This is a genomic window from Paraburkholderia sp. BR10882 (assembly GCF_040948855.1).
Taxonomy (GTDB): domain Bacteria; phylum Pseudomonadota; class Gammaproteobacteria; order Burkholderiales; family Burkholderiaceae; genus Paraburkholderia; species Paraburkholderia nodosa_A.
The window spans coordinates 115,344-170,559 of sequence record NZ_JBFPKP010000002.1 but is presented as its reverse complement, the minus strand read 5'-3'; the positions used below and the strand labels follow the sequence as shown (position 1 = coordinate 170,559).

The window sequence follows — 55,216 nt, the reverse complement described above, 5'->3', positions numbered from 1 at the left end:
GCTCCGTGGACCACCTTTCCGCACCGGCTGCGGACCGGAGGTCGGTCCATGCAGCCGGGACGGCCGTTGCAACTCGCGAAGCGGATTCTCAGGAAGTCGACCTGCAGTTGCGGCCCGAGCGCGGCGAATGCGCCGCGCTCGAGATCGGCTGCGTCTCCCGTCCCGCGCGTCTGCGTGGGCAAAATCGCGTCAACGAGGACTATTTCGGCGTGATGCTCGGCGACCTGGCCGCGCGCGCCGCGCGTGGCAGTGTGATCGCGCTGGCTGACGGAGTGAGCGGAAGTCAGGGTGGCCGGGTCGCGGCCGAGCTTTCAGTGCGTACCTTCATCGATGCGTATTACGGGCTACCCGAAACGCTCCAGCCCAGCGTGGCCGCTGCGCGTTCGCTACAGGCGCTGCACGGCTGGCTGCACCACATGGGCCGCGTCGATCCAAAGCTTAAACAGATGGCCGCATCATTTGCGGCGCTGGTCATACGGCGCGCCACAGCGTATCTGGTCGCAGCCGGAGATGTGCGGCTCTATTTGCTGCGCGACGGGCAACTGGCACAAATCGGCGAAGACGACATTGTGCCGGTCGCTTTTGGTTCGTACGTGGCGCACGCCATTGGCATGAACCCGGCGCTCGTGACCCGCTTCGAAACGTTCGAACTGCGTGAGGATGATCGCCTGCTATTGTGCTCGGACGGTCTTTATCGTCATGTGCCAGTGCGTGAACTGCAGACGGTGCTCGCGACGCGCAGTGGCGCGCTCGAAACTGCGCGCCGACTCGACGCGCTGGCACTGACGCGCGGTTCCCAGGACGACGTTACGAGCGCCGTGATTGACGTTGGCAGCCTGCCTTTGCTCGACGGCGGGTATCTGGAGCGAGTGGTCGGAATGCTGCCGATTCTCGCCGTGCCCGACGCCGGTGAGGTTATCGATGGATATCTGCTCAAGAGCGTGCTCAGCGATGGCTTTTATTCGCGGATCTTCGCCGGCTACGATCTGGCCGATCCGGACACGCCACTGGCGCTCAAGTTTCCCAAACCGCGCGTCGAGCAAGACGAGAACATACGCCAGTCGATCGTGCGTGAGCGCTGGCTCGCAGGCAAGGTTGGCGACGCCGGCGTGCTCGCGCCGCTGCCCGTTGACGCCAATCGGCAAACCCGGCTTTATGTGGTAATGCCGCTCGGCGCGGGAGTCACGCTCGAAAAGCTGCTTTCGGCGCCCGAGCCCATAGGGCTGCCGCGCGCGATCGGAATCGCACGGCAATTGGGCCGCTCGATCGACGCGCTGAATCGACGCAATATCTTTCATCGCGATATCAAGCCCGAGAACGTGCTGGTGATGCAGGACGACAGGACGTGCCTGCTCGACCTGGGCTTTGGTTATATGCCCGGTATGGAGCTGCCGGGCTCAGCCTGCGCGCCTGGCTCGCCCGCGTACATGGCGCCTGAGTTGATGAGGGGTGCGCAAGGCGATGCGCGCTCGGAGGTATTTGCGTATGGCGTGACGCTGTACCGGCTATTCAGCGGCGGCAAACTGCCGTACGGCTTCAATGGTCGCGTGCCGCTCTACGAGTACCGGCTCGACGCGCCGCATTGGCTTGACCTCGTGCTGGAGAAAGCGCTGCAGTCCGATCCCGCACGCAGGTATCAGGACGTACTCGCGGTTTGCGCCGATCTCGAGCGCCTTTCGAGCGGCCAGGGTGCGATGGCTCCGGTTCGACGCAAGCCCTTGCTCGAGAGCGAACCAGTGCTGTTCTGGCAGGGGATCTCGATTCTATTGCTGGCGCTGCTGCTGTGGTCGCTGATACGGCGATGAGCTTTCGCGTTGACATGCTGGCACATTGAACCGCGAGACCGGGGCGCGGTGGGCTTTCGGATGGAAGGTTGCCTCGAAGTGCGATGTGCCACCCGTGTATCTGCGCGCACTTAGGCGCCGACTGAAGCGAAGTTTCCACGGAACTTGCGTTGCGCCTGCGTGCTAACCGTGTGTGTCGACCCACGCCTTTGCCCAGGCGATTCCCGCGTCCTGCGCTTCCTCCTCCGAATCGAACAGGTCGAGGACTCCGGAAGTGCAGATGAGCTTGTTCCCCTGGATGATGGTCCCGCCCCCCGCGTAGCGCTCTGGCGTCAGCAGCTCTGCCTGTTGCGCGATGGCATGACCCCACAAATCGTAGCCCTTGTAAGTCTCTCGTTCCATCTTTCTGGTGCCTGAAGGCAGGAGCCGTTGCTTATCTCGTTCTCATCTTAACTTCTCTCCTCGACGAGGGCATGCCGTCAGGCGCCGAAGCGGCAGCCTGCGCTTCCTGATCGCCGGCCCGGCAAGGCTTTCGTCCTGTCGGCATTGTTTAAGCTCGATTTAAGTGACGCTACGTACTCTTCGAAAGCATCCTTGAGCGGACAACGACTCGAGGCATCCATAGACGCAAAGAGGTTGAAATGGTGTACCTGATTACCGACCTGAAGATGATCGAAAGCTACGGCCGCATCAAGGCTGACAGCGGCAAGGATGCGCTGGAAGCGTTTGCGCTCAGCGAGGGCTTCCCCAACCTGATGGAGTTTGCTTCGGCCCAGCCCACGTTCGTCAACGACTTGATGGCTGTTCAACTGCAATAAGGAATACTGACGTGGCCATGACTTTGGGGCAGGCCCTCGTGCACGCTGAGCAGCTGGAAGTCTCCGGGGTGATTTCCAGAACGGCGCAGGCGCTCATCCGGCTGAAACAGGAGTACCGTGACGTCGTCGGCGCGGAAAAATACGAACAGATCATCGAGGAAGCGGGCCTGGCGCATCCGGACCCGCAGTGACTCTGGCGCCGCCGGTCGCTACTTTTGCGACTCGAGCATGTCCAGGTTGGCTTGCGCGATCTCCTCGGGATGTATCGAGCAGTAAGCGTCGAAGAGGGTCGAGCATAGTTGCGCGAGTGCCGCGAGATTCACTGCCTGGCCTGCATGTTCGACTTCTCCGGCGTTGAGTATGTCGTCAACGACGGGGGCGAGACGGCGCAGTCGCCGGAAAGTCTCCGCATCGATTTCCATTGCACTTCTCGTGTTCAAGCGCCGGGGCGCACTCGACAAACCCTTACGGTAGCACTTCAACGACGCACCCGCAGAATGCGACTTCGGCAAAAGCTGAATACCCAACACTGATACTACCCTTTGGGGCGATGTTGATGCGTTGCACAATGAAAATCGAATGCCCGTCCGATTTGGCCGCAACGTTTGCATCGACCTGAATGTAAGACCGCCCGATATGGCCCGATAACGGGTGCAAATTCGAATCCATGCACATTGCCTGGTTTATTGTGCAATGCACAGAAACAATGGCTTTTCAGCGGCCAACAAAGGGAATACCCTTAGAAAATTCCCTTATCGGAGGCTTGTGGTTGTGTCGACTCTTCTCGAGCAGGACGGGCTGGTAGCGACCTGGCGTCGGATGCACCCCAGCGCCGATTCCGGGTCGTGGGAATGCTGTGAACTCGATGGCCGCGGTGAAGTGGTGCCGCATCCTCAGCCCTCGGCACGGCGCCAGATTGTTCTCACCGACGTGTACTGCCAGATCGCCGAGCAGATTGGTCATGTGGCAGCGATGTCGGTTGCCGTGGCGACACCGTCATTTGGCATCCGCGTACCCGACGTCGTCTGGATGCCGCCTGAAAAGTGGGAAGGGTTTGACCGGGACGATCCTGTTCCGTTTGTGCCGGATCTGTGCGTCGAGGTGCTCCTCGACCGCAAGTATGCGCATGACATCGGCGCGCGGGTCAGGGCATACCTCGAGGGCGGCGCCCAGGAGGTCATCGTTGTCGGCCAGCGCGGAGAACTGCAGTTCTGCGGCGCCAATGGGCTGCGGCAAACTTCGCAGTTCGGCATCATGCTCACACTCGAGCGGATGTACTTCGAAGCGTTCGCTCCGTCTTCGCACTGATCATAAGATGAGCGTCGGCCGACGCTCGCGACTCCACCAGCAGTGCTGACTAATCCAGCGCGAAATCCGCCGGGGCCTCCGGCTCCCTGGCGTAGCGGAACACGTTCAAATCATCGTGCTCGATAGCGGGCTTCCTGCCTGAAATCACGTCGGCGAGAAGCTGCGCCGAACCGCACGACATGGTCCACCCAAGCGTGCCATGGCCCGTGTTCAGGAAGAGGTTGGGCACGGCAGTGCGGCCAACAATGGGCGTGCCGTCCGGCGTCATCGGCCGCAGCCCGGTCCAGAACGTCGCCTTCGATGTGTCGCCGCCACCCGGGAACAGATCGTTCACGCACATTTCGAGTGTCTCGCGCCGAGCCTCGCGCAGGCGCTTGTCGAACCCCACGATCTCGGCCATGCCGCCCACGCGAATTCGTTTATCGAAGCGCGTGATGGCGATCTTGTAGGTCTCGTCGAGGACAGTCGAGACAGGGGCGCGTGCCTCGTCCAGGATCGGCGCCGTGATGGAATACCCCTTGAGCGGGTAGACCGGAATCTTGACGAGGCCAGACAGGAAACTCGTCGAATAGGAACCAAACGCGACAACGAACGCGTCGGCATGGATGAGCCTCGTTCCGTGACGGACGCCAACGACCTTGCAGTCTTCGACGACGAGCGTCTCGACGGTCGTGTTGTAGCGGAACGTTACGCCGGCCTCCTCGGCAAGAGCGGCAAGCCTGGTCGTGAACAGCTGGCAGTCGCCTGTCTCGTCGCCGGGCAAGCGAAGACCGCCGGTCAATTTTTGCGAGGTTGCGGCGAGGGCCGGCTCGACCCGCGAGAGTTCGCCTGCACTGAGCAACTCGTAGGGAACGTTCGCCTCTTTGAGGACGGCGATGTCCTTTGCCGCGCCGTCGAACTGCTGCTGTGTCCGGAAAACCTGCAGCGTCCCGCCGGTTCGTCCTTCGTACTGGATGCCCGTTTCCGCGCGCAGCGCCATCAGGCAATCGCGGCTGTATTGCGCAAGCCGCACCATGCGGTTCTTGTTGATGGCGTAGCGCTCCGCCGTGCAGTTCTGCAGCATCTGCCACATCCACTGCAGCTGGAACTGCTTGTCCGCGTCATCCGGGCGGATGGCGAGCGGGGCATGCTTCTGGAACATCCACTTAACGGCTTTGAGCGGAACACCAGGGGCCGCCCACGGCGCCGCGTATCCCGGAGAAATTTGCCCGGCGTTCGCGAAGCTCGTCTCGAGCGCAGGACCGTGCTCGCGGTCGATGACAGTGACTTCATGGCCGGCGCGCGCCAGATAGTACGCGCTCGTCACGCCGACGACCCCGCTGCCCAATACCAGAACTCGCATATCCGTCGTCTCCCCAGCCAGGCGGCCGCCAACATCTGATGAACGCTGCCGGTATTCGATCTGGCAGTCGATGAAGGAATGCTAGCGACATGCGAGCAGTTTTCAATAATGTTTAGCGGGTTATTTCTGGTTGAAATAGCCATGTCGCCTGGAGGAGGACGGATGTTTTCAAACCGGCTTCCCGGCTGAAGGATTGTTTGCGAAATACGCGAACAGTAGTGGAAGGAATCGGGATAAATTCATCGACGTGTGCATATACACTCTGGCTCATCGATGTCACGGCGAAGGAAGCTAACTCTGCGGCTTCGTCGCTGTCACGTCGGACAACCAGCAATCGACGCGCCTTCCCATCTTTCTTCGGGTAAATCATGTCCAAGCTCTTTTCTGAAGTCAAAGTCGGCCCTTACACGTTCTCGCACCGGGTCGTTCTTGCACCGCTCACCCGCATGCGCGCCGAAAGCGGCGCGATTCCCGGCGTACTCATGGCGGAGTATTACGCGCAACGCGCGTCGGCCGGCGGCTTTCTGATCAGCGAGGCCACCATCGCTGCGCCGAACGGCAACGGCTATCTCGGTGCGCCTGGCTTGTACGACGATAGTCAGATTGCGGGCTGGAAGCGCGTGACCGATGCCGTGCACGCGAAAGGCGCGAAGATTTTCCTTCAGCTCTACCACGCTGGGCGCCAGTCGAACTCGGAGCTGCAACCCGATGGCGGGCGGCCCGTGGGTCCCTCGGAAGTCCCTCACGGCGGCGTCGCCTACACGGACGCCGGCTGGGTTCCGAATACGCCGAATCGCGCCCTTGAGACGGATGAACTTGCGGGTATCGTCGAGAGCTTTCGCGCTGCGGCGGCACGCGGCGTCGCGGCGGGCTTCGACGGCGTGGAACTGCACGCCGCAAACGGCTATCTGTTCGACCAGTTCCTGCAGGACGGCAGCAACAAGCGGACGGACATCTATGGCGGTTCGTTCGAAAACCGCGCCCGCCTGTTGATGGAAGCCACACGGGCTGTGATTTCCGTGTGGGGAAGCGACAAGGTTGCCGTGCGCCTTGGGCCGAGCGGGTCGTGGGGCGATATGTCGGATAGTGATCCTGTCGGCTTGTTCGCGTATGTTGCGCAAGAATTCGCCAAGCTGAATCTCGCGTACCTGCACCTCATCGAGCCCCGCATTCTCGGCAATGTCGAAAACGAGGGCGCCGATCCCAATCCCGTTGCTGCCCAGCTCATTCGCAAGCACTATGCGGGCACCATCATCGCGGCCGGCGGCTTCGACGGCGAAAAGGCCGAGGCCATCCTGCAGGCCGGCGATGCCGATCTGGTTGCATTCGGTCGTCACTTCATTGCGAATCCCGATCTTCCGGAGCGGCTGCGTCGCAAGCTGTCGCTCAACCGGTACGACCGCCCCACGTTCTTTGGCGGCACACACGTCGGTTATACGGACTACCCGTTCTATCAGTCCGGGACGCAGGCAGCAGCCTGAGCAGGGCGGCCGCCCAATTGCGCGAATTCAGCGCGATATTGGGCTCGTTTCGGGCAATTGGTTCAGCGCGTCTACGCCTACACTGTCTTTCATGGAGCGAGACGTTGGCTCCATCCCAGGATTCCCCTCCTGCGGTCGAGTTGGACCATACCGTGTACCCGTTGCAGAACAGCAGTCCGGCAGTTGTAGTCGTATGTGGCAGAGTTGAGTGTCAATGTCGAAGCACCACGCTGTTGAATCAATGAGGAGTGCAGGGCAACTCGTTGTTGAAGTGCAGAGTACCGTGCAGTTGAAGAGCAGAGCATCGCGCAGTTGAATCACGCAGTTGAAGTGCGGAGCAACACGCAGTTGAAGTACCGCTTCATCCAGGCAGTATGTGATTGCAAGTCCAGGCCGCTTACATCGGAACGGGTGTGAGCGGCCGCCGTTCGTCTGCCTGGGTCACGTGTACGAGTGCGTGTTCCCGGTCGAGCATTGATTCGCTCCGCCATTCGCGCTACCTTTACGTTTGTCCTGTTCGTCGAGTGCCGGTCAACGAGGGGAGAATCGTTTCGTGAAGAGAGCGTGGGTTGTCCCTTGCGTCGTCGCCTTGGGCGCGATCCTTGGCGGTTGCGGCAAGGAGAGTTCGCGAAACGTCACCGAGGCGTCGGGGGCATCTGCGAGCCAGGCGCCGGGTCAGCCCGCGCAGGGCGCAAGCGGCACACCTGCCGCATCAGGCGCGCAGGTTGCGGGCGCGCTGGGTACCGTCACCATGAAGCAGTTGCCGGGGGAAGCGACCGAGACACTGCGGCTGATCAAAGCGGGCGGCCCCTTTCCTTTTGCGGACGACGGCGTCCTGTTCCGTAACACGGCGCAATTACTGCCGCAGCATCCACGCGGCTACTACCACACATACACGGTGCGCACCCCGGGCATGACGGATCGTGGGCAGCGCCGGGTCGTATGTGGTGGACCGCGCAAGCAGACCAGCGACTGCTATTACACCGACGACTACTATGTCAGCTTCAAGCGCATTGCCGGGTAAAGGCGAATCCAGATTTTCGTCGTACCTGAGCGCATGCTCGGGCGCTAAATCAATAGCTCCAGGGTTTTGAACAAGGCGAGGTCTTCTTTCTTCGCCGAGCGCGCGTGGCGGCGTATCACCTGCAGCAAACAGTCGATGAAAGCAACGGCCGCGCGGCTCAGTGTGCTGTTGCGGCGCGTGACGATGCCCAGTTGTCGGGGTTCGAACGCTTCGCGCAACGCGAGCGAGCGCAGGCGGCCTCCGAACGGCGGCACGTGGCTCAGGATCGTCGGGCTCCACGTGCACATGTCTGCCTGCTCCACCATGGTTTGCAGCGTCGCTACCGACTGCGCGCGCACAATGCGGCGTTCGTCGATCTGCGCGCCGTGGCGCGTGAACAGATAGTCGACCAGATCGCGTTTGCCGTCCGGCGCGAAGTTCAGCACCCAGTCTTCATCGAGCAGTTCGCGGATCGAGCGCGCCCGCACTTTCCGGTGTCCTTCCCGCACCATCACCGACGATTCGTAAGTGAGCACAGCCTCGGATGCGAACTCCTGCTCACTCGCGCCGGGCTGCAACTGGCCGACGGCGAAGTCCATGCTGCCGTCGCGCAGCAGCGGCTGGGCAACGGCCATCAATCCTTCGACCAGTTCCAGACGGATGTCGGGCATGCGCTCGCGAAACAGCCGTACGGCCTCGGCCAGAAAGGTCAGCGTAATCCACGGCGTGACGCCCACCGTGAGACTGCCTTCCATACGGCCTCTCAGTCGCTCGAGGTCGTTGTGTGCGTGTTCGAGTTGATTGAGCACGATGCGCGCGTGCGTGAGCAGCACCTTGCCGTGCTCGGTGAAGGTAATGCCTTCGGGCGCGCGGATCAGGAGCGGCAGGCGCTCGTTTGCCTCGAGTTCGCGCAGCGCGCGCGTGACTGCCGCCTGCGAGAGCCTGAGCGAACGGGCCGCGCCGCGAATACTGCCGGCGTCCGCGCTGGCGACCAGCGCTTCCAGTTGGTGCAGTTTCATGTCAGCGTGCGCGGCGAGAGAGGTGGGGTGACAACGATGGGTTGTCATCATAACAAAACGCTGGCTGTTCCCCGGAATTTGCGCTGCATACGATTCGCTCCACGATGCACGAATGGACTGAGGAGGCGAATTGAGCAGACAGTGGGTTTTGCCCGAGGTGGCGGCAATCGAAGCCGACATGATTGCGCTGCGCCGCCAGTTGCATGCGCAGCCCGAACTGGGCTTCGAAGAACATGTGACGAGCGCGCTTGTCGCCGAAAAGCTCGAAGCATGGGGCTATCGCGTGACGCGGGGCGTGGGCGGCACGGGCGTGGTCGCCACGCTCGAGCGCGGCAGGGGGTTCAGGCTTGGGCTGCGCGCCGACATGGATGCGCTGCCCATACGCGAGGCGACGGGCCTACCCTACGCCAGCGGCAACGAAGGCGTGATGCATGCCTGCGGCCATGACGGCCACACGGCGATACTGCTGGCAGCCGCTCGATGCCTCGCGCAAACCGCACAGTGGCGCGGCACGTTGCACCTGATTTTTCAGCCGGCCGAAGAAGGCCTGGGCGGCGCGCGCAAGATGATCGAGGATGGCCTCTTCGAGCGCTTTCCCTGCGACGCCGTGTTCGCGATGCATAACGTGCCTGGCTTCCCGGCAGGACGAATCGGCTTTCACAGCGGCGCATTCATGGCCAGTGCGGACGAGGTGACGATCCGCGTGATCGGCCGCGGCGGTCATGCGGCCGCGCCGCAGCAGACGATCGACCCCGTCGTGGTCGGCGCCTCGATCGTCATGGCGCTGCAAAGCGTGGTGGCGCGCAACGTGGCGCCGCACGATCAGGCCGTCGTCAGCGTCGGCGCGCTGCACGCGGGGAGCGCCTCGAACGTCATTGCATCGCACGCCGACCTGCACCTGAGCGTGCGCGCGCTTTCGGCGCCGGTGCGCGAACTGCTGGAGCGCCGCATCCGTGAAGTGGCGCACGGGCAGGCCGCGAGTTACGGCGCGCGCGTGGAGATCGACTATCGCCATGACTACCCGGTGCTCGTCAACCATAGCGACGAGACCGAGGTGGCGCGCCGCGTCGCGCTCGAATGGGGCGGCCCGGAGATGCTGCTCGACGGCCTGCGCCCGCTCATGGCGAGCGAGGACTTTGCGTACATGCTGGAGCGCTGCCCCGGCAGCTACCTCTCGATCGGCAATGGTGACGGCGAGCAGCACTGCTCGCTTCACAACCCCGGCTACGACTTCAACGACGCGAGCCTTGCCATTGGCGCGAGCTACTGGGTCAAGCTCGCAGAACACATTCTGCAATAGCACCGCAGAAATCGCAGAAACCACCGAAGCAATTGAAACAACCGAAACGACACGAAGGAGACGGGCAAATGAAGCAATGGACGATGGCGCTCTCACTGGCGCTCGCTGCGGCGGCAACGGCGGGGCAGGCGCACGCGGTGGACCTGAAGGGCCGGGAGATCCGGCTCGCGGTCGATCCCACTTACCCGCCGCTCGAATACAAAACGCCGGACGGCAAGCTCACGGGCTTCGGCGTGGACATTGCCAATGCGTTGTGCGCGCAACTGAACGCGCATTGCGTATGGGTGGAAACGAGCTTCGACGGCATGATTCCAGGCCTCATCGCGCGCAAGTTCGATGTCATCTCTTCGTCGATGACGATCACGCCCAAGCGCGCGGAGCAGATCGCCTTCACGAACAAGATCTCGAATGCGCCCGCGCGGCTCGTCGTGCGCCGCGGCTCGCCGCTCCTGCCCGATGCAGCTTCGCTCAAGGGCAAGCGCGTGGGCGTGGAGCAGGGCACGAGTCAGGAAGACTACGCGCGCGCGAAGTGGCAGCCCGCGGGCGTGGAGATCGTCCCCTATCAAAACCAGGACCAGGTCTATACCGATTTGACGTCGGGCCGCCTGGATGCCGCGTTTCAGGCGTCGATCGCCGCAAGCGACGGCTTTCTGAAGCGCCCTGAAGGCAAGGACTTCACGTTCGCGGGCCAGGCCATCGACGACCCGAAATTCTTTGGTCAGGGCGACGGCCTCGGCCTGCGCAAGCAGGACACCGAACTGCGCGAAGCCTTCAACGGCGCACTCGCCGACATTCTCGCAAACGGCACCTACGCGCGTATCAACAAGAAGTACTTCGACTTCGATATTTACGGCTCGAAATAACTCTGGACAGGTCGTGCAATTGACCAGGGCGGGCGCAAGGCATGCGATCCGCCCTGGTGACGAAAAGCGGGCTATGTATTCGCCTGATAATAAGTATGACTTATAAAAACGGAAGACATATGAGCAAGAGGAAGATCGTTTGCGTCATGGCGCTGTGCGGTGCGGCGGCGCCAGCCTTTGCGCAAAGCAGCGTGACCCTGTACGGTTTGATCGACGAGGGCATTGACTATACGAACAACGTCGGCGGTCACGCCGTCTACGAAATGACGAGCGGCTACGCCCAAGGCAGCCGCTGGGGTCTGAAGGGCACTGAAGACCTGGGCGGCGGCAACAGCGCGGTCTTTCAGATCGAAAGCGGCTTCAATGCGAGCAACGGGACGCTGGCACAAGGCGGCCGAGCCTTCGGACGCCAGGCGTACGTTGGTCTCGCCAATGAACGCTACGGCACGCTCACGTTCGGGCGTCAGTACGACGCCGTGGTGGACTATCTCGCGCAGACGACGGCGAACGGCAACTGGGGCGGCTACCTGTTTTCGCACCCCTACGACAACGACAATACCGACAATACCTTTCGCCTGAACAACACGATCAAATACGCGAGTCCGACGTTCGGCGGCTTCTCGTTCGGCGGCACGTATAGCTTCAGCAACGACACGAACTTCGCGAACAACCGCGCGGTGAGCGTGGGGGCGCAATACACGGTGGGCGAATGGCTCATCGCCGCGGCCTACCTGAACGCCAGCAACCCCGCGCTGACCTCGGGCGGCGCGATTGCGGGCGCGAGCAGTACGAACGGCGCGGACGGCAATTTCGCTTCGTCGCGTCTGCAGATTTTCGGCGCTGGCGTGAGCTACACAGCGGGCTCGGCAACGGTCGGCTTCGCGTACACCAATACGTACATCGGCCAGCCTGTGGCGAACGTCGGGTATCTCACCGGTGACGAGACGATCCAGCCGGTGACGGGGCCGCTCGCCGGCGGCCGGGTGACGTCGCTCAGGTATCAGAACTTCGAGGTGAACGGCAAGTATCAGCTTACGCCGGCTTTCTACGTCGGAGCGGACTATGTCTACACGCTCGTACACTACGACGCGACGACAGGCAGCGTGAAGCCATCGATCCACTCCGTGGGCGTGATGGCCGACTACAACCTCTCGAAACGCACGGACGTGTATCTGCAGGGCGCATTCCAGCTCGTGGCGGGCGACAAGACCGGCTCGTCGCTCGACAAGGCTTATGTGCCCGGTGCACAGGATCTCTCGTCCACTTCCCGCCAGGTCGTGGTGCGTGCCGCCATTCGTCACAGCTTCTGACGTCGTAGCCTGCACGCGGCGCTCTGCACGGTCTGAGCGCCGCCCATGGTGATTTTATGAAAGACTCAGGTTTCGAAAATGAATCGGATAACTAAGTATTGTGGCGCGTCGGCGTATGCCGCATCGCGGGAACGAAACCGAATCGCCCCCGTTTTTTTCTCCAGCATTTTTGGGCCGTTCCCTTTAAAATTGCCTGATCCTGCAGTACCGGAGCACTACCACGGAACGAAAGAAAGCTGAACATATCCTGCTCGAAGCCGACGAGATCGCCGGCCTGGTTCTCAACGGCTTCGACATGACGATGGAAACCGACGCCGGGCGTGCGCTCTACGACCGCACATTTAACGCCTATATCCACAACGAAATCGGCGACTTGCCCGTTGGGGATCTGTACGACGCCTTGAACGGCTCGCCCGAAGCCTTTACCACAACCACGCCGCATTGAGCCGGCACCCCGCCGGATAACAACGAAGAGCCACACTGCGAAAGCGCAAGAAATCGCAGCATGGCCTCATCTCGTCGTTACCCGTTCACTTCACATCGAACGAGTAATGTCCGGTCGTGCGATGCCCATCGGCGGCAACCGCGACCCACACCACCGAATACTTGCCGGGCGTCAGCGCGTTCAGCGCAACCGACATGCGCTTGCTGTTGCCCGCATCGACCTTGGCCTTCTCGCGAATGACGGATTTGCCCTGCGCGTCGGTCACGTCGATGGAGCTGAACGCGGGCTCGAGCCCATCGTCGAAGTCGATCACGACCGCGTTGAGCGTGGCCGGCGCGCTCGATCCCGCGGGCGGTTCCTGATGCTTCGGATAGGCGTGCGCCCATGCGAGGTGGGCGGCGAGCAGCGCGATCGAGGCAACAGCCGTGCGCAAAGTAGCGAGTTTCATGGCGATATTCCTGTGTGAATGTGCTGGCTTACTGGAACAGCGGCTTGCCGATCGTGCGCGGCGCGACATCGTCGAAGAACATGTGCACCTGCGCGAGGATGCCGACGTGCGAGCCGCTCGCCCGGTTGATCGGGATCTGTGCTTCGATGCCGAGCTGGCCGTAACGGTTCATCCAGATGAAGCCGGGGTTGACGGTCCCGGTCGTTTGTCCCTGGCTGCGCGAGAGGGGCACTTCGACCAGCGGGATGAGGTTGGAAAACGGCTGCGGCAAGCCGAGGTCGTGCACGTGCTGCTGCAGGTAGGGCAGGCTGTACTGGAACGTGAAGCCATAGTCGAACGAGTTCGGCTGCCCGCCTCCGGTCGTGAACGACGGTCCCGCTTCTCCGGTGATGGCGATGGGCCGCAGCCAGGCGAGCGAGTCGGGCAGATCGCCCATGCCCTTGCCGGCGAAGACCGTGGGCGAGATCGTCGAGAAGTTGTTGGCGATCGCCCGGCTGCCGGTGCCGCCGAGTTCGGCGTTCACGCCGACCGAGGTCATGAATTCATGCGCATCGTTCACGTAGAGCAGGTACTTGAGCCCCACGCCGAAGTTGTCGAAGCCGCGCGCCGTGGGGTTGTTCTGCATGACGTAGCCGCCGTCCACCGAGAACGCGAGCCGCGGCGTGATGAGCTTGTCGTACTCGAAGCGGAAGGTGTTGATGCTCTGGTCGCCGGCGTCAGCCGGCACGCGCTGGTGCCCGAATTCGAGGTTGGCTTCGTCGCCTACGCCCGGGTCGTCGACGGAGAGCGTGGAGGGGAAAACGCGGTCGCCCGCGATGGCGTGTGCATGGGCCACGCACGGTCCGAGCAGCAGCGCGCAGCCGACGAGTCGACCGAGTGTGCGAAGGTCGGCAAGAACGCCCGGCGCCATGCGGCTGGAAGGCGATTGGTCAGACATGAGTTGTCCTGTCGAGGAGCGAGGCACGCGCGCGAGCTTCGGCGGCGCGCGGGCAGACCCGGCGACACGCTGGGCGCGTCGGCCGGGATTGGCATGGTCGAGCCAGTCAGGACAGGGGTGGGGCGCGTGCGTGGATGTAGCCCGCGGGCGCGACGAGGCGAACGCTTTCGAACTGCGCCGCGATGCGCGCTTGCACGAGCCGGCCGACGACGAACAGCGCCACGGGTACGCCGGACACGACGGGCAGGTGCGCGAAGAAGCTGCAATAGCCGCAGTCCTGCATGTCGCCCGATGTTGCGTGCGTGCCCGCTGTGCCGCTCGCGCCGTGAACATGATGCTCCATCGAAGGCATGCCGCAGGGCGCGCGTTCCACCGTGCCGGGCGCCATCTGCATGGCCTGGGCGGCAAGCAGGTGCGAAACCACGGGCGCGAGCGTCGCCATGAGGAGCGCAAGCGTCCCCAGTAGACTGCCCAGCCTGAGATGGAATCGGCGCACGGCGTGAAGTGGCGGAAATAGTGCGGCGATTATGCCACGCGAGCCGCCATCCCCGCCGCGCGGCTTACGGCAGCGCCGCCCGTCAAGGCGTCGCGGCCGCGATCGAGCCCGCGTGAAACCGGCACGAAAGTGCCTTGAAGCGATCAGCCGCGCAGGCCGACTGTGTGACGCAATTCCTGGTAGCTGCGCAAGCCCGCGACGCCCAGTTCGCGGCCGATGCCGCTCAGGCCGAAGCCGCCCCAGCACACTTGCGGGAAGATCAGTTGCGGGGTGTTCACCCAGACGAGCCCGGCGCGCAACTGCGCCTTGTAGCGTCGCGCGGCCTTTTCGTCGCGCGTCACGACCGTGGCGACCAGTCCGTAACGTGTATCGTTGGCGAGTGCGATTGCTTCGTCATCCGAACGGAAAGACTTCACGCACGCGACCGGTCCGAAAACTTCGTCGGTCCACAGCACGTTGTCCGCCGCGGGCTCCGCGATGACGACGGGCGCCATGAAGAAGCCATCGGCGCAGGCGGGATCGAGTTTCCCCGCGAACGCAATCTGTGCGCCCGCTTCGACGCCTTGCGCCACAAGGGCGGCCACGCGCGCGTGTTGGGCCGCGCTGATGAGCGGTCCCATTGCCGCGTCCGCACCTTGAGGCGGCGCGACCACGACGGCTCGCACCGCGGTCTCGAACGCGGCCATGAACTTGCGATACACGTTGTCGTGCACGAGGATACGCGCGGTGGCCGAGCACATCTGCCCGGCGTTGGTGAACGCGCCGCCCACCGCGAGCGAGACGGCCTGCGCCACGTCGGCGTCTTCGCGCACGATCAGCGCGGATTTGCCGCCCAGTTCGAGCGTGAGGCGCTTCATGTCCTGCGCGGCGGCCTGCATGACCTTGCGGCCCGAAGCCGTGCTGCCGGTGAACGAGATCTTGTCGACGAGCGGATGCGTCGTCAGCCACGCGCCGACGTCGCCGCCGCCGTTGACCACGTTCACGACACCATCGGGCACGCCCGCTTCGCTCACGATTGCGGCGAGCATGTGCTCGGTGGGCGAGGTGAGTTCCGAAGGCTTGATGACGACCGTGCAGCCCGCGGCCAGCGCGGGTGCGAGTTTCCACGCCGTCGTGACCATCGGGAAATTCCACGGCACGATCAGCGCCGCGACGCCGACGGGTTCGTGCACGCGTTCGGCCAGCAGCGCATCGTCCGGCACCGCGACCGCTTCGACGGCGAACGCCGAGGCGTCATCGCAGAGGCTGGCGTAGTAGTTGAACGTCGCGACGGCGTCGCTCACGTCGAGGTCTGCTTCGAACGGCGGCTTGCCGCTCACCTGCATCTGCATGGCAGCGAGGCGTGCGCGGTCGGCTTCCATCAGTTCGGCGATCTTGCGCAGCAGCCTGCCGCGCGCGGCCGGTGTGGTGTGCCGCCACGCGATGAGCGCATCGTGCGCGGCGTGCACGGCCCGATCGACCATCGCGGCCGTCGCATGCTCCTGCCAGCCGATCGTTTCGCCCGTGGCCGCATTGCAGATGCGCGAGCACACTTCGCTGTCCGCGGCGCAAAACGTTTCGCCCGCAATCGTTGCGGCGGGCAGCACGAAGGCTTCGCCGTCGATCCGACGTTCGGTATTCGTAGCCATGATTTGTCTCCTCGCGCCCTAGCGGTAAGCCACGCCGGGCATGATGCAAAGCATTTCGAAGGCGAGATTCGCGCCCACGAGCGCGGTCGTGCCGGCCTGGTCGTACGGCGGCGAGACTTCGACGAGATCGGCGCCCACTACGTTGAGCCCCTTCATGCCACGCACGATTTCGAGGCCCTGGTGCACGGTGAGGCCGCCGATTTCGGGCGTGCCGGTGCCGGGCGCGAAGGCGGGATCGAGCCCGTCGATATCGAAGCTCAGGTACACGGGCGTGTCGCCCACGCGCTCGCGCACCTGTTCCATGAGCGGTGCGAGCGAGCGGTTCCAGCAGGCTTCGGCTTGCACGACGGTGAAACCCTGCTTGCGGCACCAGTCGAAGTCTTCTGCGTGATAGCCGGTGCCGCGCAGGCCGATTTGCGTGACCTTGTCGCATTGCAGGAGGCCATCCTCGACGGCGCGGCGAAACGGCGTACCGTGCGCGATCTTTTCACCGAACATGGTGTCGTTCACGTCGGCGTGAGCGTCGATGTGGACGACGGCGACCTTGCCGTATTTCTTGTGCAGCGCGCGCAGGATCGGCCACGCGATCGTGTGGTCGCCGCCGAGCGTGATCGGGCGGCAGCCCGTCTCGACGATGCGGTCGTAGGCCGCTTCGATCAGACGAATCGAATCCTTCAGGTCATACGGATTCGTTGCGACGTCACCGATATCGGCCACCTGCAGCGAATCGAACGGCGCCGCGCGCGTGGCCATGTTGTACGGGCGCAGCAGCACCGATTCCGAGCGGATCTGGCGCGGCCCGAAGCGCGTGCCGGAGCGATTCGAGGTGCCGATATCGAGCGGCACGCCCACGAAGCAGACGTCGAGGCCCTCGGTGGTCTCGGCCTGCGGCAGGCGCATCATCGTGGCGATGCCGCCGAATCGCGGCATCTCGTTGCCGCCCTGCGGTTGGTTGAACTGGCGTTCCATCTGGTGTGTCTCCGATCGTTAGAGTCAAATCGATCGGGCGATGGTAGGGGAGATCCCGCGCGGCCAAATATTGAAGTTGAGATGTTTACATCGATGGAAATCGATGTATGCGGGTCCTTAACAGGCCGACCAGCCTGACTAAACCGCAGCGTGGCCCCAGGCGATCAGTTCGCGCTTGGTGCGCACGCCCAGTTTCGCGAAGGCGCGCTTCACGTACGACTCGGCGGTGGCCACCTGCACGCCCAGGATCTGCGCGGCTTCGGGCACGGTCTTGCCCGTGATGAGGTGCGCACAGGTTTCGTATTCGCGCTTGGACAGGCGCACGTTGTCGGCCGCAAGGCGTGCGTCGAACTGCGCGAGCGGATGCATGAACGGAGCCGCATGGGCGATGCGCCGGGCCGCGCTCGTGGAGGCGTGCAACTCGAGCAGTGGAAACAGAAACTCGCTCACGCTGCGAAAACGGTTCATTTCCATGAGCGTAAACGGCGGTTCGCGCAGCCCGCGTTCGAGCGCGATAGAGTCCTGCGCGTGGCGGGTGCCGCGAGCGAGCACGCATTCGTGGGCAATGCGCGCCTCGTCGAAGAGCCGCTGGCGGAATTCGCCCGGCGGCATCGCGCCGATGTCGCGCACCACCAGCATCGTGCCGAGCTTGCCGCGAATGCCCGCGAAGAGCGGATCGCTTTCGTAGAAGCGGTCGTAGTAGAGCGTCATCACGTCCGAGATCGCGCCCGAATCCATTCCGACCCCGCCACTGCCGATCCATTCGCAGCGATAGCCCGTGGGCATCGTGTTGTCCGCGCGCGAACGTTCGATATGCACGACATTGACCGGCACGACCTCGTTGAGCAGCAGCGTGAGACGCGGCACGAAATCGGGCGTGCCGACGGCCTCGATCACGTTGCCGAGGGTCTTGAACGAGAGCGGAAAGTTCGGTTGATCGCGGTTCAGCGGGGGGACGTTGAGCAGCATGGCACGCCCATTCATAATGGCTGATTGATTATAGCCGAACGCTATTGGCCGCCCAAAATGCCCAAATCACGCAGCAAAATACCGCTTGCCCCCCCTGAGGGGGGGCATACCGCAACCGCGCCAGTCGGTAACTTTGGCGTCACTCAATCAACTGGAAGCGACGCAAATGAGCAAACTGATTCAGGACATCGTGCCGCTGGGCGCTGGCATCGGCGAATTCACCAAACTGGAATACGGCATGGACGAAAGCGACTGGCGCGCCACGGTCGGCAAGAACAACCACTACGTGGTCGGCTGGTGGGAAGGCAAGGTCGGCGCGGTGGACTTCCCGGCCACGACCGCCGACGAAGCGGTATGGCTCGTGGCAGGCAAGATCGCCCTGACCGACGCGAACGGCTCCCGCAAGGAATTTGCGGCCGGCCAGGGCTATCTGCTGCCCGCCGGCTTTGCAGGCCGCTGGGAAACCCTCGAAGACGCGAAGAAGTTCTACGTCGTGCTCGAACAGGCCTAAGGACCATGGCGAGCCGCCTTCAACGGGAGGCGGTTCTGTTTCTCTCGTTCCGCGCAGTGAAGCCAATCATGAGTACCCCTGCAGAAGTTGAAGTCGAATCGCGCCCGGGCGCCACGCTCAGCGTGCAAGAGGCGCTTTCGCGCACACGGTTCTTTCCGTACTGGCTCGACAACCCCGCCGAGCCGCCGACCGAGCCCAGGCTCGCCGCCAACGTCGAGGCCGACCTGCTGATCGTCGGCGGCGGTTTCACGGGGCTATGGGCCGCCGTGCAGGCCAGGGAGCAGATGCCGCATCTGAACGTCGTGCTGATCGAGGCGGGTAAGGTCGCGCACGGCGCGTCGGGCCGCGCGGGCGGCATCATCTCGACTTCGGTGATGCATGGACTGCCCAATGCCGTACGGGTATTCCCCAACGATATTGCGCAGCTCGAAGAATTCGGTCATCACAACCTCGATGGCTTCGAGCAGACGCTCAAGCGCTACAACATCGACGCCGACATCGAATGGAACGGCGAAATGACGGTGGCGGTCGATCCGGAGCATATCGAGCACTTGCGCGGCGACTACGAGCTGCACAAGCGCTACGGGCACGATGTCGTTCTGCTCGACAGCAAAGCGACGCGCGAGCAACTCGATTCGCCGTTGTTCGCCGGCGCGCTGTGGTCGCGCAATCGCAGCGGCATCGTGCATCCGGCCAAGCTCGCGTGGGGCCTCAAACGCGCGGCGCTTTCGCTCGGCGTGAAGCTCTACGAGCACACGCCGCTCATCGATGTCATCGACGAAGGCCAAACTGTTTACGTGAAGACGCCCGAAGGCAGCGTGCGCGCGCCGCGCGTGGTGTTCGGCAGCGGTACGGCGAAAGTCGGCATTCCCGATATCAACCGGCGCGTGCTGCAGGTGCGCGACCACGTGCTCGCCACCGAAGCGCTCACCGAAGAACAGCTCGCGCGTATCGGCTGGAAGCATCGCCAGGGCATTTACGACACGCGCACGCAGCTCAATTACTTCCGCCTCACGAAGAACAACAACATCATCTTCGGCGGGCTCGTGAGCTATCACTTCGACGGCGATCCGAATCCCGCGCAGGACCAGAAGGCCGAGACCTACTATCGGCTCGCGCAGGCGTTCTACCGCACCTTCCCGCAGCTTGCGGACGTGCGCTTCTCGCATGCATGGGGCGGCCCGATCGACTACTGCTCGCGCGGCTCCGTATTCGCGAAGCGCTATCTGAACGACAAAGCTGTTTTCGTGGCGGGTTACACGGGCTTTGGCGTGGCGGCGAGCCGCTTCGGCGCCTTCATGGGCCTGAATATCCTGTTCGACCGCAACAGCCCCGAGCGCACGCTCGATATTGCCAACCAGAGCCCGACCTATATCCCGCCGGAGCCAGTGCGCTGGCTGGCCGCCAAGGTCACGTTCCATGCGTTCGACGGCGCCGACGCCGAAGGCGGCTGGAAGCGCGCGTGGATCAAGGGTATCAAGGCGATGGGCTTTCCGATGTGAGGGACTAGCGGCATGTTCTCCAATACCTCCGATCTCGACCTGCGGCTCATCCGCGTGTTTCTCGCCGTGGTGGACGCGCGCGGTATCACGGCAGCCGAAGCGACGCTAGGCGTGCGGCAGTCCACCATCAGCACGCAGCTCTCGGCGCTCGAGGCGCGCGTGGGCTTCAAGCTCTGCGAGCGCGGACGCGGCGGCTTTCGTCTCACGTCGAAGGGCGAACGTTTCGTGCCCTCGGCGCGCGCGCTCGTTGCGGCCACCACCGAGTTCGTGGCGCGGGTGCGCGATATTGACCGAAAACTCGTCGGCACGCTCGGCATCGGCCTGATTGGCCAGGCTTCGCACGTCGAGAACGCGCGGCTCGCGGAAGCGATAGGCGCATTCCGCAAACGCGATCAGGCCGTGCGTTTCACGATGAAGGTCGCGGCGCCGCAGGAACTCGAAGAAAGCCTCGTCAACAACCACCTCGACATTGCGATCGGCTACTTCTGGCATCGCGTGGCGGGCCTCGACTACACCGAGCTGTTCAGCGAGCGCCAGGTGCTGTGCTGCGGGCGCGGGCACGCGCTGTTCCATCATGCGCCGCACGTCAATGTCGATGATCTGCGCGAGCACGACTGGGTCTGGCGCAGCTATCCGATCCCCGAGGAGCTTGCCGGTATCGGCGACCGGCAGGTGACGGCGATTGCCGACAGCATCGACGCCGCCACGGTTCTGATCCTCTCGGGCAGCCATATCGGCTATCTGCCTGCGCATCACGCCGAGCCGTTCGAGCAACGCGGCCTCATCCGGGCGCTCGGACGCACCACGTTCGGCTTCGACGTGCCGATGCATCTGGCCGTCAAGCGCAGCGCGGCGGAAAAGCCCATCGTGCGCGCGTTCTGCGACGATCTGCTGGGCGTCTACGGGCAGCATGCCGCCGCGCCCGAAGCGCTGGTTGAATGAAAGAAGCGCTGCGCGCCATACATTGGCTGCGCAAGATGTAAACGTATGGAATGCAGAATAATTAGCCCGCTGCGATCGATTAAAGTGGGCGAGAGACGTTGATAGTGCGTTGGCCGGTTGTTGCAAAAACAGCCAGATCAGCGCGGCAAGGAGTGAGACAATGAGCAATAACAGCATTACCCAGATCGAAACTTTCGGTTTCGAACGCATTCCCGATGCGTCGCGCTACGCGCGCCCCATCGATCTTTTCCGGCTGTTGTTCGGCGGCTGCAATACCTTCTCCACCTCGGTGCTGGGCAGCTTTCCGGTGCTGGTCGGCCTCTCGTTCAAGGCCGGCGTGTGGTCCCTCGTGCTCGGCGTGCTCGCCGGCACCTGCATTCTCGCGCCCATGAGCCTGTTCGGTCCGCGCAACGGCACGAGCGATCCCGTTTCGTCGGGGGCGCACTTCGGCATCCATGGGCGGATCGTGGGTTCGTTCCTCGCGCTGCTCACGTCGATCGCGTTCTTCGCGCTCGCCGTATGGAGTTCGGGCGATGCACTCGTGGGCGGCGCGCACGACATGGTCGGCGTGCCGGTCAACGCCTGGACACTCAGCTCGGCTTACATGGTGTTCGCCGTGCTCGTGGTGGTGGTGTGCATCTACGGCTTTCGCTTCATGCTGTGGGTGAACAAGATCGCCGTATGGGCGGCGAGCCTCATGTTCGTGGTGGGCGCCTTCGCGTTCGCGGGCGCATTCGATCCCAACTACGCCGGCACGCTGCATGAGGGCGGCGCGGGCTTCTGGGTGGCCTTCGTGAGCGCCGTGCTCGTCGCATTGAGCAACCCGGTGTCGTTCGCCTCGACGCTCGGCGACTGGGCGCGCTACATTCCGCAGCACACACCGCGCCACCGCGTGATGGGCGCCGTATTCGCCGCGCAGATCGCCACTTTCGTGCCATTCTTCTTCGGCCTCGTCACGGCTACGCTCATCGCTACGAAGGCGCCGAGCTTTATTGCCTCGAACGACTATGTCGGCGGACTGCTGGCCGTGTCGCCGCGCTGGTTCCTGCTGCCTACGTGCCTCATTGCGATCATCGGCGGCATGTCCACGGGCACGACCGCGCTCTATGGCACCGGCCTCGACATGTCGAGCATGTTCCCGAAGCTCCTGAACCGCGTGCGTGCGACCATGCTGATCGGCACGCTGGCCATCGGCTTCATCTTCGTCGGCCGCTTCGCGTTCAATCTCGTGGAAAGCGTCTCGACGTTCTCCACGCTGATCTGCACGTTCAGCTGCCCGTGGATGGCGATCATGGTGATCGGCTTCATTACGCGCCGCGGCCACTATCTCAACGATGACCTCCAGGTCTTCAATCGCGGCGGCCGTGGCGGCCACTACTGGTTCACGCACGGCTGGAATCTGCGCGCGATGGGTGCCTGGCTGCCGGCGGCGTTCCTCGGTCTTTCGTTCGTGAATTTGCCGGGGCAATTCGTCGGTCCGCTTGGCTCGCTGGCGGGTGGACTCGATCTGAGCGTGCCGGTTTCGCTGGCGGTGGGCGGCATGATCTACGTCGTACTGCTGACGATCTTCCCCGAGCCGGATGCCGTGTACGGCCGGGAAGGGCGCCGCTTCGTGCGCGGCGGCGCGCGCGGGCAAACCGCTGGAGCGGTGCGTGAACTGCAACGCAGCCCGGAATACGCCGAGTAAGTCGGCAAGCACCAGGTCGCTTCGCCGGGAGCCGTTGCGCAGAGAGCGGGTAAGATCACGGCTTTGCGCAGCGCGTAAGGAGGCGATCTTGCTTCGTTCATTCGTAAGGGGCTGTGCCGGTGCCCTGCTCTTCGCCATCGCCATAAGCGGTCCCGGCTTTGCCGCCGAACCTGCCACCGGCAGCGACGCTCAAATACGCGAAGCCGCGCTCGCCTTCATGCGCGAGAACGGTATCCCCGGTCTCGCGATCGGGGTCGCCGTGAACGGCACGGAGCGCTTCTACAACTTCGGCGTCGCATCGAAGGAAACGGGCGAGCCGGTCACGAACGAAACGCTGTTCGAACTCGGCTCGATGAGCAAGACGTTCGCCGCCACCCTGGCCGGGTGGGCGCAGGTGAATGGCAAGCTCTCGCTCGATGCGCCGGTGAGCACCTATGTGCCCGAGATGCGCGGCACGCCGTTCGGCGCGCTCACGCTCGTCAATCTCGGTACGCACACGGGCGGCGGCTTCCCGCTGCAGGTGCCCGATGAAGTCACGAACGACGCGCAGCTGATGGCTTGGCTCAAGGCATGGCGGCCGCGTTATCCGGCTGGCACGCAGCGCACCTACGCGAACCCGAGCATCGGCATGTTCGCGCGCATCGCGGCGCAGCAGCTCGGCATGAGCTACCCGGATGCGGTGGAGACACTGCTCTTTCCGAAGCTCGGGCTCACGCACACGTTCATCCGCGTGCCGGCTGCGGAGCGCGCGGCCTATGCGCAGGGCTACAACAGCAAGAACGCGCCGGTGCGTCTGCATCCCGGCGTGCTAGCCGACGAAGCCTACGGCGTGAAATCGGATACGCGAGACATGCTGCGCTTTCTCGAAGCGAACCTGGGCCAGGTCGAAGTGGAACCGGAGATGCAGCGCGCGCTGGAGGCCACGCATGTGGGCTATTTCCGCACGGGGCCGTTCGTTCAGGACCTCGTATGGGAGCAGTACGCGCAGCCGGTGGGCCTGAACGATCTCGTGAAAGGCAACGCGAACGTGATGGTGCTGGAGGACAACCCGGCCACGGCGTTGATTCCGCCGCTGCCGCCGCAGCCCGACGTGTTGCTCGACAAGACGGGCGCGACCAATGGTTTTGGCGGCTATCTGGCGTTCGAGCCTTCGCGCAAGACGGCCATCGTCATTCTCGCCAACCGCAATCACCCCACCGAGTCGCGCGTGCGGTTCGCGTATCGCGTGCTGGAACGGGTGCAGGGCGTGCCGGCACCTTAGGCCGAATCGCTCGTCGCCCGCGCGGTTCGGCTGGCGGGCGCATTCGTGTTAGCCGCCGGGCTGTCGTGCACAGGCAGCCCGCTCACCGCCGCCGTGAGACCGCGCCCGCCCGGGTTGTTGCGCAGCGTGAACGTCAGGCCATGACGCTGCGCGATGCGCGCCACGATCGAAAGTCCGAGCCCGCTGCCTGTGCCCTGGGCATGATCGCCGCGAAAGAAGCGGTCGACCACGCGCTCGAGATCGGCTTCGGGAATCCCGGGCCCGTTATCGATGACTTCGAAGCCGAGCGTGTCCTGCGAACGCGTGAGCACGAGATCGATCTTGCCGCCTGAGGGCGTGTAGCGGATCGCGTTGTCGAGCAGGTTGTTCAGCAGGGTGTTCAGGCCGTGCGCGTCGGCGTTCACGTTGCAGATGCAATTGGGCGTGATGGGTGGCCGCGACTCGAGGCCGAGGTCGATGCCTTTCTCTTCCGCGAGCAGCGAGAAGTCGCCGATGGCCTGCTCTCCCAGCCTCCGCAGACTGACGACAGTGGCGGGCGTGCTCGCTTGCGCATCTTCGCGCGCAAGCGTGAGCAGTTGCTGCACGAGGCGGATCGTGCGGTTCAGGCGCGTTTGCATGCGCTCGAGCGTACGCGGCTCGCCGTTGAGCGTGCCGTCGTGCAGCGCCGCCTGCCATTGCAGCTTGAGCGCGGCGAGCGGCGAGCGCAGCTCGTGCGCCGCGTCGGCGATGAAGGTGCGCTGCGCCTGCGAAGCCGTATTCAGGCGGTCCAGCAGATCGTTGAGCGCGACGACGAGCGGGCGCAGTTCGACGGGCACCGAGCCGTCGAGGCGCAACGGCTCCAGCTCATGCGCCGAGCGCGAAGCGAGCAGCGCCGACAACGCGCCCACCGGCGCGAGCCCGCGCGTCACCACGAACAGCAGCAGCACGATGGCCACCGGCACGAGCAGTGCGAGCGGCCACAACGTATGCAGCGCGAGATGCAGCGCCAGCCCGTCGCGCACGGAAATGGGCTGCGCCACCTGAACGAAGCGATCCGGTTGCGCGATGCCGTACACGCGCCAATGCACCTCGTCGTGCTCGATCGTGCGAAAGCCCGTGGCCTGGCGCGGCAGCACGGGCGTTTCCTGCGAGCGGTAAACCAGCTTGCCGTCGTGGTCCCAGATCTGGATGAGAATACGGTCGTCGGCGATCTCGTCGAAGCCGGGGCCGGACTGCTCGACCTCGCGCGCCATCGCGGCGTTCGCGGGCATGGATTGCGCCACGGCATGCAGCTCGTAATCAAAGAGCTCGCCCGCTTCTTCACGCGCGCTGTGAAAAATGCCGAAGCCGGCCACGATGGAGGCGGCCGCGAATCCGCAGATGAGCCAGCCCAGCAGGCGGCGGCGGATGGAGTTCATTCCGATCTCTTGAGCCGGTAACCTACGCCGCGCACAGTCACGATCTGGTCGGTGCCGATCTTGCGGCGCAAGCTGTGCACGTGCACCTCGATCGCGTTGCTGCCGACTTCCTCGCCCCAGCCGTACATGCGCTCTTCGAGTTCGGCCTTCGTGAAGACGCGCGCGGGCTGCTCGATGAGCACGCGCAGCAGCGCAAATTCGCGCGGCACGAGCGCGACGCTTTCGCCGTCTTTCGTCACCTCGTGCGCGGCGGGGTCGAGCGCGAGGCCGCTGTGCGTGTAGACGGGCTGTTTCTGGCCCGTGCGGCGGCGGAGCATGGCGCGCGTACGGGCGGCCAGTTCGTCGAGATCGAAGGGCTTGATGAGGTAATCGTCGGCGCCGGCGTCGAGCCCGGCGATGCGGTCCGTCACCGAGTCGCGCGCGGTCAGGATCAGCACGGCCGCTTCGCCGCCCTTACGGCGGTAGCCGTTCAGCACTTCGATCCCGTCCTTCTTCGGCAGCCCGAGGTCGAGCAGCACGAGGTCGTACACGTCGTTGTCGAGCGAAAGCTCCGCTTCCCGCCCGTCGCGCGCCCAGTCGACGGCATGACCCTCGCGGCGCATCGAGTCGAGCACCGTTTCCGCAATCATTTCGTCGTCTTCCACCAGCAACAGGCGCATCGCTCGCTCCCCCAATTTCCAGCCCTACATTGTCGCTCATCCCGGCTTAACCGGTGCTTAAGCGGCACGCTCCCACGGCCAGCACGCCGGGCGCGATATCGCGCAGCGTGGGCTCGGCGCGCGCATCGGACATGCCTTGCGGCAGCACGTTGCGCGAGAGCGTGAAGACTTCGTCGAGCGTGAGGACGATGGTGGCGGACATGGCGTCCCGTGTAAAAAAACAAACCGGGCCAACGTGGCCCGGTTTCGGCGATTCGAATGAAGATTGGGAGAGAGGCGCGTTGAATGCGTAGCGCTTACAGACCGACGTCCGGCAGGGCGGGGCGCGTGGCGAGCGCCTTCTCGACCACGGCCTTCACATGCGCGAGCGCTTCGCCTTCGAGCGGCAGGCGCGGCGGGCGCGTGACGGCGCTGCCGCGGCCCACCAGTTCCTCGCACAGCTTGATGCATTGCACGAGGTCGGGGCGCGCGTCGAGATGCAGCAGCGGCATGAACCAGTGGTAGAGCGCGAGCGCTTCGTCAAAGCGCTTTTGCTTCGCGAGGCGGAACAGCGTTTCGCCTTCCTTCGGGAACACGTTCGACATGCCCGAGACCCAGCCTTGCGCGCCCACGGCCACGCTTTCGACCACTACGTCGTCGAGGCCCGCGAACAGCACGAAGCGATCGCCCACGGCGTTGCGCAGATCGATGAAGCGGCGCGTATCGCCCGACGAATCCTTGAAGCAGACGATATTTTCGCAATCCTGAAGAGCGATCAGGATGTCGGGTGTGACGTCGTTCTTGTAGATCGGCGGATTGTTGTAGACCATCACCGGCACGTCGGTGCTCGACGCCACGGCGCGGAAATGCGCGGCCGTTTCGTGCGGCTTCGAGGAATACACGAGCGCCGGCATGACCATCACGCCGTCCACACCCACGCGCGCCGCTTCCTTCACGGTTTGACGCGCGAACTCGGTGGTGAATTCGGCGATGCCCGCGATTACCGGCACCTTGCCGCCTGCCGCGTCGCGCGCGGCCTCGATCACCGCAATCTTTTCGCTCGTCGCGAGCGAGGTGTTCTCGCCGACGGTGCCGCACACCACGAGGCCCGACACGCCGTCCTTGACGAGATTGCTCACCACCCGGTGCGTGGCGTCGATATCGACCGAGAAGTCCGCCTTGAACTGCGTGCTGACGGCGGGAAACACCCCGCTCCACTGGATAGCGCTCACTGTGACTCACTCCTTGAATGCGTAGCGGCTCGCGCCGGTACCTGTTGAATATGAGTGAAGTATCGCTGTCCAGATCGTTTGACGCTTGAGGCCTTTCGCGCCTCAAAAAGACGAAATCTGCATAGTCCGCCGCTTGCTTCAGCGGCCCAGGGACAACCCTGGGCAAGCTGGCGCGAGGCTCAAGCGCCGGACGCCTGCGCGCTTTCGGGCGTTTGCAGCAGCGCGCGGTACTGGCTGGGCGTGACGCCCACCGTGGCCTTGAATTGCCGCGTGAACGCGCTGTGATCGTTATAACCGCACTGCGTGGCGATGTCGGTGATGCTCAGGTCGCTCGCGAGCAGCACCGAGGCCGCATCCAGACGGGTTTTCAGCAGCATCTGGCGGGGCGTGAGGTGAAAGATCTTGTGGAAGTAACGCTCGATCTGCGCCACCGACATGTTGATGAGCTTCGCCAGGTGCGCGAGCTTGAGCGGTTGCGCATAGTTGTCCTGGATGTACTTCGCGGCGACCGCAAGCCGCTGGTAAGCGGGATGCGTGCCTTCGGCGGCCTGCAGGTCGCGCGAAATGCCCGCCACGCCCAGCACGCGGCCGCGCGCGTCGTGCAGCGGGACTTTCGAGGTAAGACACCAGCCCGGCTGCCGGCCCGGATACAGATGCAGCTCGAGCTGGTCGATGAGACTGCTGTCGAGCCGCACCACGGCCCGGTCCTGGGCGGTATAGCTGTGGCCGAAGCGCGAGGGAAAGACCTGCTCGGCGGTCTTGCCGAGCAGCGCGCGTTTCTCCTTGAAACCGCAGCGAGCGGCGAGCGTGGTGTTGGCGATCACGTAGCGCGCCTCGTGATCCTTCACGAAGAACACCACGTCGGGCATGGCGTCGAACAGCGGTTCGAGCATGGTGAAATGCGCGATCATCTGCGCAAACGTGGCGTTTTCGAGGGCGGCGGGCAGGACCGGTTCGGGCATCGCGAGGCGCTTGGGGCGGTATCGGCGGAAAATACCATTGTGCCGATTTGCGCACGCGCGCGCATCTGCAACAAAAAGCGGGTGTGGCGCTATTGCGCCGCTTCTACCTGCAGCAAGGTGTCGATGCGCGCGGGTGAGAACGGAGGGCGCTGGCCATTTTGCGGCCAGCCGAAACAGAACGCCGCCGCCTCGCCGCAAATCTTGCCCTGACAGGGACCCATGCCGCAGCGCGTCTGCAGCTTGGCGTCGCGCCACGACGTATGGCGCGCGACGTCGCCATACGCGACGTCTTCGCAACGGCAAAACACAGTGTCGGGCTGCGGCAGCGCCCGCAACGCGGGGGCGAGTTCGAACGCCGCGTGCAGGCGCGTGGCGAAACGGCGGTAACGCTCGCGTTCGGCGAACAGGTGCCGGGCGTTCGCGTGGTCGCCGAGCGCAGCATACGCGGCGATGCGTCCTTCCACCGCCGCGAGTTCCATGCCGCCCACGCCTGTGCATTCGCCGGCCGCGTAAACGGCTTCGGCGGAGGTCTGCTGCCATTCGTTCACGGCGATGGCGGGAGAACCCGCATGGGTTTCGAGGCGGCAACCTAGCGCCGCGCCGAGGCCCGTATTCGGCACAAGCCCATAGGCGCAGGCGATCCGGTCGCAATCGACCAGCACGTCGTTGCCGCGCCGCACGCGCGCCTGCGTCACGCGCGTCGTGCCGATGGCTTCGGCAACGTACGCATCGCACCAGTAGGGCGTCGCGCGCAGATCGAAGCGCATGCGCAGCGCCTGGGCGAGTTTCGCGGGCGTATGGACGAGGCCTGCCGCAAATCGGCGCACCGCCTGGGGCGGCGCCTGCTCGACGACGGCGGCGATCGTTGCGCCATGCTGGCGCGCGGTGACTGCCGCGGCCCAGAGCAACGGCCCGCTCCCAGCGATGACGATGCGTTCGCCGCGCACGGGCATCCCGCCCTTGATGAGCGCCTGCAAGCCGCCCGCGCCCGTGACGCCCGGCAAGGTCCAGCCGGGATAAGGCAGGAAGCGTTCGCGCGCGCCCGAGGCGACGATGAGCTTGCCGTAAGCGAGCGACAGCGCACGGTCGGGGCTTTCCGCGAGCAACTGCCGCCCGGGGAGCGGCTGCACGATGCGGGCGGCGCTCAGCAGCGCGACGTTGGTGCGCGCCGCGAGGGCGTCGAGCACGGCGCGTGCGGGACCAGCGGCGCGATGACCGGGACCCTGACGCCAGATCTGGCCGCCGGGCAGCGCATTGTCGTCGACGATACCGACGCTTGCGCCCGCCTGTGCGGCGATGCGCGCGGCGTTCAATCCGGCCGGTCCGGCGCCGATGATCAGGATGTCGAACTTCATGGCGCTGCATTCCCGGTGACGACCTTCATGCCCGCGACGCAAACCGTCTGGCAGGCAAGGCGATGCGGCACGCCGTCGATGGTGACGCGGCATTCCTGGCAGACGCCCATTCCGCACAACGGCCCGCGCAGCGCGCCGCTCACCGAGCACCGCGTAACGGGCGCTGCGTGTTCCGCATGCGCGGCAATGGCGATGGCGGCTGCGACCGAGCTGCCCGGCGCGACGCCCACATTGCGCCCATCGATCGTCAAGGTCGTATTGGCTTCAGGCATGCACGGCCCCCTCGTCAGCGAAGCGCGCGGGGAGATAGGGCGTCGCGTCGATCTCGGCGGCGCGTCCGAGCATCTGCGCGGCAATCAGCTTCGCGGTGCCGAGCGCCGTGGTGACGCCGAGGCCCTCGTGTCCGGTGGCGAGCCACGTCGACGGATGGCTGTCGTCATCGGCGAACGCCGCCGCGGGGCCGATCAGCGGCATGCCGTCGCTCGATGCCGGGCGAAAGCCCGTCCATGCGCGGATCGCGTTGAGCGCGGGCAGTTGCGGCAGATAGTCGGCGGCGCGGCGCAGCATGCGCGCGAGAATCGCCGGCTCGACGGCGGGGTCCGTGCTGTCGAACTGGCGCGACGAGCCGATCAGCAATTGACCGGTCGGCCGCGGCTGCACGTTGAACGCCACCGAGGTGCCGCTCGCGTTGTGCGCGCTCTTGATGTAGCCGAGTTCGAGAATCTGATGACGAATCGCGCCGGGATAGCGGTCGGTAATGAGGAGGTGTCCCTTCTTCGCCTGGAGCGGCAGGCGCGGTAGCAACTCCAGCGCCGCCAGGCCGTTCGCGATCAATACCGCGCCCGCGCCGACGACCTCGCCATCGGAGAGGTGTACGCCCACGCGGTCGATACGCACGACCTGCGTCTGCGTGCGGCAGGTCAAGCGGCCGCTAACGGGCTGCTCGAGCAGCCATGCGGCTACGGCAGGCGCGTAAACCACGGCGTCGTTGTCGACGATCATGCCGCCCACGAGGCCCTTGCGCAGCCCCGGTTCCGCTTCGCGCAACTGGCGCGCGTCGAGCATCGAACACGCCACGCCCTGGTGTTGCAACGCCTGCTGACGCGTCTGCGCGAGCGCCAGTTCTTCTTCGTCGGCGGCGACCCAGAGCGTGCCGCAGCGCAGGAACGCGTGGCGCTCGTCGAGACGCGGCGCCAGCGCGTGCCACAGCGCGAGCGACCACGCGCTCAGCGCGAATTCGGCGGGCGTGTCGTCCATCACGACGAGGTGGCCCATGCCCGCGGCCGTCACGCCGCCGCCTATGCCGGCGCGCTCGATGACGAGCACGTTCAGGCCCTGCGCCGCGAGTTCATGCGCGCAAGCCGCGCCCACGATGCCCGCGCCGATCACGACGACATCGTCTCGACGGCTCGAACCTTGCATCACGCGGGAATGCCCCACGCGAACGGATCGTCGTCGGAGAAAATCAATTTGGACTCCGCGCTAATATGCGCGCTGCCGCGAATGCTCGGGCGCACATGGCCCGCGGGGAGATCGGGCGTGGTTTCATAGCAGGCTTCGAACACGCTGCCGATGATGCTTTCCTGGCGCCACCGCGCGCCGGGCGCGAGCGTGCCGTCCGCTGCGAGGCACGCGACCTTCGCGCTCGTACCGGTGCCGCACGGCGAACGGTCGTAGGCCTTGCCGGGACACAGCACGAAATTGCGGCTGTCGATGCCCTCGACGTCCGAGTGCGCGAACAGTTCGATATGGTCGATCAGCGCGCCGTCCGTGCCGGTCACGCCGTTCGCTTCGAGCGCCTGGCGCATGGCCCACGTGGCTTCGGTGAGCGCTTCGACGTTGCGCGCTTCGAGCGTCAGGTTGTGATCGGCGACGAGGAAGAACCAGTTGCCGCCCCAGGCGATGTCGCCGTGCACGCGGCCGTAGCCGGGCACGTCGAGCGGCACGGCCTGGCGGTGGCGATACGCGGGCACGTTGCGCACGGTGACGCTGCCGTCGGCGTGCAGTTCGGCTTCGACGTTGCCGACCGGCGTTTCGATGCGATGCACGCCTGGCGCGATGCGCCCGAGATGCGCGAGCGACGCGATGAGGCCGATGGTGCCGTGGCCGCACATGCCGAGAAAACCGACGTTGTTGAAGAAGATTACGCCGGCAGAGCAGGAAGGATCATGCGGCTCGCAAAGCAGCGCGCCGACCATCACGTCCGAGCCACGCGGCTCGTTGACGACGCCTGCGCGCACGCGGTCGAAGTCGCGACGGAATACGGCGAGGCGTTCGGCGAGCGGGCCGCGGCCCAACTCGGGGCCGCCGTCGATCACGAGGCGCGTGGGCTCGCCGCCCGTGTGGGAGTCGATAACGGTCAGGGTTTTCATGCCGACAATCGTAGGTCGCGCCATTTTGGCCGTCTTGCTCGAACGACCCATGCGCGGTGACGATTTCGGCATAGTGCGCCGGGCGTGAATGCGCGGCGGTGAGGCGGAACCCTTGCGCGTGCTTTCGTCAGGCTTTCACGAGCGCCAGCTGCTCCAGCTGGCGCACCACTTCGGCGCGCAGGCGCGGCGGCATGTTCTGGTAGCCGAGCAGGTCGGAGATCCACAGGCCGTCCGCCGCGAGCCGGCAGATCATGAGGCGGGCGGCGGCTTCGAGCGGCAGCGGGTCGGGGCGCGTCCACTTGCGCATGGGCGCGGCGTAGCGCTCGCGAATCGCGGGATCGGTCATCATCGCGGCCACCAGCACGCGCAGCACGTTGGTGCTGGCGGCAGGGCTCGTTTCGTCGATGGTGGTGTGCAGGTAGGCGCGCGCGGCGGCGCCGTGTTTCGGCGTGCCTTGCGCCACGCCTTCGTCGATGCGCGTGTGCATCTGCTGCTCGAAGCGCGTTAGCGTCTGCTCGAAGAGGGCATCGAGCAAGCCCTGCTTGTTGGCGAAGTGATACTGCAGCGCGCCTTTGGTCACGCCCGCGCGTTCGGCCACGGCGTCGAGCGTGACGGCGGGCACGCCTTGATCGGTGGCGATATCGGAAGCCGCTTGCAGCAACTGCGCGCGCACCTGGGCCGGGGCTTTCTTGCGGCGCGTGCCGGCGGCAGGCGCCGCGTCCTTGCGTGGGGAACGGGGTTTCGGGGCCGGGGAGGCCGGCGGAGCCGAGGGGGCCGCTGCGTCAGCCGCCTTCGCGCTGCGCCTTGTCGCGCGCGCGGGCGCCTTGACGGAGGAGTCTTTCATGGCGGCGATCATACCATTCAGGCGCTGCTGCTAAACATTCCGTACGGATGGTATGATCCGCCGATGAAAAATTCCAACCCGCCTTTTACCGCCTCTGCAGCCGCCGTGGCGGCGCTCGACGCCTCGATCGTTCGCGGCCGCGACGCGCTCGTGCGAGAGCAGGACGCCGATGGCAGCTGGTGCTTCGAGCTCGAATCGGACGCCACGATCACCGCCGAATACATCCTCATGATGCATTTCATGGGCAAGATCGACACGGTGCGCCAGGAGAAGATGGCGCGCTATCTACGCGCGATCCAGCGTTTGCAAACGCACGGCGCATGGGATCTCTACGTGGATGGCGCGCCCGATGTCTCGTGCAGCGTGAAGGCGTACTTCGCGCTGAAGGCGGCAGGGGATTCGGCGAACGCGCCGCACATGGTGCGCGCGCGGGAGACCATTCTGAAGCTCGGCGGCGCGGCAAAGTCCAACGTGTTCACGCGCATTCTGCTCGCCACCTTCGGTCAGGTGCCGTGGCGCGCCACGCCGTTCATGCCGATCGAATTCGTGCTGTTCCCGAAGTGGGTGCCCATTTCGATGTACAAGGTCGCCTACTGGGCGCGCACGACCATGGTGCCGCTGCTCGCGCTCTGTTCGCTGAAGGCGCGCGCGGCCAATCCGCATGACGTATCGATCGCCGAACTGTTCGTCACCCCGCCCGAGAAGGAGCGCGAATACTTTGCACGCGGCAAGGGCATCCGCCGGTTCTTTCTCGCGGCTGACCGGGCGCTGCGCCATATCGAGCCGCTGCTGCCGCGCGCGCTGCGCCAGCGCGCCATGAAATATGCCGAGGCCTGGTGCGCCGAGCGCATGAACGGCGAGGACGGCATGGGCGGCATCTTTCCGCCCATCGTCTACAGCTACCAGATGATGCAGGTGCTTGGGTATCCGGAGGATCATCCGTTGCGCCGCGATTGCGAGAACGCGCTGGAAAAGCTGCTCGTCGAGCGCCCGGACGGCAGCGTGTATTGCCAGCCATGTCTCTCGCCGGTGTGGGACACGGCCTGGAGCACGATGGCGCTCGAGCAGGCGTGCACAGTCGTGCCCGCCGATCCGGCGTCGGCCGCGATCAGCGACCAGGAACTGCAGCGGTGCATTGCGCGCGCGTACGACTGGCTCGCCGAGCGTCAGGTGGACGACGTGCGCGGCGACTGGATCGAGAACGCGCAGCCCGACACGCCGGTTGGCGGCTGGGCGTTTCAGTACGAGAACCCGTACTATCCCGACATCGACGACACCGCCGTGGTCGCTGCGATGCTCCATCGTCGTGGCCTTGGGCAGGCGCGCAAAACGGGCACCGACCCGTATGCGGCACGCGTCGCGCGCGCGCTCGACTGGATGCGCGGCCTGCAATCGCGCAACGGCGGCTTCGGGGCCTTCGACGCCGATTGCGACCGCCTCTATCTGAACGCGATCCCCTTCGCGGATCACGGCGCCTTGCTCGACCCGCCTACCGAAGACGTATCGGGCCGCGTGCTGCTGTGCTTCGGCGTGACGGGCCGCGAGGAGGACAAGGCGGCGCTTGCGCGCGCGGTCGAATATGTGAAGGCCACCCAGCGAGCCGACGGCAGCTGGTGGGGCCGCTGGGGCACCAACTACATCTACGGCACGTGGAGCGTGCTGGCGGGTCTCGCGCTCGCGGGCGAGGACCCGAAGCAGCCGTACATTGCACGCGCGCTGGCGTGGCTGCGCGCCCGCCAGCATGCCGATGGCGGCTGGGGCGAGACCAACGACAGCTATATCGACCCGCGCCTTGCCGGCACCAACGGCGGCGAAAGCGCGTCGAACTTCACCGCGTGGGCGCTGCTCGCGCAAATGGCGTTCGGTGACTGGGAATCCGAATCGGTGCGGCGCGGCGTGGCGTATCTGCTATCCGTGCAGCAGGAAGATGGATTCTGGTGGCACCGTTCGCACAATGCGCCGGGGTTCCCGCGCATTTACTACCTCAAGTATCACGGGTACACGGCCTATTTCCCGCTGTGGGCGCTGTCGCGCTACCGGCGGCTGGCGGCCGGTGCGGTCGCGGTGCGGGAAGTGGAAGAAGCTGTGCTCGCAGTCTGAATTCGAAGCGGGGCGCAAGCGCCCCCCTCGTTTAGCGTGACTTCGCCAGCGTAATCGTTTCGAACAACTCATAATTGCCGGTCGGCGTTTGATCGGCACCGGGCGCGCGATAGTAGTTCATCGTGATCGTCGTCTTGCCGCCGTGCGCGCCGGGATCGACGTCGAACACCGCAATGCCATAGCCCGTGCCCGTATCGCGCTGCGCCGACCAGATCGCGTCTTCGAGCGCATCCGCCGTGGGGCGCGCGAAGGTGCCCGCGGTCGTGCCCGCCACCGGGTGATTGGGCTTCGTGAACACCTGCGCCTGCGGGTTGCCGTTGCCGGCGTCCACGCCATACACGTCGAGCGGCGCGCTCGTGCCGCCGCCGCCCAGGATCAGGTGAATCGTGCCGTGGCTCGTGTCGAAGGTGTTGCCCGTGCCCTGAGCGTGCGTGACGGGGCGCGGCTGAAGCGTGTCGACGCTCGCGCCGGTCTTCGCATCGACGCCCGCGTGATGATTGCAGCCGCGCACCGGGTAGCTGCGCTCGTAGTCGTGATCGTGGCCGCACACCACGAGATCCACGCCATAACGGTCGAAGAGGGGCAGCCACGCTTCGCGTATGCCCTTGTCCGAGCCGTTGCCCGTCTTCGACGAGCTGAGCGCGTCCTGGTGCATCTGCACCACGATCCAGTCGATATCGTCGTCCTCTCTTGCCTGCTTCAAGGTTTGCTCGAGCCAGCGCGTCTGCACGCCGTTGCTGTAGCCGCGCACGTAGAACGACGTGCCCGGCTGAACCGGCGCGTTGCCCGTGCTCGCCGCGGGCACGAGCGGCGACGGGCCGGCCACGAACGCGGCGGCGTCCTGGTAGACCACGTCGTCGGCGTCGAGCGAGACGAACAGCACGTTGCTCACGCGGAAGCTGTACCACCGGCCCGAAAACTGCGTGCCGTTATGCGGCAGTGTATAGCGCGTGAGATACGAATTCAGACCCTGCGGGCCGTTGTAGAACTCGATCTCGTGATTGCCGGGGCACGGCATCCAAGGACGATTCGCGGACGACGTCTGATTGTTGTTGCCGAAGTCGCGCCACACGTCGGTCTGGTGCGCGGGATTCAGGTTCGCATAGCAGAGGTCGCCATTGAGCAGATGAAAGAGCGGCTGGAAGCGCTCCACGGCCTCGACGGCGAAGCGGCTTTGCGGCGACGACAGCACCCAGCCCGTGTTCGGCGTGGCGAGGTCGCCGTAGCTCGTGAAGCGGAACTTTACGCGCCCGCGCGGCGCCGTGGTGAAGCTCGACGAAAACGGGCTGCTCGCGTGGCTGTCGTTATCGGCGGTGACTTCGTAGCGGTAGGTCGTGGCCGGGTCCAGCCCGCGCAGCCGCGCGTGATACGTGAAGACGACGACGCCGGTGAGCCCGTCGGTATAGGTGCGTTGAATGGCGTGCACCGTCTCGTGTTTGCCGCGATCGACGCTGTAGATCACGCGCGGATTCGTGGAGGAGGCGAGCGATGCCCACGAAACGACGACTTCGCGTGTCGGATCTTCGCCCCAGGTGAGGTGGATCTGCTCGGGCGTGCCGTCGGCTGTGGCGGCGTCGGCTTTCGCACTGCCCGCGAAAGCGCTCGCCGCGCTCGCGAAGCCGGAAGCGCCGGCGAGCTTGAGGAAGCCGCGGCGCGAGACACTGGCGCCGCTTTCGGTGGATGCATTCTCGGGGATGTCTTTATTCGTCATGTCGTCTCGCCTCGGGAGCAGAAGGCGAAGCCTGCGCTGGCGGACTTGCATGACTGACGCGCGCGGGCGCAAGCATCGCAGGGTGAGTGTCTGCGCAACGATGGCGCGCTTGCATGACCTGGCGATGACACTGCCCTTATTTTACGCAGCACGACGGGCCGCGCTAGCATCGCGCGGCCCGCGCTTGGCCGTTAAGCATGGGCGTGGAACTTCAGGCGCATGCCTGCCGCGACGACTGCTTGCGTATTGCTCGGGAAGTTATTGAACCTCAGGTAGTCGGCGTCGAACGCATTGAGCGAGCCACCCCGGGCGGTCTGCGTGGGCTCGGCAACCATCGTGCGCGTGAACACGAGACCCACGTTTGCCGGCCCGATCGTCTAGCTGCCGCCCGCGCCGGGCGTCGTTCGCGCTTCGGTCAATCGACGATCTTCTTCGTAACCACGAGTGCGATCACGAGGAATACCACGCACAGCACCACAAAGATAAAGAACAGGATCTTCGCAATCGCGGCCGCGCCGGCCGCAATACCCGTGAAGCCAAACAGGGCCGCGATCACGGCGATCACGGCAAAGAACAGGGCCATTTTTAGCATGATCGGTTTCCTCCTCGCGTGAAGGCGCCGCCACATGGGCCGCGCTGCTTGATGGACTGACAGCGCACCTGCTCAGCAATCGATGTGCCCAGCACCGGGGCGCGCAGCCAGGCGCCTAACCGGGCGGGAATGAAAAACGGCCCGGCGTGCGGGGGCACACGCCGGGCCAAAACGGCGCTGTACAGGGGAGCACGGCGCCGTCGAGGTCGAAAAACGAACTTAACGTTCGCGGGACTGCAGGTGCGTTGCGCTTACAGGTAGGAGGTTCCGTCAATATAGGCCTTGCGCCAGCGAACGATCTTCACGCTCTCGAACAGCCCGACATGCGCGAACGGATCCTGCGCGATGAAGCGCTCGGCTTCCTCGCGCGTTTCGAGATCGACGATATAGATGCCGCCGCCTGCGCTGCTCCCGTCGTCGTTGAGCTTCGCGCCGCAGGCCAGCAACAGCGCCTTGTTTTGCGCGAGAAACGCCAGATGTGAATCGCGCTCGCGTGCGCGCACTTCGGCGTGGCCGGGCTTGTCGAACGTTTCGATGAGAAAAGGCATGGCGCGTTCCTCTTAATTGGGCGCGATGGCCGACGGATGCTGGGCGAGCGGCGTCACGCTGATCTTCAGGAACGGGAAGAGCGGCAGCGCGGTCAGCAGCGTATGGAGTTCGTCGTTCGATTCGACATCGAACACGCTGTAATTCGCATATTCGCCGGCCACGCGCCACAGGTGGCGCCATTTGCCTTCTCGTTGCAGCTTCTGCGAAAACGCTTTTTCCTCGGCCTTGAGGGCGTCGGCGAAGGCGGCGTCGGTGCCGTGCGGAATCTGCACCTGCATGTGCACAAGAAACAGCATGAATAGTCTCCGGTGAGGATGGGGTTCAGAAAGGGGCGCCTATAAGGGAGAGCCAATCAGCCCCAGGCGAGAATCGCAACCGAATACACGATGCCGATCCAGAACATCATGATGACCGTGTAGCCCATGATGTCCTTGAGCTTGAGCTTCGAAAGCGCAAGCGCGGGCAAGATCCAGAACGGCTGCACGAGGTCGTTCCATGCGTTGCCGAGCATCACGGCCGTCGAGGTATGGCCCACGGAGGCGCCGATGGTCTTCGCCGCTTCGATCATGAACGGTCCCTGGATGACCCAGTGGCCGCCGCCCGAAGGCGCGAAGAAGTTGATCACGAACGAACTGATCAAGCCCCAGAACGGCAGCGTGCCCGGCGTCGCGACCTTCACGAACGCTTCGGAAAACGTATTGACCAGACCCGAAGACGCCATGATCGCCATGATGCCCGCGTAGAACGGGTACTGCAGAATGATGCCGCTGATCGTGCGAATGCCTTCGTTGAGCTTCTCCACATAGCGGATCGGCGTGCCGAGCAGCAGGATGCCGAGGAACAGAATGAAGAAGTTGATGAGGTTCAGGTCGATCGAGCCGCCCTGCACGAAGTGCAGCGCGACATAGCCCATGCCGATCAGGCCGATCACGTAGCTCAGAAGACGGCTGTTGTTCAGGCGGTTGGCGAGCGTGTTGCCTTCGTCGAGATCCACGCCGAGCGCGGCGGCCTTCTGCTGCTTTTCTTCCTGGGCGCGGTCGATTTCCTTGATCGGCTGACCCGGCTTCGGGTGCAGCCATGCGTTCAGCAGCGGCAGCGTGATGAGGGTCACGAGGCTCGTGATGAGCATGGTGGGCGAGAAAATCGTTTCGGAGAGCGGAATGACGCCCATCTGCGCCTCGAGCGGATGCCCCTTCGTGGAGATCAGCACGGGAATGCTGGCGGAAAGCCCGAGGCCGTAGAGCGTAAAGCCGCTATAGGCCGAAGCGATGATGAGCGGGTAGTGCACGCCTTTCACGCGCAGCGCGAGCTTGCGCGCGACGATCCCACCCACCACGAGGCCGAAGCCCCAGTTCAGATAGCTGCCGATGCCGCCCACCAGCGTCGCGACGATGATCGCCATGCGCGGATCGTTCACGCGCGCCACCAGGCGGTTCAGAAAGCGGTCGGTGAGCGGCGCGGTCGCGAGCACGTAGCCCATCGCGAGAATCACCGCCATTTGCGTGGTGAACGCGAGCAGCGCCCAGAAGCCCTTGCCCCAGCTCGTGGTGAGCGCCGTGACGGCTTGTCCTTGCACGATCACGGCAAGGGCCATCGTCAGCAGGGTGAGGCCGATCGCGAAGACGAACGGATCGGGCAAATACCGGCGCATCAGCTCGGTAAAGAAAGCGGTGACTTTCTGCATGGAAGTGTCTCTATCTGAAATGTAATAGTTGTCGGGTCTCTTCGGCTCTCGGCGCGTGTTCGATGCGCTTATGAGTCGTCGTGGCTTTGGGTCTTGCGATGGCGGGCGAGATGCATGAGCTGGCGGTCGCGCCAGCCCACGCGCTCGTCCCATTGATCGAGCGGCAATGCCGCGCGTCTCGCCGCCTCGACCTCGGCGACGAGTTCGGGCGTCCACGGGTCGTGCTGGCCGCGCTCGGCGCCCATGCGCGCGTACGAGGGACCCATCTTCTGCGCATGCGAGGCGATGCCGCCGCGCGTGTTCAGATCGACGGTCTCGAACGGGCCGATCACCGACCAGCGCGGGCCGAGGCCTTCACGCATCACGGTGTCGATGTCTTCCACCGACGCGACGCCGTCGCGCACGAGGCAATACGCTTCACGCAGCACGGCGCCTTGCAGGCGGTTGAAGATGAAGCCTTCCACTTCGTGCTTTACGCGCACGGGCTTCATGCCCGCTTCGGCGTAGAGCGCGATCGCGCGCGTGGTCGCCGCTTCGGACGTGAACGGTGCGGGCACGACCTCGATCACGGGTACGAGGTAGGGCGGGTTGCCGGGATGGGCGACGAGGCAGCGCGCGCGACCCGGCAGTGTAGCGTCGACGAATATCGAAGCCGCGAGAAACGACGAAGCGCTCGCGAGAATCGCTTCGGGCGGCGCGGCGCGGTCGAGCTGCGCGAAGATTTCGCGCTTTAGTTCGGCGCGCTCCGGTGCGCATTCCTGCACGAGATCGGCGTGCGCCACCGCGGCTTCGAGCGTGTCGACGATCGCGACGCGTGTGGCGATTTGCTGTGCGCTTTCGTCGAGCAGCGCGTATTGCGTAAGAGCGTCGAGGCGCAGCGCAATCTCTTCAGGCGCGGCGGCGCGGCGTGCCGCGTCGGGATCGTAGAGGCGCACGCGCCAGCCGGCCCGCGCAAAGCAGATCGCGAACGCCACGCCGATGCTGCCCGCGCCGACGATGCCGGCGCGGCGCGGTTCGCATGGTTGTGCAGGCGTTTCGAGGGCCGCCATCGTCAGACTCCCGCGACGCCAACGGTCATGCCGCCGCACACGTAGAGCACCTGGCCGGTCACGAAACCGCTGCGCGCGTCGAGCAGATACGAGGCGGCGTGCGCGACATCGTCGGGGGTACCTACACGTTTGACCGGCACGGCGTTGATGATCGCTTCGGTGCGCGGCGCGCCGGGCGGGTTGGCGCGGTCGAACAGTTCGGTGCGAATCGGGCCCGGCCCAATGGCGTTCGCGGTCACGCCGAATGCGCCGAGTTCGAGCGCCCACACGCGCGTCATGCCGATCAACGCGGCCTTGGTGGCCGAATAGGCCGTACGCAGCTCTTTACCGAGCGCGGCGCGCGACGACATGTTGACGATGCGCCCGAAGCGCGCCGCCTTCATGCCGGGCAACAGCGCCTGCATGCACTGCTGCGCGCAGCGCACGTTGAGGGCCCATGCGCGTTCGAGTTCTTCGAGCGACTGGTGCTCGGCGTCATTGGGCACGACCACGCCCACGTTGTTGATGAGGCGCGTGATCGGGCCGCCTTCCAGCGCGCGGGCGAGTGCGGCTGCCGTTGCCTCGGTGTCGGAGAGATCGGCGATGATGCCGTCGCCCACGCGGTCGATCACGACGGCTTCGTAGCCATCGGCCGCGCAGCGCGCGGCGCACGCGGCGCCGATGCCGGCGGCGCCGCCGGTAATCAGGACTCTTTCTTTAGCCATGTTTTTCGGGAATGCGGATAAAACAGAGGATAGCGAAGCAGTTCGTCAAACCGTGGCGACCGGCGTGACGGGCGAGCCCATGGCCCCAGGCAGCCGCAGCGGCGGCGCGGTGAGCATGAAGCGCGAGCGCCGGTGCTCGCGCAGCCACAGGGCGAGATCGCGCAAATACCAAAGCTCGCCCAGCGGCAGGCCGAGCTTGAAGAGACAGTGGTGATGCAGCGGCATGAGCGGGTGATCGCCCGGTGTGGCGGGCGCACGCGCGGGGTAGCGTTCGACTGCGTAGTTGTCGGCAGCGAGCGCCGCGATGCCCGAATCGGTGATCCATTGCAGCAGGCGCTCGTCGCGCCCGTCGAGTGCGCTGCAGTGGCTCGACAACACGGCTTCGTCGGGCTGGCGGTTCATTTCGAGCACCATCTCAGCAAACCCGGTGCGCAGCACGAGCATGTCGCCGCGCTCGACTTCCACGCCGTCGGCCTCGATCACGCGCATCAGGTCGTCGTAGCCCACGGTGCGAAACTCGCGGCCAAAATGCGCGGCGAAATCGATCAGCACGCCGCGCCCTTGCATGCCCTTCACGGCAAGATGCTCGATGCCGAGCACATCGGCATGGCTATGCTCCCCCCCGCACGCGTGAGGCGCGAAGTTGTCTTCCGCGCGATATTCCATCGGGCCGACCACGTCCACGTTCGCGCGAAAGCCGTTGTAGTAGACGCTTTCGGCCACGCCGTCGCCGTTGGCGTCGAAGCGTGCGCCCACGTGCGCGAGCGAATCCCACTGCGTGGAGTATTGAAGCGAGAGCAGCACCTGGTCGTCGCTCACCACGTCGGTCGCGCCCGCTTCGTTGCGTGCGAACGGGAAGTTCACGTAGGGCAGGCCGTCGCGGAAGGTAGGGCGCAGCACCGGCGGATGGCGGCGCACGTTGAGCTTGCTGTCGCCCGGAAAGTCGAGCGGCAGCGAAAGGGTGAACGTGAGGCCAGCGCGAATTTCCTGCGCGCCCTTGAGCACCTGCTCGGCGCCGATGAGATTGGGGCGCCCCAATTGATCGTCGGGACCGAAGTCGCCCCAGTTCGAGCCTTGCGGCCGGTTCTTCCAACGCATGCTTGACCCTCCACTTCAGGAATTTCGCGCTTCGCGCATCGCTGCAGTCAGTGCCCGAGACGCCTCACGCGGCTAACAGCGTTGGCGGGATTTGCGCGTACACCTCGAGCAACGCCTTCACGGCGTGCTGCTCGTTCTTGAGAAGACGCGCCTTGGGCGCGCCGATGACGAGCGCAAACGCCTCGCCATGGATCAGGAAACCGCGCGCGAGGCCGGCTACGTCCTCCACGCTCTCGCCCGTCGAGCGATGCCAGCCGTCCGTCACGCCCTGCTCGACATCGCGCTCGAACGCGCCGCGCTCGATCACCGCGCCGTTGGCCGAGTGCAGCTGCGGCTCGCAACTGTCGAGCAGTTTGCGGCGCGCGGCCGGAGCGAGCGCGCCGAGCAGCGCCTTGCCCGCGGCGCTCGCAATGGTCATGAAGCCGCCCGGCTCGTCGCTGTAGCGGATCTTCTGGCGCGACTCCATCACGTCGAGATAGACCACGCGGTTGCCCGCAAGCGTGGCGAGCGCGGCGGTTTCGCCGGTTGCGTCGCGCAACGCGGAAAGCAGCGGCTGGAACATCAGCGTGAGCGGGTCCTCGCTGCAGATGTCGCGCGCCACATGCAGAAGACGCTGCGTGGGGTAGTAGCCCGCCTTCACGCCCGGCGCGTACAGATAGCCTTTGGCCACCATCGTCTGCAACAGCGCGTGGCAGCTCGACAGCGGGATCTCGGTTCGACGCGCAATCTCGCTGTAGATCATCGGCTGCCGGACTTCGGCAAAGAGGTTGATCACGTCGAAGACGCGCACTGCAGTTTTCACATCCATGAGAGCATTATCGACATACCGATAACCAGCTGACAATACGATTACGGGTAAACACCTAAATCGGCGCGTCGATCAAGTCCGCGCCCCGTTTGCATTCGAGCACTTGCCGCTTCGCGTTTTGTAACGTATCGTTTTGATACGTTACGATTCGAGCTATTAGGAGGCAACGTGCATTCACGCTTCGACCGTTTCAAGGCGACACCGCTCGCCAGCCAGCTGGAAGCCTTGATCGACGCGCCTGGGCGCTATGTGGAGTACGCAGTACTCTCACGCGTCGGCGTGGCGGCGATTGCCGCCGTGGCCGAGGAAATCGCGCAGAAGTTTCCGGAAATCGGCGAAGACACCACGGCGCGCCAATACTGCGGCGCGCTGGTTGCCGAGGTGATGCGCCGCCACGGCCACGAAGTCGCTCAGGCGCGGGGCCGCGTGAGCGGGGCGCTTTTCAGCTATGGTGCGGTGTTCAGCGCGCAGCCGGTGGTCCTGCCGTTCGAAGCGGTGATCGAAGCGCTCGCAACCATGCCGGAGCGCTTCGCGGCGCTCGTCGAGCGCGTGCCTATGGACCTATGGGCGCGCCGGCCAGGCGGCACGGGCTTCTCGTTGCTCGAGCACGCGTGCCATTTGCGCGATCTCGACGCCGTATTCGCCGAACGATTCAGTGTCGTGCGCAAGGCTCAACTGCCGGAAATCGCATCGGTGAACGGCATGGTGCTCGCGGAAGAACGCGAATACCTGAAGCAAGATCTCGTCGCCGCAATGGGTGAATTCAGCGAAGGGCGGCGCCGTCTTTGCGCCTCGCTCAAACGCCTCACGCCCGAGCAGCGCTTGCGCTGCGGGCTGCGCGACGGCGTCCGGCGCATGACGCTGGAAGAACTCGTGCGTGAACTGCTCGACCATGACCGTACTCACGGGCTGGAGCTGGAAGAGCTGGAAAGCGAGCTGCAGGAAGCGGCTTAACCCCGCGCCTTTTCAGCCTCCTGGTACAGCTCGCGCAGCGACTGCCCGAAGGTGGCGTCGACGTCGCGCAGCACGCCCGCGCGCGTGAACATCGCAACCGGCGGCAGCGTCCAGTCGAGCGTGTACGGCACGATCGCCACGCCCGCGAAGTGCACGAGTTCCTCGGCGATATCGGCGGGCACGATCGACACGGCGTTCTCGTTCGTGCTGATCATCTCGCCGATCAGCCGCGACGTGTAGCTCTCCACGATAGGCACGGGCGGCGCCACGCCCGCGTGCAGGAAGAGGTCGGAAATCTGCTCGCGGATGGGCGTGTGCGGCGCGCCCAGGATCCAGTCCAGTTCGACAAGCTTTTCCCAGTCGAGCTTGCCGCGCGCGAGCCGCGCCGCGAGCCGGCGGCTGGCGATGAGCCGCGGCTTTTGCTGATGCAGCACCTCGAAGCGCAACTGCGAGACGTCGACCGCCGAAGACGCGCGCCCGATCACGATATCGAGCGTATGGTCGCGCAGTTGCGGCAGGAGTGCGTCGCTCGTGCCTTCATGAATCGTCATGGTGACGCGTTGCGGCAGCCGCGACTGCGTGAGGCGAATGGCGGCGGCGAGCGTGCGCCCCGAGATGAACGGAATCACGCCCACGTGCACGCGCGTGGCGTGGCCGGCCACCACGGCTTCGATGTCGCGCGCGAGGTGGTCCAGGTCGTGCAGCATGGCCTGGGCACGTGCGAGCACCACATTGCCGAGCGCTGTAGGCGTCATGCCGCGCGGCGTGCGGTCGAAGAGCGGCGCGCCGAACATGCTCTCCATTTCAGCCAGCGCGTTGGTGACGGCGGGCTGGCTCGTCGCCATGTGTTCCGCCACGCGCGTGAGCGAGCCGTGCTGGCGGATCTGCAGGAGCAGGACCAGATGGCGCATTTTCAGGCGCGTATTCAACCGCCTCGTCACGTCGTCAATGCTGAAAGACACGATTCCCCAGGGTATTACCAAAAAATGATGGCCCCATACTAAATCAAAATGAGCAGGTTATGAGGTCTCTCTAGAATCGCCTCATTCGAACATGACCGCCGCGCCTTCCGTGCGTGCGGCACACCATCAGAGTGAGGAACATGAACAAGACCGATCGTCAGGCCGCCCTCGAATATCACGAATTCCCCACCCCGGGCAAGATTTCGGTGACGGCCAGCAAGCCGCTCGTCACCCAGCGCGACCTCGCGCTCGCCTATACGCCGGGCGTGGCCGTGGCCTGCGAGGAGATCGTCGACAATCCGCAGAACTCGTTCCGCTATACGGCGCGCGGCAATCTGGTGGGCGTGATCACGAACGGCACGGCCGTCCTCGGCCTCGGCAACATCGGCGCGCTGGCCTCGAAGCCGGTCATGGAAGGCAAGGCGGTGCTCTTCAAGAAATTCGCCGGCATCGACGTGTTCGACATCGAAATCACCGAAAGCGATCCGGACAAGCTCGTGGACATCATCGCGAGCCTCGAAGCCACGTTCGGCGGCATCAATCTGGAAGACATCAAGGCCCCCGACTGCTTCACGGTCGAGCGCAAGCTGCGCGAGCGCATGAAGATTCCGGTCTTCCACGACGATCAGCACGGCACCGCCATCACCGTTTCGGCGGCGTTCATGAACGGCCTGAAAGTGATCGGCAAGGACATCTCGAAGGTCAAGGTCGTGACCTCGGGCGCGGGCGCGGCGGCGCTGGCCTGTCTGGATCTCATGGTGGATCTGGGCCTGCCGCTCAAGAACATCTGGGTGACCGACATCGACGGCGTGGTCTACCAGGGCCGCACGACGCTCATGGACCCGGACAAGGAACGCTTCGCGCAGGACACCTCGGCGCGCTCGCTGTCCGACGTGATCGAAGGCGCGGACGTGTTCCTCGGCCTGTCGGCCGGCGGCGTGCTCAAGGCCGAAATGGTCAAGAAGATGGCGGACCAGCCGCTGATTCTCGCGCTTGCCAACCCCACGCCGGAAATCTTCCCCGAGGTCGCGCTCGAAGCGCGCCCGGACGCGGTGATTGCCACGGGCCGTTCGGACTTCCCGAACCAGGTCAACAACGTGCTGTGCTTCCCGTACATCTTCCGCGGCGCACTCGATGTCGGTGCAACGACCATCACGCGCAACATGGAAATCGCGGCGGTGCACGCGATCGCCAAGCTCGCGGAAGAAGAGCTGAACGATTCGGTGGCGGCCGCATACGGCGCCTATGACCTGCGCTTCGGCCCGAAGTACCTGATTCCGAAGCCGTTCGACTCGCGTCTGATCGTGCGTATTGCGCCGGCCGTTGCGAAGGCGGCGATGGAAGACGGCGTGGCCACGCGTCCGATCGACGACTTCGCCGCCTACACGAACGAGCTTCAGCAGTTCGTGTATCACTCGGGCGCGTTCATGAAGCCGATTTTCGCGGCCGCGAAGCAGTTCGTGCGTGACGGCGGCAAGTCGCGCATCGTGTTCGCCGAAGGCGAGGAGGAGCGCGTGCTGCGCGCGGTGCAGGTGATCGTCGACGAGAAGCTTGCGCGTCCGATCCTGATCGGCCGTCCGGAAGTGCTGCTCGCTCGCATCGAGAAGTTCGGCCTGCGGCTGAAGCTCGGCGAAGACGTGGAAGTCACGAACCCCGAGTACGACGAGCGCTTCCACCAGTACTGGACGACCTATTGGGAACTGCGTTGCCGCGACGGCATTTCGAAGGAGATGGCGCGCGTGGAAATGCGCCGCCGCCTCACGCTGATCGGCGCGATGATGGTGCGCCTGGGCGACGCGGACGGCATGGTGTGCGGCACGGTGGGCGCGTATCACGACCACCTGCGCTTCGTCGACGAGGTGATCGGCAAGCAGCGCAACGCGAATACGTATGCGGCGATGAACATCCTGCTGCTCGACAAGCGCACGGTCGCGATCGTCGACACGCACGTGAACGACAACCCGAACGCCGAGCAGATCGCCGAATTCACGCTGGCCGCGGCACGCCAGATGGAATGGCTGAACCTGCAGCCGAAGGTAGCGCTGCTCTCGCGTTCGAACTTCGGCTCGGGCAGCTCGGCTTCGGGCACGAAGATGCGCGAAGTGCTCAAGCTGGTGACGGAAAAAAATCCCGACCTGGAAATCGACGGGGAAATGCACGGCGACTGCGCGCTGGACGAAGCCCTGCGCCTGCGCATCCTGCCGCATTCGAAGCTCAAGGGCGCGGCGAACCTGCTCGTGTGCCCGAACGTGGACTCGGGCAACATCGCCTATAACCTGCTCAAGACGGGTGCGGGCAGCAACGTGGCGGTCGGTCCGTTCCTGCTGGGCGTGAATGCGCCGGTGAACGTGCTGACGTCGAGCTCGACGGTGCGACGCATCATCAACATGGCCGCTTTGACCGTGTTGCAGGCGAACCGCGACTAAACGCAGGCACAGGACGCACACAGTGCGTCCCGATGAAAAACGCGCGATGGCTTCCGGCTGTCGCGCGTTTTTTTGCTTTGGCAGGTCAGGGCGCCGTTGCGGCGAGCTGTTCGTCGATCAGGCGGCAGGCCGCGCTGTAGCCGCCCATCAAGGCGTCGATATCGGAGTGGAAGGGCAGCCCGGCGGCGTTGTCGATTTTCAGGGACGAGGGGACGGCGCGCTCGTCGATTGCCGCGATGCTCACCACCGCTGCATAGCGAGGCCGTTCGATTTCCAGGCGCTCGAGCGGGAGCGTGCCATTTGCTTCGACGCCAACGCGGATTGCGTAGCCGCGATATTCATAAGTGCGATTCATGACTGCATTGCCGTGCGGATTACAACCTGCAAGGGTACGGCGCGCGAGCTTAAGTCAACCTTAGGTAAGCACTGAATGAACTGGAAGAGACCTTTCTGCGCTGCGCATCAATCGAGGCAAGACGAAAGGCGCTGAAAGGCGTTGGTCGGTAAGGTGCATAAACAATTATCGTCCGACGATAAAAGCGTAATCGCAGGGGCCTTTCCTTAAGGTTCTCATCAGCCTGGAGCAGGCACGATCCCTTCACGCTGCCCAGCTTCGCGCGTTGCCATGCGCCTGACATTCGCGAGGCGTAGGGTATAACCAGCCAGACTCGATATCGTTGTCCGCGCAACTTTCTGGAGTGCAGCCCCATGAAGCCGCCGACCGATCGCCTGCACGCCTACCTGTTCGTCGCTTCGCTTTCGGCGATCCTCATTCAGGTCGCCGTGTTCATTTCCATTCTTCTGCTGCACGTGCCGGAACGCGCCTTCGAATCGTCGCCGTTTCGCGTGGCCGTGGTCGCCGCAATCGGCTGCGTGCTGCTCGTCGTGCGCAGGCAGGCGCGGCGCGCCACGCGCGAGGCCGAGTCCCGCAACCGCAGTCAGGCGAAGCGGCGTGCCACGCGCGCGGCGTGCGCCTCGAAGCGCGCGGCACGCGCGCCGCTGCGGGCGCGCCATCTCCGCAATGCCATGACGGCGGCTGCGCCCCGCTCGAGCGCACGTTGAGTCGCGAGGCGCGCGCTCGCGTCAGCCGTCCACCGGCGGGGCGGGCATCTCCAGATTGAGCTGGTAAAACGCGGCGTCGAGCCAGCGTCCGAACTTGAATCCCGCTTCCTTGATCGTGCCCGAGTGCGTGAAGCCCAGCTTGTCGTGCAGCGCGATGCTGCCGGCATTGGCGGCGTCGATGCAGCCGACGAGCACGTGAATCTGTTCCTCACGGGCGCGGCGGATCAACTCGAGCAGCAGGCGCTCGCCGAGGCCGCGGCCGCGCTGGTCGCGGTGCACGTAGACGCTGTGCTCGACCGTGTACTTGTTGGCGGGAAACGCGCGAAACGTGCCCCAGCTCGCGAAGCCGAGCAGCGTGCCGGCCTCGTCTACAGCGCCCACTACCGGAAAGCCGTTCGCGCGCTTGGTGCCGAACCACGTGACCATGGCCTCGGGCGGACGCGGCTTGTAGTCGTAGAGCGCGGTCGAATTGACGATCGCGTCGTTGAGGATCTCGAGAATCGCCGACGCGTGGTCCGTTTCGTTGCAATCGATGAAGCGCACGCCATCGCTGCGTGAGTTCGAATTCATGGGGAATCCTCTTTAAATGAAAAGGCTGGAAGATCGAGGCGAATGACGCGGGTTCAGAGTCCGCTCGCGTCGCAAATCGCGACGACGTAACGCGCGGCCTGCGAACCGGGGTTGCTGAAGATGAGCGGCTGATCGAGCCGCATGGCGAGGCAATCGCCCGCATGAAGCGCATGGCGTTCGGTGCCCAGTTCCACGTCGATCCGTCCTTCCATCACCCAGACCTGCTGGTGAATCACAGTCTCGCGGCTGCCCGTTTCGTAGGCTACGCGCGCGCCGGCCGGGAAATCCACTTCGACCAGCTGGATCGGCGAAGGCCAGTTGGGCGGCGACACGCTCCGGCGCGTATAGCCCGATTGCGGGTCGCGCCACTGCACCTGCTGCGCACGGCGTACCAGCGGCTCGGCGGGCGTGCTCTCGCCGCTGGCGCCGAACAGGCTCGCCATCGAGACCGACAGCCCCGCCGCGAGCTTTTCGAGCACTACGGCCGTGGGGCTGGCGGCACCGCGCTCGATCATCGAGATCATCGAACGGCTCACGCCGCTGCGCGTCGCCAGCGCGTCGAGCGTGAGGCCGCGCGTGGCGCGCAGGTCGCGCACGCAGCGGGCAATGCGCTCGTTGATGCCGGCGTCGGTCGGGGTATCCATTGGGTTCGTTTCCAAGATGATGGAGATATTATCCAGTAAATTGGAAATTGCGGTCAATAAAATAGCGCGCGGCCCAGTATCGGGGCCGCACGCTCAGTAAGGTTACGGCTTTTCCGGCAGGAACCAGTTCATCACGAGCGCGCAAATGCCGCCCGTTGCGACGCCCGACTCCAGCACGTTCTTGAGCGCATGCGGGAGGCTGGTCAGAATCTCCGGCACCTGCGAGACGCCCAGGCCCAGTGCCAGCGACACGGCGATGATGAGCAGCGCGCGGCGGTCGAGGCGCGTGCCCGCGAGGATGTTGATGCCCGAAGCGGCCACCGCGCCGAACATCACCATGGCTGCGCCGCCCAGCACGGGTTCGGGTACGGCCTGCAGCACGCCGGCCACGGGCGGGAAGAGGCCCAGCACGACGAGCATGCCCGCGATCCAGAGGCCAACGTGGCGGCTGGCAATGCCGGTGAGCTGGATGACGCCGTTGTTCTGCGCGAACACGGAGCTGGGAAACGTGTTGAAGAAGCCCGCGAGCAGCGAGTTGAAGCCGTTCACGAGCACGCCGCCCTTGATGCGCCGCATCCACACCGGGCCTTCCACCGGCTCCTTCGACACCTTGCTGGTGGCGGTGACGTCGCCGATCGCTTCGAGCGAGGTCACGAGGTAGATGATCAGCATCGGCACGAAGAGCGACCACGAGAAGCCCAGGCCGAAATGCAGCGGGGTCGGAATCTGGAACAGCGCGGCTTCGCGCGCGCCGGTGAAGTCGAGCCGACCCATTGCGCCCGCAACGATATAGCCGATGGCGAGTGCGATGACGAGCGCCGTGCTGCGCACCCAAACGACGGGCACGCGGTTGAGCACGATGATGGTGCCGAGCACGAGGCCCGAGAGCGTGAGGTTCTGGACGCTCGCGAAGTTGCCTTTGGCGATGGCGCCATAGCCGCCGCCCATGCTGATCAGGCCGACCTTGATGAGCGTGAGGCCGATCAGCAGCACGACGATGCCGGTGACGAGCGGGGTGATGAGCCGCTTGATGAAGGGCAGGATGCGCGACACCGCCATTTCGACAAACGAGCCCGCAATGACGACGCCGAAGATGGCGGCCATCACGGTTTCGACGGCCGTGCCCTGCTTGACCATCAGGCTGCCGCCCGCGATGAGCGGGCCGACGAAGTTGAAGCTCGTGCCCTGCACGATGAGCAGGCCCGCGCCGAGCGGCCCGACGCGCTTGCATTGCAGGAACGTGGCGATGCCGGAAATCACCAGCGACATCGAGACGATCAGCGTGGTGTCGCGGCTGGAGACGCCCAGCGCCTGGCAGATCAGGAGCCCTGGCGTCACGATCGGCACGAGGATCGCGAGCAGATGCTGGAGCGCGGCCACGAAGGTGATGGTGGGCGCGGGGCGGTCGTTGGGGCCGTAGACGAGGTCGTGGGTGAGTTCGGTGTCGTTCGCTTCGCGGGCAGCGGCGGGCGAGGTCGATGGAGCGGAGTGCATCGGGCGCGGCGGGGGAATAGAGAAAGCGCAGCATTTTAACGGAAGCTTCGGGGCAACCCTGGGCGCGCCTGCTTCAGGGCGCGCCCGCGTCCCGCTACTTGCCGTTGCGCGCCCGCGCCTGCTCGGCGAGCGCCTTGTAGTCATAGGTCGGATAAAACTCCGTGTGGTAGCCGCCCCATGCGGTTTCCTCGATCGCGCGGTTCACCTCGCGCAGGCGGTCGGCGGGCACCCGCAGCGTCACGACCTGGCCGATCCCCATCATCACGTACCACGAGACCACTTCGATGCCGGGCGGCGGGAAGGCCTTGTAGAAGCCCTGTTCCGCGAGTTGCTGATTGATCTTCGGAAGCGGCTTCGACTCGTCGTGCTTCAGGAAGATCGTCAGGAGGAAGGTGCCGTCGCCGGCTGGCGTGGCGGAGGCGGCGGGCGCAGCCGGAGGCGTCGCGCCGGGGTTCGTTTGCGCGGCGGCGGGAAGCGGGTTCAGCAGCGGGGCCAGCATGGCGGCCACGGCGGCGCCTGCTATCCATTTGCGTACGGCATGCATCGGCTTTCTCCTGATTCGGGTGGGCAAGCCCTTACAATAGGTCGGTCCTCACTTGCATGCCAAACGAGCCAATGACACGAGATCCTCGCCTCACCCTGAACGCGCGCCAGCAGGCAATGCTCGAATGGGTGCAACGCGACGGCTTCGTCACGGTCGACGATCTCGCCTCGCATTTCGACGTCACGCCGCAAACCATTCGCCGCGACGTGAACTGGCTCGCCGACATGAATCTGCTGCGCCGCTATCACGGCGGCGCGAGCCTGCCCACGAGTGCGGAGAACGTCTCGTACAGTGCACGGCAACATATGTTCCACGAGGAGAAGCGCCGCATCGCGGCCCTGGCGGCCCAGCACATTCCCGATCAGGCCTCGCTCTTCATCAACCTCGGCACCACGACCGAGGAAGTCGCGCGCGCGCTCAATCATCATCAGGGACTGCGCGTCGTCACGAACAACCTCAACGTGGCGAGCGTGATGAGCGGCTACCCCGACTGCGAAGTGATGATCACGGGCGGCGTCGTGCGACCCTGGGACAAAGGCATCGTCGGCGAGCACACCATCGACTTCATCCGCCAGTTCAAGGTGGACTACGCGATCATCGGCACCTCGGCCATCGAGACCGACGGCACGCTGCGCGACTTCGACACGCGCGAAGTCCGCGTGGCGCAGGCCATCATCGAACATGCGCGCACGGTCTACCTCGTGGCCGACCATTCGAAGGTCGGCCGCCCGGCGCTCGTGCGCCAGGGGCACCTGAGCCAGATCCACGCGCTCTTCACCGACCAGCCGCTGCCCGAGGAAATGAACGAGGCGGTGCTCGCCGCGGGCACGCAGGTTCACGTCGCCGCATAAGCCGCGGGGTTTTCGTACGCGCTTTTCCGGACGCGTCGGCTGCGCGTTTTCTCCATTTCCGATCTGCCATCCAACGCGCTTCGCGAGCGGGCGGGGTGCTGCCCATCGGGCGCGCAAGGCCCCGTTTTCATTCGCGCCCGACGAACGTTCGATAATGTCCGATGTATGTTCGTTTACGCACTGCTTTCGGTCAAAAGCCCGAAAATCGAACCTTTACTTTTTCGTTCATGTTCGATAAATTTCGAATTCGAACATTTAGAGGTTCGTTTTTCTTTCAGGGACACAGCAGGGTGACTCAACAGAACCGGTACGATCTGCTCGTCGTGGGCGGCGGGATCAACGGCGCGGGCATCGCGCGCGACGCGGCCGGCCGCGGGTTGTCGGTGCTCCTTTGCGAGCAGGACGATCTCGCCTCGCATACCTCGTCGTGCAGCACCAAGCTGATTCACGGCGGGCTGCGCTATCTCGAGTACAAGGAATTCGGGCTCGTGCGCAAGGCGCTGCAGGAGCGCGAAACGCTGCTGCGCGCGGCGCCCCACATCATGTGGCCGCTGCGTTTCGTCATGCCGCACATGCCGAATCTGCGTCCGGCGTGGCTCATTCGCATGGGCCTCTTTCTCTACGACCATCTTGCGAAGCGGGAATTGCTGCCGGGCTCGCGCGGCATCGACATGCGCCGCCATGCGGCGGGTGAGCCGCTCATCGACTCGATCCAGCGCGGCTTCGTGTATTCGGACGGCTGGGTCGACGACGCGCGCCTCGTCGTGCTCAACGCGCTCGACGCGCAGGAGCGCGGCGCGCAAATCCTCACGCGCACGAAGCTCGTTTCCGCCGTGCGCACGAACGCCACGAACGGCGCGCAAAGCGAATGGCAGGCGCTCCTGCGCCGCCCGGACGGCAGCACCTTCGACGTGCGCGCTCGCGCCATCGCCAACGCGGCCGGGCCGTGGGTGGGCGAGGTGCTCCACGGTGCGCTCGGGCGCGGCGCGCAGCACAGCGTGCGGCTCGTGAAGGGCAGTCATATCGTCACGAAGCGCCTGTTCGAGCACGACCACGCGTACATCTTCCAGAACCCGGACAAGCGCATCATCTTCGCGATTCCGTATGAGCACGACTTCACGCTCATCGGCACGACCGACGTGGAGTATCACCACGACCCCGCGAAGGTCTCGATCGACGGCGACGAAACGCGCTACCTGTGCGAGTCGATCAACCGTTATTTCAAGCGCAAGATCTCGCCGGCCGACGTGCGATGGACCTACTCGGGCGTGCGTCCGCTGCTCGAGGAAGAGGGCGCGGAGAATGCGTCCGCCGTCACGCGCGACTACAAGCTCGAACTCGACGAAACCGCCGGCGCGCCGCTGCTTTCGGTGTTCGGCGGCAAGATCACGACCTTCCGCAAGCTCGCGGAAGAGGCATCGGACATGCTGTGCCGCGTGCTCGGCCACGCCGCGCCTTCGTGGACGGCCGGCGCGCCGCTGCCCGGCGGCGATATCGCGAACGCGCGTTTCGAGCCCTTTGCGCAGGACTTCGCGAGACGCCATGCGTGGCTGCCTGCACCGCTTGCGCGCCGCTACGCACGCGCATACGGCACGCGCGCCGAGCGGCTGCTCGACAACGCGCAATCGCTCGCAGGCCTCGGCTGCGAAGTCGCGCCGGGCATCTTCGAGGCCGAATTGCGCTACCTGCGCAACGCCGAATGGGCCACGCGCGCCGAAGACGTGTTGTGGCGCCGCTCGAAGCTGGGCCTGCATGTCGCGCCGGGCACGCTCAACGGCGTGGCCGCCGCAATCGATCACTGGTTTGCCGCAACAAGCGCGACGGCGACCGCGCAGCACTGAAGTTCGCCGGCATCACGCAAGGTAGGTCACGTACCCCCCACGCACTGTCCACGCGGTGCGTCATCACAACTAGTACAGACGGAGATGAGAGACATGCAGGAACAGTACATTCTTGCGCTCGACCAGGGCACCACGAGTTCGCGCGCCATGCTTTTCGACCGCCAGGGCAACATCGTTTCGGTTGCCCAGAAAGAGTTCGAACAGATTTATCCGCAACCGGGCTGGGTCGAGCACGATCCGCAGGAAATCTGGTCGACCCAGGCGGGCGTCGCTGCCGAGGCCGTGACGCGCGCCGGCATGAACGGCACCAACATCGCCGCGATCGGCATTACGAACCAGCGCGAGACGACGATCGTCTGGGATCGGGAGACGGGCCATCCCGTCTATAACGCCATCGTTTGGCAGGACCGCCGCACGGCCGACTTCTGCGACTCGCTGAAGGCGCGCGGCCTCGAAGAGAAAGTGCGCGCGAAAACGGGTCTGCCGATCGATTCGTATTTCTCGGCAACCAAGATTCGCTGGATTCTCGACAACGTGCCCGTCGCACGCGAAAAAGCGCGTCAAGGCAAGCTCGCGTTCGGCACTGTGGACAGCTGGCTCGTGTGGAACTTCACGAAGCACGAACTGCACGTGACCGACGTGACGAATGCGTCGCGCACCATGCTCTTCAATATTCACACGCGCCAATGGGACGACGAGCTGCTCGACGCGCTCGAAATTCCACGCAGCATGCTGCCGGAAGTCCGTTCG

General features: G+C 64.8%; 59 protein-coding genes (2 of these 59 only partly in view). 22 read left to right on the top strand and 37 right to left on the bottom strand.

Translation table 11 applies throughout. From position 1 onward, the window contains the following. Positions 1-1,805: the 3' portion of a bifunctional protein-serine/threonine kinase/phosphatase gene (locus AB3X99_RS05730; protein ID WP_368616364.1), read on the top strand. Its footprint begins 13 nt before the window's first position; 1,805 of the gene's 1,818 nt are visible here — the last part of the coding sequence; the start codon falls outside the window, past its left edge; it ends in the stop codon at positions 1,803-1,805. 162 nt (positions 1,806-1,967) lie between these two features. On the opposite strand, the gene AB3X99_RS05725 is transcribed toward AB3X99_RS05730, so the two are convergent. Further along, complete coding sequence (locus AB3X99_RS05725; RefSeq protein WP_069266156.1) at positions 1,968-2,186, bottom strand: hypothetical protein; 219 nt, start codon at positions 2,184-2,186, stop codon at positions 1,968-1,970. Positions 2,187-2,425: 239 nt separating this feature from the next. On the opposite strand from AB3X99_RS05725, the gene AB3X99_RS05720 reads away from it, so the two are divergent. Both AB3X99_RS05720 and AB3X99_RS05715 read left to right on the top strand, forming a co-directional pair. Further along, the gene (locus AB3X99_RS05720; RefSeq protein WP_176732920.1) at positions 2,426-2,602 is read left to right on the top strand and encodes a hypothetical protein; all 177 of its coding nucleotides are present in this window, start codon (positions 2,426-2,428) and stop codon (positions 2,600-2,602) included. Positions 2,603-2,613: 11 nt separating this feature from the next. Continuing rightward, positions 2,614-2,793 (top strand): hypothetical protein, encoded by a 180-nt coding sequence (locus tag AB3X99_RS05715; RefSeq protein WP_069266155.1) that lies wholly within the window; start codon positions 2,614-2,616, stop codon positions 2,791-2,793. An 18-nt stretch (positions 2,794-2,811) separates the two neighbouring features. Here AB3X99_RS05715 and AB3X99_RS05710 read toward each other — a convergent pair whose 3' ends face one another. After that, complete coding sequence (locus tag AB3X99_RS05710; protein WP_368616363.1) at positions 2,812-3,024, bottom strand: hypothetical protein; 213 nt, start codon at positions 3,022-3,024, stop codon at positions 2,812-2,814. Positions 3,025-3,373: 349 nt separating this feature from the next. Here AB3X99_RS05710 and AB3X99_RS05705 point away from each other — a divergent pair, with 349 nt between their 5' ends. Next, positions 3,374-3,910, top strand: coding sequence for a Uma2 family endonuclease (locus AB3X99_RS05705; RefSeq protein ID WP_083245366.1), 537 nt, complete (start codon positions 3,374-3,376; stop codon positions 3,908-3,910). A gap of 49 nt (positions 3,911-3,959) precedes the next feature. On the opposite strand, the gene AB3X99_RS05700 is transcribed toward AB3X99_RS05705, so the two are convergent. Together AB3X99_RS05700 and AB3X99_RS05695 are read right to left on the bottom strand one after the other, a co-directional pair. After that, positions 3,960-5,252 carry a D-amino acid dehydrogenase gene (locus AB3X99_RS05700; RefSeq protein ID WP_368616362.1) on the bottom strand — a complete coding sequence of 431 codons (1,293 nt, stop codon included), beginning with the start codon at positions 5,250-5,252 and terminating at the stop codon, positions 3,960-3,962. A gap of 112 nt (positions 5,253-5,364) precedes the next feature. Beyond that, positions 5,365-5,622, bottom strand: coding sequence for a hypothetical protein (locus tag AB3X99_RS05695; RefSeq protein ID WP_368616361.1), 258 nt, complete (start codon positions 5,620-5,622; stop codon positions 5,365-5,367). Between AB3X99_RS05695 and AB3X99_RS05690 the strand changes: the two genes are divergently transcribed. Continuing rightward, a complete protein-coding gene (locus tag AB3X99_RS05690; RefSeq protein ID WP_368616360.1) occupies positions 5,621-6,733 on the top strand; it encodes an alkene reductase in 1,113 nt (370 codons plus the stop codon). The two genes, AB3X99_RS05695 and AB3X99_RS05690, sit on opposite strands and share 2 nt — an antisense overlap. A 553-nt stretch (positions 6,734-7,286) precedes the next feature. Continuing rightward, positions 7,287-7,757, top strand: a complete 471-nt coding sequence (locus AB3X99_RS05685) for a ribonuclease (protein ID WP_368616359.1) — start codon at positions 7,287-7,289, stop codon at positions 7,755-7,757. A 44-nt stretch (positions 7,758-7,801) separates the two neighbouring features. On the opposite strand, the gene AB3X99_RS05680 is transcribed toward AB3X99_RS05685, so the two are convergent. Then, entirely contained in the window at positions 7,802-8,755 is a 954-nt protein-coding gene (locus tag AB3X99_RS05680) for a LysR substrate-binding domain-containing protein (protein WP_368616358.1), read from the bottom strand. A gap of 130 nt (positions 8,756-8,885) precedes the next feature. Between AB3X99_RS05680 and AB3X99_RS05675 the strand changes: the two genes are divergently transcribed. From AB3X99_RS05675 to AB3X99_RS05660, 4 genes are all read left to right on the top strand, one after another. Continuing rightward, positions 8,886-10,055, top strand: a complete 1,170-nt coding sequence (locus tag AB3X99_RS05675; protein ID WP_368616357.1) for a M20 aminoacylase family protein — start codon at positions 8,886-8,888, stop codon at positions 10,053-10,055. Between the two features lie 68 nt (positions 10,056-10,123). Next, positions 10,124-10,918, top strand: coding sequence for an ABC transporter substrate-binding protein (locus AB3X99_RS05670; RefSeq protein WP_368616356.1), 795 nt, complete (start codon positions 10,124-10,126; stop codon positions 10,916-10,918). A 119-nt stretch (positions 10,919-11,037) separates the two neighbouring features. Beyond that, positions 11,038-12,228 (top strand): porin, encoded by a 1,191-nt coding sequence (locus tag AB3X99_RS05665; protein ID WP_368616355.1) that lies wholly within the window; start codon positions 11,038-11,040, stop codon positions 12,226-12,228. Between the two features lie 295 nt (positions 12,229-12,523). Further along, complete coding sequence (locus AB3X99_RS05660; RefSeq protein WP_368616354.1) at positions 12,524-12,673, top strand: hypothetical protein; 150 nt, start codon at positions 12,524-12,526, stop codon at positions 12,671-12,673. An 85-nt stretch (positions 12,674-12,758) separates the two neighbouring features. Here the strand turns inward: AB3X99_RS05660 and AB3X99_RS05655 are convergent, their stop codons facing one another. From AB3X99_RS05655 to AB3X99_RS05630, 6 genes are all read right to left on the bottom strand, one after another. Next, positions 12,759-13,121, bottom strand: a complete 363-nt coding sequence (locus tag AB3X99_RS05655) for a copper resistance protein CopC (RefSeq protein WP_368616353.1) — start codon at positions 13,119-13,121, stop codon at positions 12,759-12,761. 28 nt (positions 13,122-13,149) lie between these two features. Then, entirely contained in the window at positions 13,150-14,031 is an 882-nt protein-coding gene (locus tag AB3X99_RS05650) for a hypothetical protein (protein WP_368616715.1), read from the bottom strand. Positions 14,032-14,164: 133 nt separating this feature from the next. Then, the gene (locus AB3X99_RS05645) at positions 14,165-14,554 is read right to left on the bottom strand and encodes a DUF2946 domain-containing protein (protein ID WP_368616352.1); all 390 of its coding nucleotides are present in this window, start codon (positions 14,552-14,554) and stop codon (positions 14,165-14,167) included. A gap of 143 nt (positions 14,555-14,697) precedes the next feature. Further along, on the bottom strand, positions 14,698-16,182 hold the full coding sequence (locus AB3X99_RS05640) for an aldehyde dehydrogenase family protein (RefSeq protein ID WP_368616351.1): 1,485 nt from the start codon (positions 16,180-16,182) through the stop codon (positions 14,698-14,700). Positions 16,183-16,200: 18 nt separating this feature from the next. Continuing rightward, complete coding sequence (gene speB / locus AB3X99_RS05635) at positions 16,201-17,151, bottom strand: agmatinase (protein ID WP_368616350.1); 951 nt, start codon at positions 17,149-17,151, stop codon at positions 16,201-16,203. Positions 17,152-17,289: 138 nt separating this feature from the next. Beyond that, positions 17,290-18,120 carry a helix-turn-helix transcriptional regulator gene (locus AB3X99_RS05630; protein ID WP_342947087.1) on the bottom strand — a complete coding sequence of 277 codons (831 nt, stop codon included), beginning with the start codon at positions 18,118-18,120 and terminating at the stop codon, positions 17,290-17,292. Between the two features lie 166 nt (positions 18,121-18,286). Here AB3X99_RS05630 and AB3X99_RS05625 point away from each other — a divergent pair, with 166 nt between their 5' ends. The 5 genes from AB3X99_RS05625 to ampC all read left to right on the top strand — a co-directional run bounded on the left by AB3X99_RS05625 (position 18,287) and on the right by ampC (position 24,023). Next, entirely contained in the window at positions 18,287-18,631 is a 345-nt protein-coding gene (locus AB3X99_RS05625; protein ID WP_368616349.1) for a cupin domain-containing protein, read from the top strand. A 68-nt stretch (positions 18,632-18,699) separates the two neighbouring features. Continuing rightward, positions 18,700-20,133 carry an NAD(P)/FAD-dependent oxidoreductase gene (locus tag AB3X99_RS05620; RefSeq protein ID WP_368616348.1) on the top strand — a complete coding sequence of 478 codons (1,434 nt, stop codon included), beginning with the start codon at positions 18,700-18,702 and terminating at the stop codon, positions 20,131-20,133. Positions 20,134-20,145: 12 nt separating this feature from the next. Then, a complete protein-coding gene (locus AB3X99_RS05615; RefSeq protein WP_342947089.1) occupies positions 20,146-21,075 on the top strand; it encodes a LysR family transcriptional regulator in 930 nt (309 codons plus the stop codon). A gap of 160 nt (positions 21,076-21,235) precedes the next feature. Further along, positions 21,236-22,762, top strand: a complete 1,527-nt coding sequence (locus tag AB3X99_RS05610; protein ID WP_368616347.1) for a cytosine permease — start codon at positions 21,236-21,238, stop codon at positions 22,760-22,762. Positions 22,763-22,850: 88 nt separating this feature from the next. Next, positions 22,851-24,023, top strand: a complete 1,173-nt coding sequence (gene ampC, locus AB3X99_RS05605) for a class C beta-lactamase (RefSeq protein WP_368616346.1) — start codon at positions 22,851-22,853, stop codon at positions 24,021-24,023. On the opposite strand, the gene AB3X99_RS05600 is transcribed toward ampC, so the two are convergent. From AB3X99_RS05600 to AB3X99_RS05555, 10 genes are all read right to left on the bottom strand, one after another. Beyond that, positions 24,020-25,420 (bottom strand): ATP-binding protein, encoded by a 1,401-nt coding sequence (locus tag AB3X99_RS05600; protein WP_069266136.1) that lies wholly within the window; start codon positions 25,418-25,420, stop codon positions 24,020-24,022. The two genes, ampC and AB3X99_RS05600, sit on opposite strands and share 4 nt — an antisense overlap. Beyond that, positions 25,417-26,079 (bottom strand): response regulator, encoded by a 663-nt coding sequence (locus AB3X99_RS05595; protein WP_028203032.1) that lies wholly within the window; start codon positions 26,077-26,079, stop codon positions 25,417-25,419. Before AB3X99_RS05595 ends, AB3X99_RS05600 begins: the two co-directional genes overlap by 4 nt. A 46-nt stretch (positions 26,080-26,125) precedes the next feature. Then, complete coding sequence (locus tag AB3X99_RS05590; RefSeq protein ID WP_368603398.1) at positions 26,126-26,281, bottom strand: hypothetical protein; 156 nt, start codon at positions 26,279-26,281, stop codon at positions 26,126-26,128. 94 nt (positions 26,282-26,375) lie between these two features. Then, positions 26,376-27,290 (bottom strand): dihydrodipicolinate synthase family protein, encoded by a 915-nt coding sequence (locus AB3X99_RS05585; protein WP_342947095.1) that lies wholly within the window; start codon positions 27,288-27,290, stop codon positions 26,376-26,378. A 179-nt stretch (positions 27,291-27,469) separates the two neighbouring features. Continuing rightward, entirely contained in the window at positions 27,470-28,252 is a 783-nt protein-coding gene (locus AB3X99_RS05580; RefSeq protein WP_368616345.1) for a helix-turn-helix domain-containing protein, read from the bottom strand. 89 nt (positions 28,253-28,341) lie between these two features. Then, positions 28,342-29,607 carry an FAD-dependent oxidoreductase gene (locus tag AB3X99_RS05575; protein ID WP_368616344.1) on the bottom strand — a complete coding sequence of 422 codons (1,266 nt, stop codon included), beginning with the start codon at positions 29,605-29,607 and terminating at the stop codon, positions 28,342-28,344. Then, the gene (locus tag AB3X99_RS05570; RefSeq protein ID WP_368616343.1) at positions 29,604-29,879 is read right to left on the bottom strand and encodes a 2Fe-2S iron-sulfur cluster-binding protein; all 276 of its coding nucleotides are present in this window, start codon (positions 29,877-29,879) and stop codon (positions 29,604-29,606) included. Before AB3X99_RS05570 ends, AB3X99_RS05575 begins: the two co-directional genes overlap by 4 nt. After that, positions 29,872-31,029, bottom strand: a complete 1,158-nt coding sequence (locus tag AB3X99_RS05565; protein WP_368616714.1) for an NAD(P)/FAD-dependent oxidoreductase — start codon at positions 31,027-31,029, stop codon at positions 29,872-29,874. Before AB3X99_RS05565 ends, AB3X99_RS05570 begins: the two co-directional genes overlap by 8 nt. Next, positions 31,029-31,988 (bottom strand): 4-hydroxyproline epimerase, encoded by a 960-nt coding sequence (locus tag AB3X99_RS05560; RefSeq protein ID WP_368616713.1) that lies wholly within the window; start codon positions 31,986-31,988, stop codon positions 31,029-31,031. Before AB3X99_RS05560 ends, AB3X99_RS05565 begins: the two co-directional genes overlap by 1 nt. A gap of 118 nt (positions 31,989-32,106) precedes the next feature. After that, positions 32,107-32,823 carry a TetR/AcrR family transcriptional regulator gene (locus tag AB3X99_RS05555; RefSeq protein ID WP_069266187.1) on the bottom strand — a complete coding sequence of 239 codons (717 nt, stop codon included), beginning with the start codon at positions 32,821-32,823 and terminating at the stop codon, positions 32,107-32,109. Between the two features lie 63 nt (positions 32,824-32,886). Between AB3X99_RS05555 and shc the strand changes: the two genes are divergently transcribed. Then, positions 32,887-34,923 carry a squalene--hopene cyclase gene (gene shc / locus AB3X99_RS05550; protein ID WP_368616342.1) on the top strand — a complete coding sequence of 679 codons (2,037 nt, stop codon included), beginning with the start codon at positions 32,887-32,889 and terminating at the stop codon, positions 34,921-34,923. A gap of 31 nt (positions 34,924-34,954) precedes the next feature. Here the strand turns inward: shc and AB3X99_RS05545 are convergent, their stop codons facing one another. The 10 genes from AB3X99_RS05545 to AB3X99_RS05500 all read right to left on the bottom strand — a co-directional run bounded on the left by AB3X99_RS05545 (position 34,955) and on the right by AB3X99_RS05500 (position 43,118). Further along, positions 34,955-36,634, bottom strand: coding sequence for a purple acid phosphatase family protein (locus AB3X99_RS05545; protein WP_368616341.1), 1,680 nt, complete (start codon positions 36,632-36,634; stop codon positions 34,955-34,957). Between the two features lie 191 nt (positions 36,635-36,825). Then, positions 36,826-36,984 (bottom strand): hypothetical protein, encoded by a 159-nt coding sequence (locus tag AB3X99_RS05540; protein WP_368616340.1) that lies wholly within the window; start codon positions 36,982-36,984, stop codon positions 36,826-36,828. A 65-nt stretch (positions 36,985-37,049) separates the two neighbouring features. After that, positions 37,050-37,226 (bottom strand): DUF1328 family protein, encoded by a 177-nt coding sequence (locus AB3X99_RS05535; RefSeq protein ID WP_028203043.1) that lies wholly within the window; start codon positions 37,224-37,226, stop codon positions 37,050-37,052. Positions 37,227-37,477: 251 nt separating this feature from the next. Beyond that, the gene (locus AB3X99_RS05530) at positions 37,478-37,774 is read right to left on the bottom strand and encodes a YciI family protein (protein ID WP_368616339.1); all 297 of its coding nucleotides are present in this window, start codon (positions 37,772-37,774) and stop codon (positions 37,478-37,480) included. Positions 37,775-37,786: 12 nt separating this feature from the next. Continuing rightward, positions 37,787-38,071 carry a muconolactone Delta-isomerase gene (gene catC / locus AB3X99_RS05525; protein ID WP_368616338.1) on the bottom strand — a complete coding sequence of 95 codons (285 nt, stop codon included), beginning with the start codon at positions 38,069-38,071 and terminating at the stop codon, positions 37,787-37,789. A 56-nt stretch (positions 38,072-38,127) separates the two neighbouring features. Further along, the gene (locus AB3X99_RS05520) at positions 38,128-39,459 is read right to left on the bottom strand and encodes a TIGR00366 family protein (RefSeq protein WP_342947103.1); all 1,332 of its coding nucleotides are present in this window, start codon (positions 39,457-39,459) and stop codon (positions 38,128-38,130) included. 68 nt (positions 39,460-39,527) lie between these two features. Beyond that, positions 39,528-40,508, bottom strand: a complete 981-nt coding sequence (locus tag AB3X99_RS05515) for a 3-hydroxyacyl-CoA dehydrogenase (protein ID WP_368616337.1) — start codon at positions 40,506-40,508, stop codon at positions 39,528-39,530. A gap of 2 nt (positions 40,509-40,510) precedes the next feature. Continuing rightward, on the bottom strand, positions 40,511-41,212 hold the full coding sequence (locus AB3X99_RS05510; RefSeq protein WP_069266123.1) for an SDR family oxidoreductase: 702 nt from the start codon (positions 41,210-41,212) through the stop codon (positions 40,511-40,513). Between the two features lie 45 nt (positions 41,213-41,257). Further along, on the bottom strand, positions 41,258-42,310 hold the full coding sequence (locus AB3X99_RS05505; RefSeq protein ID WP_368616336.1) for a cyclase family protein: 1,053 nt from the start codon (positions 42,308-42,310) through the stop codon (positions 41,258-41,260). A gap of 64 nt (positions 42,311-42,374) precedes the next feature. Continuing rightward, the gene (locus AB3X99_RS05500) at positions 42,375-43,118 is read right to left on the bottom strand and encodes an IclR family transcriptional regulator (RefSeq protein ID WP_368616335.1); all 744 of its coding nucleotides are present in this window, start codon (positions 43,116-43,118) and stop codon (positions 42,375-42,377) included. A gap of 168 nt (positions 43,119-43,286) precedes the next feature. Here AB3X99_RS05500 and AB3X99_RS05495 point away from each other — a divergent pair, with 168 nt between their 5' ends. After that, complete coding sequence (locus tag AB3X99_RS05495) at positions 43,287-44,072, top strand: DinB family protein (protein WP_368616334.1); 786 nt, start codon at positions 43,287-43,289, stop codon at positions 44,070-44,072. Here the strand turns inward: AB3X99_RS05495 and AB3X99_RS05490 are convergent. Next, positions 44,069-45,034 carry a LysR family transcriptional regulator gene (locus AB3X99_RS05490; protein ID WP_069266119.1) on the bottom strand — a complete coding sequence of 322 codons (966 nt, stop codon included), beginning with the start codon at positions 45,032-45,034 and terminating at the stop codon, positions 44,069-44,071. The two genes, AB3X99_RS05495 and AB3X99_RS05490, sit on opposite strands and share 4 nt — an antisense overlap. Before the next feature lie 140 nt (positions 45,035-45,174). On the opposite strand from AB3X99_RS05490, the gene AB3X99_RS05485 reads away from it, so the two are divergent. After that, positions 45,175-47,460: an NADP-dependent malic enzyme gene (locus AB3X99_RS05485; protein ID WP_069266118.1), complete on the top strand. Its 2,286-nt coding sequence runs from the start codon at positions 45,175-45,177 to the stop codon at positions 47,458-47,460. Positions 47,461-47,545: 85 nt separating this feature from the next. Here the strand turns inward: AB3X99_RS05485 and AB3X99_RS05480 are convergent, their stop codons facing one another. Beyond that, a complete protein-coding gene (locus AB3X99_RS05480; RefSeq protein ID WP_368616333.1) occupies positions 47,546-47,815 on the bottom strand; it encodes a hypothetical protein in 270 nt (89 codons plus the stop codon). 353 nt (positions 47,816-48,168) lie between these two features. Here AB3X99_RS05480 and AB3X99_RS05475 point away from each other — a divergent pair, with 353 nt between their 5' ends. After that, positions 48,169-48,522: a hypothetical protein gene (locus AB3X99_RS05475; protein WP_368616332.1), complete on the top strand. Its 354-nt coding sequence runs from the start codon at positions 48,169-48,171 to the stop codon at positions 48,520-48,522. 21 nt (positions 48,523-48,543) lie between these two features. On the opposite strand, the gene AB3X99_RS05470 is transcribed toward AB3X99_RS05475, so the two are convergent. The 4 genes from AB3X99_RS05470 to AB3X99_RS05455 form a co-directional block, all read right to left on the bottom strand. Then, a complete protein-coding gene (locus AB3X99_RS05470; RefSeq protein ID WP_368616331.1) occupies positions 48,544-49,092 on the bottom strand; it encodes an N-acetyltransferase family protein in 549 nt (182 codons plus the stop codon). Positions 49,093-49,145: 53 nt separating this feature from the next. Beyond that, positions 49,146-49,736 (bottom strand): helix-turn-helix domain-containing protein, encoded by a 591-nt coding sequence (locus AB3X99_RS05465; protein ID WP_368616330.1) that lies wholly within the window; start codon positions 49,734-49,736, stop codon positions 49,146-49,148. A gap of 102 nt (positions 49,737-49,838) precedes the next feature. Further along, positions 49,839-51,230, bottom strand: a complete 1,392-nt coding sequence (locus AB3X99_RS05460) for a uracil-xanthine permease family protein (RefSeq protein ID WP_368616329.1) — start codon at positions 51,228-51,230, stop codon at positions 49,839-49,841. Positions 51,231-51,324: 94 nt separating this feature from the next. Then, positions 51,325-51,774 (bottom strand): hypothetical protein, encoded by a 450-nt coding sequence (locus tag AB3X99_RS05455; protein ID WP_368616328.1) that lies wholly within the window; start codon positions 51,772-51,774, stop codon positions 51,325-51,327. A 71-nt stretch (positions 51,775-51,845) separates the two neighbouring features. Here AB3X99_RS05455 and AB3X99_RS05450 point away from each other — a divergent pair, with 71 nt between their 5' ends. The 3 genes from AB3X99_RS05450 to glpK all read left to right on the top strand — a co-directional run. Further along, positions 51,846-52,625: a DeoR/GlpR family DNA-binding transcription regulator gene (locus AB3X99_RS05450; RefSeq protein WP_069266111.1), complete on the top strand. Its 780-nt coding sequence runs from the start codon at positions 51,846-51,848 to the stop codon at positions 52,623-52,625. A gap of 290 nt (positions 52,626-52,915) precedes the next feature. Beyond that, positions 52,916-54,466, top strand: coding sequence for a glycerol-3-phosphate dehydrogenase (gene glpD / locus AB3X99_RS05445; protein ID WP_368616327.1), 1,551 nt, complete (start codon positions 52,916-52,918; stop codon positions 54,464-54,466). A gap of 93 nt (positions 54,467-54,559) precedes the next feature. Next, positions 54,560-55,216, top strand: partial view of a glycerol kinase GlpK gene (gene glpK, locus AB3X99_RS05440; RefSeq protein WP_368616326.1) — the 5' end (the start) only. 846 nt of this gene lie beyond the right edge of the window; 657 of the gene's 1,503 nt are visible here — the first part of the coding sequence; it begins with the start codon at positions 54,560-54,562; its stop codon lies beyond the right edge, outside the window.

Bases quoted from the DNA above. Each gene is read 5' to 3' on its own strand.
- AB3X99_RS05725 (WP_069266156.1), bottom strand. From the start codon at position 2,186: ATGGAACGAGAGACTTACAAGGGCTACGATTTGTGGGGTCATGCCATC.
- AB3X99_RS05720 (WP_176732920.1), top strand. From the start codon at position 2,426: ATGGTGTACCTGATTACCGACCTGAAGATGATCGAAAGCTACGGCCGC.
- AB3X99_RS05710 (WP_368616363.1), bottom strand. From the start codon at position 3,024: ATGGAAATCGATGCGGAGACTTTCCGGCGACTGCGCCGTCTCGCCCCC.
- AB3X99_RS05700 (WP_368616362.1), bottom strand. From the start codon at position 5,252: ATGCGAGTTCTGGTATTGGGCAGCGGGGTCGTCGGCGTGACGAGCGCG.
- AB3X99_RS05690 (WP_368616360.1), top strand. From the start codon at position 5,621: ATGTCCAAGCTCTTTTCTGAAGTCAAAGTCGGCCCTTACACGTTCTCG.
- AB3X99_RS05695 (WP_368616361.1), bottom strand. From the start codon at position 5,622: ATGATTTACCCGAAGAAAGATGGGAAGGCGCGTCGATTGCTGGTTGTC.
- AB3X99_RS05680 (WP_368616358.1), bottom strand. From the start codon at position 8,755: ATGAAACTGCACCAACTGGAAGCGCTGGTCGCCAGCGCGGACGCCGGC.
- AB3X99_RS05670 (WP_368616356.1), top strand. From the start codon at position 10,124: ATGAAGCAATGGACGATGGCGCTCTCACTGGCGCTCGCTGCGGCGGCA.
- AB3X99_RS05665 (WP_368616355.1), top strand. From the start codon at position 11,038: ATGAGCAAGAGGAAGATCGTTTGCGTCATGGCGCTGTGCGGTGCGGCG.
- AB3X99_RS05660 (WP_368616354.1), top strand. From the start codon at position 12,524: ATGACGATGGAAACCGACGCCGGGCGTGCGCTCTACGACCGCACATTT.
- AB3X99_RS05655 (WP_368616353.1), bottom strand. From the start codon at position 13,121: ATGAAACTCGCTACTTTGCGCACGGCTGTTGCCTCGATCGCGCTGCTC.
- AB3X99_RS05650 (WP_368616715.1), bottom strand. From the start codon at position 14,031: ATGGCGCCGGGCGTTCTTGCCGACCTTCGCACACTCGGTCGACTCGTC.
- AB3X99_RS05640 (WP_368616351.1), bottom strand. From the start codon at position 16,182: ATGGCTACGAATACCGAACGTCGGATCGACGGCGAAGCCTTCGTGCTG.
- speB (WP_368616350.1), bottom strand. From the start codon at position 17,151: ATGGAACGCCAGTTCAACCAACCGCAGGGCGGCAACGAGATGCCGCGA.
- AB3X99_RS05630 (WP_342947087.1), bottom strand. From the start codon at position 18,120: ATGCTGCTCAACGTCCCCCCGCTGAACCGCGATCAACCGAACTTTCCG.
- AB3X99_RS05625 (WP_368616349.1), top strand. From the start codon at position 18,287: ATGAGCAAACTGATTCAGGACATCGTGCCGCTGGGCGCTGGCATCGGC.
- AB3X99_RS05620 (WP_368616348.1), top strand. From the start codon at position 18,700: ATGAGTACCCCTGCAGAAGTTGAAGTCGAATCGCGCCCGGGCGCCACG.
- AB3X99_RS05615 (WP_342947089.1), top strand. From the start codon at position 20,146: ATGTTCTCCAATACCTCCGATCTCGACCTGCGGCTCATCCGCGTGTTT.
- AB3X99_RS05610 (WP_368616347.1), top strand. From the start codon at position 21,236: ATGAGCAATAACAGCATTACCCAGATCGAAACTTTCGGTTTCGAACGC.
- AB3X99_RS05600 (WP_069266136.1), bottom strand. From the start codon at position 25,420: ATGAACTCCATCCGCCGCCGCCTGCTGGGCTGGCTCATCTGCGGATTC.
- AB3X99_RS05595 (WP_028203032.1), bottom strand. From the start codon at position 26,079: ATGCGCCTGTTGCTGGTGGAAGACGACGAAATGATTGCGGAAACGGTG.
- AB3X99_RS05590 (WP_368603398.1), bottom strand. From the start codon at position 26,281: ATGTCCGCCACCATCGTCCTCACGCTCGACGAAGTCTTCACGCTCTCG.
- AB3X99_RS05580 (WP_368616345.1), bottom strand. From the start codon at position 28,252: ATGCCCGAACCGGTCCTGCCCGCCGCCCTCGAAAACGCCACGTTTGCG.
- AB3X99_RS05575 (WP_368616344.1), bottom strand. From the start codon at position 29,607: ATGAAGTTCGACATCCTGATCATCGGCGCCGGACCGGCCGGATTGAAC.
- AB3X99_RS05570 (WP_368616343.1), bottom strand. From the start codon at position 29,879: ATGCCTGAAGCCAATACGACCTTGACGATCGATGGGCGCAATGTGGGC.
- AB3X99_RS05565 (WP_368616714.1), bottom strand. From the start codon at position 31,029: ATGCAAGGTTCGAGCCGTCGAGACGATGTCGTCGTGATCGGCGCGGGC.
- AB3X99_RS05555 (WP_069266187.1), bottom strand. From the start codon at position 32,823: ATGAAAGACTCCTCCGTCAAGGCGCCCGCGCGCGCGACAAGGCGCAGC.
- shc (WP_368616342.1), top strand. From the start codon at position 32,887: ATGAAAAATTCCAACCCGCCTTTTACCGCCTCTGCAGCCGCCGTGGCG.
- AB3X99_RS05545 (WP_368616341.1), bottom strand. From the start codon at position 36,634: ATGACGAATAAAGACATCCCCGAGAATGCATCCACCGAAAGCGGCGCC.
- AB3X99_RS05535 (WP_028203043.1), bottom strand. From the start codon at position 37,226: ATGCTAAAAATGGCCCTGTTCTTTGCCGTGATCGCCGTGATCGCGGCC.
- AB3X99_RS05530 (WP_368616339.1), bottom strand. From the start codon at position 37,774: ATGCCTTTTCTCATCGAAACGTTCGACAAGCCCGGCCACGCCGAAGTG.
- catC (WP_368616338.1), bottom strand. From the start codon at position 38,071: ATGCTGTTTCTTGTGCACATGCAGGTGCAGATTCCGCACGGCACCGAC.
- AB3X99_RS05520 (WP_342947103.1), bottom strand. From the start codon at position 39,459: ATGCAGAAAGTCACCGCTTTCTTTACCGAGCTGATGCGCCGGTATTTG.
- AB3X99_RS05515 (WP_368616337.1), bottom strand. From the start codon at position 40,508: ATGGCGGCCCTCGAAACGCCTGCACAACCATGCGAACCGCGCCGCGCC.
- AB3X99_RS05510 (WP_069266123.1), bottom strand. From the start codon at position 41,212: ATGGCTAAAGAAAGAGTCCTGATTACCGGCGGCGCCGCCGGCATCGGC.
- AB3X99_RS05505 (WP_368616336.1), bottom strand. From the start codon at position 42,310: ATGCGTTGGAAGAACCGGCCGCAAGGCTCGAACTGGGGCGACTTCGGT.
- AB3X99_RS05500 (WP_368616335.1), bottom strand. From the start codon at position 43,118: ATGGATGTGAAAACTGCAGTGCGCGTCTTCGACGTGATCAACCTCTTT.
- AB3X99_RS05485 (WP_069266118.1), top strand. From the start codon at position 45,175: ATGAACAAGACCGATCGTCAGGCCGCCCTCGAATATCACGAATTCCCC.
- AB3X99_RS05480 (WP_368616333.1), bottom strand. From the start codon at position 47,815: ATGAATCGCACTTATGAATATCGCGGCTACGCAATCCGCGTTGGCGTC.
- AB3X99_RS05475 (WP_368616332.1), top strand. From the start codon at position 48,169: ATGAAGCCGCCGACCGATCGCCTGCACGCCTACCTGTTCGTCGCTTCG.
- AB3X99_RS05470 (WP_368616331.1), bottom strand. From the start codon at position 49,092: ATGAATTCGAACTCACGCAGCGATGGCGTGCGCTTCATCGATTGCAAC.
- AB3X99_RS05465 (WP_368616330.1), bottom strand. From the start codon at position 49,736: ATGGATACCCCGACCGACGCCGGCATCAACGAGCGCATTGCCCGCTGC.
- AB3X99_RS05460 (WP_368616329.1), bottom strand. From the start codon at position 51,230: ATGCACTCCGCTCCATCGACCTCGCCCGCCGCTGCCCGCGAAGCGAAC.
- AB3X99_RS05455 (WP_368616328.1), bottom strand. From the start codon at position 51,774: ATGCATGCCGTACGCAAATGGATAGCAGGCGCCGCCGTGGCCGCCATG.
- AB3X99_RS05450 (WP_069266111.1), top strand. From the start codon at position 51,846: ATGACACGAGATCCTCGCCTCACCCTGAACGCGCGCCAGCAGGCAATG.